The 50,322-nt window shown below is 40.8% G+C and carries 44 protein-coding genes, 1 rRNA gene and 2 pseudogenes; 22 read left to right on the forward strand and 25 right to left on the reverse strand.

Annotation, left to right across the window (positions count from 1 at the left end):
* Positions 1-103 (reverse strand): 16S ribosomal RNA (locus E0H80_RS15140); the annotation flags it as partial.
* Between the two features lie 426 nt (positions 104-529).
* Positions 530-1,099, reverse strand: a complete 570-nt coding sequence (locus E0H80_RS15145; protein ID WP_131367070.1) for a peptidylprolyl isomerase — start codon at positions 1,097-1,099, stop codon at positions 530-532.
* A gap of 102 nt (positions 1,100-1,201) precedes the next feature.
* On the opposite strand from E0H80_RS15145, the gene E0H80_RS15150 reads away from it, so the two are divergent.
* Positions 1,202-1,870: an acetoacetate decarboxylase family protein gene (locus tag E0H80_RS15150; protein ID WP_131367072.1), complete on the forward strand. Its 669-nt coding sequence runs from the start codon at positions 1,202-1,204 to the stop codon at positions 1,868-1,870.
* 55 nt (positions 1,871-1,925) lie between these two features.
* Here E0H80_RS15150 and E0H80_RS15155 read toward each other — a convergent pair whose 3' ends face one another.
* Positions 1,926-2,996 (reverse strand): alpha/beta hydrolase, encoded by a 1,071-nt coding sequence (locus E0H80_RS15155; RefSeq protein WP_131367074.1) that lies wholly within the window; start codon positions 2,994-2,996, stop codon positions 1,926-1,928.
* A 202-nt stretch (positions 2,997-3,198) separates the two neighbouring features.
* Between E0H80_RS15155 and E0H80_RS15160 the strand changes: the two genes are divergently transcribed.
* The 5 genes from E0H80_RS15160 (at position 3,199) to E0H80_RS15180 (ending at position 8,966) form a co-directional block, all read left to right on the forward strand.
* Positions 3,199-3,729: a hypothetical protein gene (locus E0H80_RS15160; protein WP_131367076.1), complete on the forward strand. Its 531-nt coding sequence runs from the start codon at positions 3,199-3,201 to the stop codon at positions 3,727-3,729.
* Between the two features lie 1,092 nt (positions 3,730-4,821).
* Positions 4,822-5,370 (forward strand): nucleotide exchange factor GrpE, encoded by a 549-nt coding sequence (grpE, locus tag E0H80_RS15165; RefSeq protein ID WP_131367147.1) that lies wholly within the window; start codon positions 4,822-4,824, stop codon positions 5,368-5,370.
* A 122-nt stretch (positions 5,371-5,492) separates the two neighbouring features.
* On the forward strand, positions 5,493-7,436 hold the full coding sequence (dnaK, locus tag E0H80_RS15170) for a molecular chaperone DnaK (RefSeq protein ID WP_131367078.1): 1,944 nt from the start codon (positions 5,493-5,495) through the stop codon (positions 7,434-7,436).
* A 120-nt stretch (positions 7,437-7,556) separates the two neighbouring features.
* Positions 7,557-8,468 carry a matrixin family metalloprotease gene (locus E0H80_RS15175; protein WP_131367081.1) on the forward strand — a complete coding sequence of 304 codons (912 nt, stop codon included), beginning with the start codon at positions 7,557-7,559 and terminating at the stop codon, positions 8,466-8,468.
* A 120-nt stretch (positions 8,469-8,588) separates the two neighbouring features.
* Positions 8,589-8,966: a hypothetical protein gene (locus E0H80_RS15180; RefSeq protein WP_165494326.1), complete on the forward strand. Its 378-nt coding sequence runs from the start codon at positions 8,589-8,591 to the stop codon at positions 8,964-8,966.
* 94 nt (positions 8,967-9,060) lie between these two features.
* On the opposite strand, the gene erpA is transcribed toward E0H80_RS15180, so the two are convergent.
* The 4 genes from erpA to E0H80_RS15200 all read right to left on the reverse strand — a co-directional run bounded on the left by erpA (position 9,061) and on the right by E0H80_RS15200 (position 13,010).
* On the reverse strand, positions 9,061-9,396 hold the full coding sequence (gene erpA, locus E0H80_RS15185) for an iron-sulfur cluster insertion protein ErpA (protein ID WP_067865154.1): 336 nt from the start codon (positions 9,394-9,396) through the stop codon (positions 9,061-9,063).
* A gap of 117 nt (positions 9,397-9,513) precedes the next feature.
* The gene (locus E0H80_RS15190; RefSeq protein WP_165494327.1) at positions 9,514-10,524 is read right to left on the reverse strand and encodes a putative solute-binding protein; all 1,011 of its coding nucleotides are present in this window, start codon (positions 10,522-10,524) and stop codon (positions 9,514-9,516) included.
* 235 nt (positions 10,525-10,759) lie between these two features.
* On the reverse strand, positions 10,760-11,770 hold the full coding sequence (locus tag E0H80_RS15195) for a putative solute-binding protein (RefSeq protein WP_131367085.1): 1,011 nt from the start codon (positions 11,768-11,770) through the stop codon (positions 10,760-10,762).
* Between the two features lie 232 nt (positions 11,771-12,002).
* Positions 12,003-13,010, reverse strand: a complete 1,008-nt coding sequence (locus E0H80_RS15200; protein WP_131367087.1) for a putative solute-binding protein — start codon at positions 13,008-13,010, stop codon at positions 12,003-12,005.
* Positions 13,011-13,249: 239 nt separating this feature from the next.
* On the opposite strand from E0H80_RS15200, the gene E0H80_RS15205 reads away from it, so the two are divergent.
* Positions 13,250-15,184, forward strand: a complete 1,935-nt coding sequence (locus E0H80_RS15205; protein WP_131367089.1) for an ATP-binding cassette domain-containing protein — start codon at positions 13,250-13,252, stop codon at positions 15,182-15,184.
* 344 nt (positions 15,185-15,528) lie between these two features.
* Here E0H80_RS15205 and E0H80_RS15210 read toward each other — a convergent pair whose 3' ends face one another.
* The 5 genes from E0H80_RS15210 to dnaA all read right to left on the reverse strand — a co-directional run bounded on the left by E0H80_RS15210 (position 15,529) and on the right by dnaA (position 22,336).
* A complete protein-coding gene (locus E0H80_RS15210) occupies positions 15,529-15,891 on the reverse strand; it encodes a hypothetical protein (RefSeq protein WP_131367092.1) in 363 nt (120 codons plus the stop codon).
* Positions 15,892-16,064: 173 nt separating this feature from the next.
* A complete protein-coding gene (gyrB, locus tag E0H80_RS15215) occupies positions 16,065-18,536 on the reverse strand; it encodes a DNA topoisomerase (ATP-hydrolyzing) subunit B (RefSeq protein WP_131367094.1) in 2,472 nt (823 codons plus the stop codon).
* 54 nt (positions 18,537-18,590) lie between these two features.
* Positions 18,591-19,673: a DNA replication/repair protein RecF gene (gene recF / locus E0H80_RS15220; RefSeq protein ID WP_131367096.1), complete on the reverse strand. Its 1,083-nt coding sequence runs from the start codon at positions 19,671-19,673 to the stop codon at positions 18,591-18,593.
* A 27-nt stretch (positions 19,674-19,700) separates the two neighbouring features.
* Positions 19,701-20,846, reverse strand: a complete 1,146-nt coding sequence (gene dnaN, locus E0H80_RS15225; protein ID WP_131367098.1) for a DNA polymerase III subunit beta — start codon at positions 20,844-20,846, stop codon at positions 19,701-19,703.
* Between the two features lie 110 nt (positions 20,847-20,956).
* On the reverse strand, positions 20,957-22,336 hold the full coding sequence (dnaA, locus tag E0H80_RS15230) for a chromosomal replication initiator protein DnaA (RefSeq protein ID WP_131367101.1): 1,380 nt from the start codon (positions 22,334-22,336) through the stop codon (positions 20,957-20,959).
* Between the two features lie 660 nt (positions 22,337-22,996).
* Here dnaA and rpmH point away from each other — a divergent pair.
* From rpmH to mnmE, 5 genes are all read left to right on the forward strand, one after another.
* Positions 22,997-23,131 (forward strand): 50S ribosomal protein L34, encoded by a 135-nt coding sequence (gene rpmH, locus E0H80_RS15235; protein WP_067865183.1) that lies wholly within the window; start codon positions 22,997-22,999, stop codon positions 23,129-23,131.
* 29 nt (positions 23,132-23,160) lie between these two features.
* Entirely contained in the window at positions 23,161-23,550 is a 390-nt protein-coding gene (gene rnpA, locus E0H80_RS15240) for a ribonuclease P protein component (protein ID WP_004650901.1), read from the forward strand.
* Between the two features lie 9 nt (positions 23,551-23,559).
* Entirely contained in the window at positions 23,560-23,880 is a 321-nt protein-coding gene (gene yidD, locus E0H80_RS15245) for a membrane protein insertion efficiency factor YidD (protein ID WP_067865188.1), read from the forward strand.
* A gap of 5 nt (positions 23,881-23,885) precedes the next feature.
* Complete coding sequence (gene yidC / locus E0H80_RS15250) at positions 23,886-25,640, forward strand: membrane protein insertase YidC (protein WP_131367103.1); 1,755 nt, start codon at positions 23,886-23,888, stop codon at positions 25,638-25,640.
* A 99-nt stretch (positions 25,641-25,739) separates the two neighbouring features.
* Positions 25,740-27,095: a tRNA uridine-5-carboxymethylaminomethyl(34) synthesis GTPase MnmE gene (gene mnmE / locus E0H80_RS15255; RefSeq protein WP_131367105.1), complete on the forward strand. Its 1,356-nt coding sequence runs from the start codon at positions 25,740-25,742 to the stop codon at positions 27,093-27,095.
* A 45-nt stretch (positions 27,096-27,140) separates the two neighbouring features.
* On the opposite strand, the gene E0H80_RS15260 is transcribed toward mnmE, so the two are convergent.
* Both E0H80_RS15260 and E0H80_RS15265 read right to left on the reverse strand, forming a co-directional pair.
* Positions 27,141-28,280: an MFS transporter gene (locus E0H80_RS15260; RefSeq protein ID WP_131367149.1), complete on the reverse strand. Its 1,140-nt coding sequence runs from the start codon at positions 28,278-28,280 to the stop codon at positions 27,141-27,143.
* A 153-nt stretch (positions 28,281-28,433) separates the two neighbouring features.
* Positions 28,434-28,700: a metal/formaldehyde-sensitive transcriptional repressor gene (locus E0H80_RS15265; RefSeq protein WP_131367107.1), complete on the reverse strand. Its 267-nt coding sequence runs from the start codon at positions 28,698-28,700 to the stop codon at positions 28,434-28,436.
* Positions 28,701-28,755: 55 nt separating this feature from the next.
* Here E0H80_RS15265 and dmeF point away from each other — a divergent pair.
* Both dmeF and E0H80_RS15275 read left to right on the forward strand, forming a co-directional pair.
* A pseudogene (gene dmeF, locus E0H80_RS15270) lies at positions 28,756-29,708 on the forward strand (CDF family Co(II)/Ni(II) efflux transporter DmeF).
* 109 nt (positions 29,709-29,817) lie between these two features.
* Entirely contained in the window at positions 29,818-30,519 is a 702-nt protein-coding gene (locus E0H80_RS15275) for a DsbC family protein (protein WP_131367109.1), read from the forward strand.
* Between the two features lie 87 nt (positions 30,520-30,606).
* On the opposite strand, the gene E0H80_RS15280 is transcribed toward E0H80_RS15275, so the two are convergent.
* The 5 genes from E0H80_RS15280 to E0H80_RS15300 all read right to left on the reverse strand — a co-directional run bounded on the left by E0H80_RS15280 (position 30,607) and on the right by E0H80_RS15300 (position 35,776).
* Complete coding sequence (locus E0H80_RS15280) at positions 30,607-30,864, reverse strand: GlsB/YeaQ/YmgE family stress response membrane protein (RefSeq protein WP_086198927.1); 258 nt, start codon at positions 30,862-30,864, stop codon at positions 30,607-30,609.
* Positions 30,865-31,042: 178 nt separating this feature from the next.
* The gene (hpt, locus tag E0H80_RS15285; protein WP_131367111.1) at positions 31,043-31,570 is read right to left on the reverse strand and encodes a hypoxanthine phosphoribosyltransferase; all 528 of its coding nucleotides are present in this window, start codon (positions 31,568-31,570) and stop codon (positions 31,043-31,045) included.
* A 202-nt stretch (positions 31,571-31,772) separates the two neighbouring features.
* Positions 31,773-33,110, reverse strand: a complete 1,338-nt coding sequence (gene guaD / locus E0H80_RS15290; RefSeq protein ID WP_131367114.1) for a guanine deaminase — start codon at positions 33,108-33,110, stop codon at positions 31,773-31,775.
* Between the two features lie 204 nt (positions 33,111-33,314).
* Positions 33,315-34,271 (reverse strand): TerC family protein, encoded by a 957-nt coding sequence (locus E0H80_RS15295; protein WP_131367117.1) that lies wholly within the window; start codon positions 34,269-34,271, stop codon positions 33,315-33,317.
* A gap of 314 nt (positions 34,272-34,585) precedes the next feature.
* A complete protein-coding gene (locus tag E0H80_RS15300; RefSeq protein WP_131367119.1) occupies positions 34,586-35,776 on the reverse strand; it encodes a sugar transporter in 1,191 nt (396 codons plus the stop codon).
* 173 nt (positions 35,777-35,949) lie between these two features.
* On the opposite strand from E0H80_RS15300, the pseudogene E0H80_RS15305 reads away from it, so the two are divergent.
* Together E0H80_RS15305 and E0H80_RS15310 are read left to right on the forward strand one after the other, a co-directional pair.
* Positions 35,950-36,234: pseudogene (locus tag E0H80_RS15305) on the forward strand (GNAT family N-acetyltransferase).
* A gap of 52 nt (positions 36,235-36,286) precedes the next feature.
* Positions 36,287-36,571: a GNAT family N-acetyltransferase gene (locus E0H80_RS15310; RefSeq protein WP_131367123.1), complete on the forward strand. Its 285-nt coding sequence runs from the start codon at positions 36,287-36,289 to the stop codon at positions 36,569-36,571.
* Positions 36,572-36,623: 52 nt separating this feature from the next.
* Here the strand turns inward: E0H80_RS15310 and E0H80_RS15315 are convergent, their stop codons facing one another.
* Both E0H80_RS15315 and E0H80_RS15320 read right to left on the reverse strand, forming a co-directional pair.
* Positions 36,624-37,706, reverse strand: coding sequence for a zinc-dependent alcohol dehydrogenase family protein (locus tag E0H80_RS15315; RefSeq protein ID WP_131367125.1), 1,083 nt, complete (start codon positions 37,704-37,706; stop codon positions 36,624-36,626).
* 457 nt (positions 37,707-38,163) lie between these two features.
* Positions 38,164-38,487 (reverse strand): hypothetical protein, encoded by a 324-nt coding sequence (locus E0H80_RS15320; RefSeq protein ID WP_131367127.1) that lies wholly within the window; start codon positions 38,485-38,487, stop codon positions 38,164-38,166.
* A gap of 211 nt (positions 38,488-38,698) precedes the next feature.
* On the opposite strand from E0H80_RS15320, the gene E0H80_RS15325 reads away from it, so the two are divergent.
* Positions 38,699-39,172, forward strand: a complete 474-nt coding sequence (locus E0H80_RS15325; protein WP_131367129.1) for a BLUF domain-containing protein — start codon at positions 38,699-38,701, stop codon at positions 39,170-39,172.
* A 42-nt stretch (positions 39,173-39,214) separates the two neighbouring features.
* Here the strand turns inward: E0H80_RS15325 and mpl are convergent, their stop codons facing one another.
* Entirely contained in the window at positions 39,215-40,579 is a 1,365-nt protein-coding gene (gene mpl / locus E0H80_RS15330; RefSeq protein WP_131367131.1) for a UDP-N-acetylmuramate:L-alanyl-gamma-D-glutamyl-meso-diaminopimelate ligase, read from the reverse strand.
* A gap of 254 nt (positions 40,580-40,833) precedes the next feature.
* Here mpl and E0H80_RS15335 point away from each other — a divergent pair, with 254 nt between their 5' ends.
* The 4 genes from E0H80_RS15335 to E0H80_RS15350 all read left to right on the forward strand — a co-directional run bounded on the left by E0H80_RS15335 (position 40,834) and on the right by E0H80_RS15350 (position 44,977).
* Complete coding sequence (locus tag E0H80_RS15335) at positions 40,834-41,172, forward strand: DMT family protein (RefSeq protein WP_131367133.1); 339 nt, start codon at positions 40,834-40,836, stop codon at positions 41,170-41,172.
* Positions 41,173-41,352: 180 nt separating this feature from the next.
* Positions 41,353-41,865 (forward strand): 5-(carboxyamino)imidazole ribonucleotide mutase, encoded by a 513-nt coding sequence (gene purE, locus E0H80_RS15340; RefSeq protein WP_131367135.1) that lies wholly within the window; start codon positions 41,353-41,355, stop codon positions 41,863-41,865.
* 27 nt (positions 41,866-41,892) lie between these two features.
* Positions 41,893-43,014: a 5-(carboxyamino)imidazole ribonucleotide synthase gene (locus E0H80_RS15345; RefSeq protein ID WP_131367137.1), complete on the forward strand. Its 1,122-nt coding sequence runs from the start codon at positions 41,893-41,895 to the stop codon at positions 43,012-43,014.
* Between the two features lie 676 nt (positions 43,015-43,690).
* Positions 43,691-44,977 carry a lytic murein transglycosylase gene (locus E0H80_RS15350; protein WP_131367139.1) on the forward strand — a complete coding sequence of 429 codons (1,287 nt, stop codon included), beginning with the start codon at positions 43,691-43,693 and terminating at the stop codon, positions 44,975-44,977.
* 68 nt (positions 44,978-45,045) lie between these two features.
* On the opposite strand, the gene E0H80_RS15355 is transcribed toward E0H80_RS15350, so the two are convergent.
* Positions 45,046-46,173 (reverse strand): anhydro-N-acetylmuramic acid kinase, encoded by a 1,128-nt coding sequence (locus E0H80_RS15355; RefSeq protein ID WP_131367141.1) that lies wholly within the window; start codon positions 46,171-46,173, stop codon positions 45,046-45,048.
* Between the two features lie 80 nt (positions 46,174-46,253).
* On the opposite strand from E0H80_RS15355, the gene tyrS reads away from it, so the two are divergent.
* On the forward strand, positions 46,254-47,468 hold the full coding sequence (gene tyrS / locus E0H80_RS15360) for a tyrosine--tRNA ligase (RefSeq protein ID WP_131367143.1): 1,215 nt from the start codon (positions 46,254-46,256) through the stop codon (positions 47,466-47,468).
* 642 nt (positions 47,469-48,110) lie between these two features.
* On the opposite strand, the gene E0H80_RS16675 is transcribed toward tyrS, so the two are convergent.
* Positions 48,111-48,263, reverse strand: coding sequence for a hypothetical protein (locus E0H80_RS16675; RefSeq protein ID WP_165494325.1), 153 nt, complete (start codon positions 48,261-48,263; stop codon positions 48,111-48,113).
* A 456-nt stretch (positions 48,264-48,719) separates the two neighbouring features.
* Positions 48,720-49,277 carry an SOUL family heme-binding protein gene (locus E0H80_RS15365; RefSeq protein ID WP_131367145.1) on the reverse strand — a complete coding sequence of 186 codons (558 nt, stop codon included), beginning with the start codon at positions 49,275-49,277 and terminating at the stop codon, positions 48,720-48,722.
* Positions 49,278-50,322: the final 1,045 nt, after the last annotated feature.

Raw genomic sequence — 50,322 nt, forward strand, 5'->3', positions numbered from 1 at the left:
TCCGCCGCTAGGTAAAGTAGCAAGCTACTTTTCCCCGCTCGACTTGCATGTGTTAAGCCTGCCGCCAGCGTTCAATCTGAGCCATGATCAAACTCTTCAGTTTAATATTGCTTAGTGCCTTAAAGGGCACCAATCTTGGCTCATCAATTTTCTGACAAATATTTCTCAAATAAACTTCGAGTCATTTCTACCATCAATCAATGAAAATAATTTCGATCGATCAACCAGTAAAAATCCACACAAGTTGTTCTTCATAAGTTCTTAATGATCTATCTCGCTCTTCGTCAGAGACAAGAAACAACAAGATAATCTTAACAACTCAGCGCTTCGCGCTTCGTTCGTTTCAACATATCTCGTTGGTATGCGCCCATTATAGGGTAATTTCCTACACGTGCAAGCGCTTTTGACTGCTTGATTTATCGAGTGTGTTTTTTTTATGCACCAAATTGGGTCAATTTTATACAAAATTACTATAAGATATTGTTTTAAAGCAAAAATATTAATTTTCATATTTCTGCTTTAGTTTGTATTACTTTTTCTCGGGTGCTGCTTTAACAGTCACACTCACGATTTTTACTGCTTGCTTGGGTACATTTTGATGCATGCCAAAGTTTGCAGTCGGTACTTGAGTAATTTTATCGACCACATCCATACCTTTAGTCACTTTACCGAACACGGCATAGCCTGCATTCCTCTGGCTTTTATTGAGGAAATCATTATCTACAGTATTAATAAAGAATTGGCTGCTAGCAGAATTTGGATTATTGGTACGCGCCATCGCTAAAGTGCCACGTATATTTTTCAAACCATTATACGATTCATTTTGAATGGGAGCTTTGGTCTGCTTCTCTACCATGTTGGCATCCATTCCTCCCCCCTGGATCATGAAGCCTGGAATCACGCGATGAAAAATAGTGCCGTTATAAAAGTTATCCTTTATATAGCCTTCAAAATTTTTCGCTGAAATAGGCGCTTTATCGTTAAAGAGCTCTATTTCAATATTTCCCATGGATGTTTTCATTTCTACAATCGAGTTTGCCGCGATTGCTTGTCCACTCATAAAAATAGCAGCAACAGCGAATAAGGTTGGTTTTAACATTTCTTTACTCTTCAACTTTAAGTTGTAATTGTGAATATCTATATATTAATCGTTCACTATAAATAAAACAGCATCTCTTTTTGAGAACAAACGAGAATAAAAATGAGTGAAGAATTAACCACTACAACTTTGCGTCACCACCCACCTTGGCATTTGCAGGGTGATGCCTTTATTTTAAATTATTGGTTAACCCCAAACTTTATTAAATCTAATCAGGCTTTCCAACTTGCTCCCTCTCCCCTAGGTCGAGTAGTTCAGGTGATGTTGGTTCGTTATCAAGAATCCCCCGTAGGTCCTTATGATGAACTGTTGATTCTAGATCATCCTTTAATGAGCAAAAGACGCTTGTCTTCAATTCCTAAAATTTATGTATCTACCGAAGCATCAATGCTCCATGGTCAACATTTTTGGGGAATTCCGAAACAGTTGGCTCAATTTGAATGGTTGATCAAAGATAATGTGGTGTATTGCAATATTTCATTTGGGCAGCAAGACATGAGTTTATGCCTACAGAAGTATAAGCACAGCAAGGCTTTCTACATTAATAGCCATCATATACCCACGCGGCTGCTCGGTATCCATCAGACCTGGCAAGGTTTGCATTATCAGTTCAGCCCTCAATTTCGTGGCAAACTATCCAAGCTCAAACAGGCTTCGTGGAAAAACACGCTGGAGATCTTTCCAGATTTTTCCCAAGCCAAATATTTACAGAGCTTTTATGTTCCAGAATTTAGACTTATTCTGCCTACCGCCAAAATTGAGAAAAAATAAAAGGTGTTTCACGTGAAACACCTTAGATCTTGAGAGTCGAATTTATTAAAAAGGCTTAAGCGTGTTTATCCCAAAACTTTCTATAGTTCTTACTAATTTCAATGAAGTACTTTTTGGCTCGATAAGAAACCGGGGTAAGATTCACGAAACCATGCGCTTGATCACTATATTCCTGATAATGCACTTTCACGCCACGATGGCGTAACTTGTAGGCATAAATTTCCCCTTCATCATGCAACACATCATGACCCGCGGTAATCACAAAGGCAGGCGCTAATTTGTCATGTTGGCCGTAAGTCGGGGAAATAATCGGATCATCCAGTTCAACTTGATGTGTTTCTGCATAATATTGCGTTACAAAATCGACATCAGTACCGGTCAGAACCAAACCTTCTTTATACGCATGGAACGATGGATGACGACTTTTAAAATCGACCGCCGGATAAAGTAATAATTGGGCTTGCGGTGCATAAACTTTATTGACACTACGCTGAGCAACCACTGCACTAATATTGCCGCCCGCACTATCCCCGGCTACCGAAATTCTGTTTTTTAAAATTTTAAGCTGTTTTCTATTTTGATATACCCATGCCAGTGCATCTTCACAGGTTTGGATCAGTTTTGTCGGGCTGGTTTCAGGCGCGAGCGGATAATCAATGCTCAGCACCTGAACCTTTGCATGCACTGCAAGTAAGCGACACACCTCATCATGAGAGTCTAGACTCCCCACCACAAAACCACCACCATGATAGAACACCACCAGCGGAAGTTTTTTATTCGGTGCAGGATGATAATGCCGCGCGAAAATGGTGCCACTATGTAAAGGAAGCCGTATATCTTCAACCCGCTTTATGGGCGTGGGCTTGCTCTTAATTGCCTGCATTTGTAAATCAAAAGTTTTACGCGCGTGGACAACATCTTCGCCGATGAAACCACTATTGCCCTGTTTTAACTGGGCCGCCATCATGCATTGAATTAAAGGATCCAGCTCAGGATATTGATGTGGATATCTTAAAATTTTAACTAAAGACTTTTGTGCAAAACTCGGTAATCGATCCAAGGTACGTGCTGCCGTGCCTTGCCCTTTTTCTATCATTGTCTGTAGCGTTCGATTAAAAGCAACCATTAATATCCCTTCCTTTTATTATATTCTTCACATTTTCTACATGATCAGCAAATAAGTGACCATACTCTTATATAAGTCTAATCATCTGTATACACAGTAAAAACATTCATACGCTAATCTTCTTATAATAACTTGTCATTGACAATTTTCATGTATATTTCGGAGTTTTTTGCTACTCCTTAAAAGAAAAAGGGTGCAAACCATGACTAAAAAATTGATTATACTCTGTTTAGCGACTACATTTTTAGCTGTAGGTTGTGTGGCATTTCCAGAAGATGGCGGTTATTACAATGGGGGTTATGATAATCGCTATGACCGTCGTTATGACCGTCGTTATGACCGAGATTACGACAATCGCTATGACCAAGAACGCAATCGTCAACGTTGGGAATATCAACAGCGTCAAAACCGTTTGGAATTAGAACGAAAAAAACGTGAGCTTGAGCGTCGTCAGTGGGAACAAAGTCGGCAAAAACAGTCTGATTGGGAGCGTAAAAAACGTGAACAGCAACACCAATTAGAACAGCGTAAAAGATCTGCCGAAAAAAATCGAAACACCCAATCCGATTGGGATCGAAAAAAGCGTGAACTTGAACGCCAGCGCTCAGAACAACTGCGTAAAAAAGCTAATACGCAAAATGGTCAAAAAATGCAACAGCAACGTAAATCTCAAGCAAGCCGTTGGGATGAACAGCGTCGCTCTAACGAGAAACATGATCGTCGGGACAACTGATCCGTTGAAACTCCCTTCATTTTAATTAACTCAATGCCCTTTATTGAAAGGGCATTTTTATTGAATCAAAATAATCCAGCTCAGATTCGTACACATTGTTACTGAAATGATGATTCAAGCCATCCCATATTTAATTTGCGATATCTCTTAAATAGAGGATAGAAGTCTCCTCGCTACCATCTAGGCTAAATCCTTCAGCTGAAGACACTATTCGCTTATAAATTATTTCATCCTTTAGCTCTCTATACTCTTGTGATTACTGCACGGCTGGCGAACTTGAAGAAATAGAACCAGAATGGGTAGCATCCGAAGTATCTGCCTGTACACCCCCTACCGCCTAGTTGCACTTAAGTTGAAACGCCTAGATCTGTAGTAATTTTAGCAGTCTCAGGATTTTGTGTCGTTTCATTAGAAGTACAACGTAGTAAAAATAGTCCTTTAAACCCTCCTCTATATTTTATTATTCTCTAAAAATTATTTCTAAACAGATACATAAATTCTATTCATGCTGGATTTAGCAAATTCAAGGCAAAAAAAAGCTTACCCAGCGGTTGGGTAAGCTTAGAAAACAGATTTCAAAATACCAAGAAGAAACTACAGCGATAGAATCTAGATGAAATAATAATCAATCTAATTTATTTTGTAAAATATATAATTCATTCAATATTGATCGTTTTTAAGTCTAAGTTTGATATTACAGCTCACAACATTCATTGCCTTTGCATTTTTCTTACTCACTCCCCCCTAATTTATTATTCGATACAAACTGAGGTAGAACAAAAAACTTGATTATTCCAGCAACTGATGCGCAAGTTTTTATATTAGCCGCTTTGTTGTTTTATCTATTCGCTCACTATTGACCACAAAGAAACTTATAATTTTTGCCTGAATATTCAAAAAAGCAGATTTTTTGCTGATTTTGATTAAATTAAACAGATTTAATTGATTGTCTCGCTTGAATTTTTATCGCCTGCCCCGACCTTTGTACTAATCATGAATTTTATCACTCATGGCAGTTCAGAATTAACCCAGTTAACACTGAAGCCAAAAGGACTGTACATGTTTAAGAACCCATTTAAACGGAGTAAATCTATGGCGGCTGAGCAAAACGAACAAGCTCAAGATCTAGGGCAAGAGCAAGCTGATCAACAAACAGCACAAACTCAAGCTGAAACGGAGCAAGCTGAAGTTTCAGTTGAAGATTTACAGGCACAGATCACTCATCTGGAAGAAAGTTTAAAACTTGAAAAAGCACGTACCGCCAATGCGGTATATGAAGCGCAAAAAAGCGTGGAACGCATTCAACGTGATGCTGAAAAGCACAAAGAAATTGTGATTGAAAAATTCGCCAAAGAATTACTCGACACTGTCGATAATTTAGAGCGCGCCATTCAAGCTGCTGGTGATACGGAATCTCCATTGCTTGAAGGTGTACAACTTACATTGAAATCACTACTCACCACACTAGAAAAATTCGGTGTAGTCGAAGTGAATATGAATAACGGTTTCAATGCAGACTTGCATCAAGCAGTGGGTATTGCACCTGATGCTAAAGCAGGTGAAATTGGTACTGTACTGCAAAAAGGTTATACCTTGTCGAACCGTTTACTTCGTCCAGCAATGGTCTTAGTCGGTCAATAAGGTAAAGAAATTCGAGAGTTTTTCACTTTTTTTAATGAAATAAACTTGAAAAATTTTGAATGGCTCTCATATCGGATAACAAGCAAAAGCATTGCAAAAAATAATTTTGAGGAAGCATCCAAATGGCTAAAATCATTGGTATTGATTTAGGTACTACAAACTCTTGCGTAGCAGTACTTGAAGGCGACAAAGTTAAAGTTATCGACAACGCTGAAGGCGCTCGTACAACTCCATCAATTATTGCTTATAAAGATGGCGAAATTTTGGTGGGTCAATCTGCTAAACGTCAAGCGGTAACCAACCCTAAAAACACATTATTCGCGATCAAACGTTTGATCGGTCGTAAGTATCAAGACCAAGCGGTTCAAAAAGATATCGGTCTGGTACCTTACAAAATCATTCAGGCGGACAATGGTGATGCTTGGGTTGATGTAAACGATAAAAAATTGGCACCACAACAAGTTTCTGCTGAAATCTTGAAAAAGATGAAAAAAACTGCAGAAGATTATTTGGGTGAAACTGTTACAGAAGCGGTGATTACCGTTCCTGCTTACTTTAATGATGCGCAACGTCAAGCTACTAAAGATGCAGGCCGAATTGCCGGTCTTGATGTTAAACGTATCATCAACGAACCAACTGCTGCGGCTCTTGCGTTCGGTATGGACAAAAAAGAAGGCGATCGTAAAATCGCGGTTTACGACTTGGGTGGTGGTACTTTCGACGTATCCATCATTGAAATTGCTGACCTAGATGGCGACCAGCAAATTGAAGTATTGTCGACCAACGGTGATACTTTCCTAGGCGGTGAAGACTTCGATAACGCAATCATTGAATACTTGGTTGAAGAGTTCAAGAAAGAACAAGGCTTTAACTTAAAACAAGATCCACTTGCGTTACAACGTTTGAAAGAAGCTGCGGAAAAAGCAAAAATTGAGCTTTCTTCTTCTAACGCAACTGAAATCAACCTTCCGTACATCACAGCTGATGCGACTGGTCCTAAACACTTGGTGATCAACGTAACTCGCTCAAAACTTGAAGGTTTAGTTGCTGACTTAGTTGCGCGTACCATTGAGCCTTGCCGTATTGCACTAAAAGATGCTGGTCTTTCGACTTCAGACATCTCTGACGTAATCTTGGTAGGTGGTCAATCACGTATGCCAATGGTTCAACAAAAAGTTCAAGAATTCTTCGGTAAAGAGCCACGTAAAGACGTGAACCCTGACGAAGCGGTTGCGATGGGTGCGGCGATTCAAGGTGCAGTATTGTCTGGTGACAAAACTGACGTATTGCTTCTAGACGTAACGCCGTTGACGCTTGGTATTGAAACCATGGGCGGCGTGTTAACTGCAATCATCGAGAAAAACACCACGATTCCTGCGAAGAAATCTCAAGTGTTCTCAACTGCTGCTGACAACCAACCTGCTGTAGACATTTCTGTGTTCCAGGGTGAACGTAAAATGGCGCAGCAAAACAAATTGTTGGGTAACTTCCAATTGGGCGACATTCCACCTGCTCCACGTGGTGTGCCACAAATTGAAGTATCTTTCGACATCAATGCTGATGGTATTTTGAAAGTGTCTGCCAAAGACAAGAGCACGGGTAAAGAACAATCAATTCAAATTAAAGCAAACTCAGGTTTGAGCGATGCTGAAATTGAAGCGATGATTAAAGATGCTGAAGCGAATGCTGAAGAAGATCGTAAGTTCGAAGAACTTGCTAAAGCACGTAACGAAGCAGATGCTCTTGTTGCTAGCGCGCAAAAAGCAGTAAAAGATCTTGGCGAACAAGTCACTGCAGACGAAAAAACTGCAATCGAAACTGCGGTTTCTGAGCTTGAAGCTTCAACTAAAGAAAATGATGTTGAAGAAATCAAAGCGAAAACTGAAGCGCTACAAAACATCATTATGCCGATTAGCCAACGTGCTTATGAAGCTGCGCAAGGCGCTCAAGGTGGTGCTGAAGGTTTTGACCCGAATGCCTTCCAAGGTGATGCAGGTCAATCTCAAAAAGCGGACGACGGCGTTGTAGATGCTGAGTTCACTGAAGTTAAAGATGACAAAAAATAATTTGTCGCTTTAACTTGATTTGAAAAGTTAAAAAAGGCCGCGCGAAAGCGCGGTTTTTTATTTTTATAATCTGGATAAATGTTATACAGTAATTTAAATAAATAACTTTTTTAAGCCCTTATGCGCTTGGTTGTGCTCTGCCTTTTGGTCATGTTCTTTTTGCTCATGACTTATCAAACTCGAAACCATCCACAAATTCGGCACAATACTCTATTGGACCGTATTCAGCATCCATTCGATATACGCTTGCGTTATCGTATTGCAGAAGTCGATCCGCGTTTTGGCTTAACTGTAAATGAAGTGCAGCTCATTAGCCAACAAGCCACGGATATTTGGAAACAAGGTACAGGCAAAGATTATTTTGTCTATGATCCAAATGCCACACTGGCGATTCATTTAATTTATGATCAACGTCAAGATGAATCGAATCAACGCCGCCAACATCTAGGCAATATCGAACAAAACCAAAAAATCTGGTCGAATAAAAATCAAAATCTCAAACAATCTAAAGAAGAGTTAAACCGTACCAATGCCCTGCTTGAGGCTAAAAAAAACCAGCTTAATGCACAATTAAGTCAATATAATCAGAAAATTGCCATGCTCAATCACAATGGTGGGATAAACCCTGCGCAACGCGATCAGTTCATACAACAACGTCATCAATTACAACAACAAATTTTTACCCTAGAACAGGAAATCAATTTGTACAACCAAAAAATTCAGCAACTGAATAGCCATGTGGATGAACTGAACCAAATTAACCATCAGTTAAATCAATCTGTCGAGCAATTTAATCAGCGCTTTCGACCGCATTTATTTGATAAAGGCTTATTTAATGGCAAGCAAATTAATATTTATGAATTCGAGTCAGCAGACGATTTACGTCTAACCCTGGCGCATGAATTTGGACATGCACTCGGCTTAGAACACAATCAAGATCCTCAAGCGCTGATGTACCCCCTAATGAAAGATCAACAGATGCAAAATTTCAGATTATCGGCAGCCGATTTGGCTTTATTACAGGCACGTTAAGCCACGACCAAGATACAATGCAAAAATCCCTTACTTTTTATAAGCATATACAGGGCAATAGATCGGAAATCAGGCTCATTTCATGCTATTGTGATGTCAATAAATGACAACATAAAATCTCTGGAGACGCGTGTGAGTTACTACCATATTCTGATTGAAATGAATGATCACATTAGTACAATTGAGCAAACTCGTGAGATTGAAATCTTTGATATTATTGAGATTCAACCTTACCTCCATTCTATTTTATTGCCATTTTTAAACGAACAACTGATTGAACTGGAAGATGAAAATCTTGAGTTCGAAGATATTCTGCATTTAGAAATAAAACAGACCTTATTACCCATTCAGCAGTTGATTGAAGAAGAACAACGCTTACTGCCAAGTGATACAGATGTGACCATTACGGCGCATGAAATTTTTAACAATCGTGATTTAAGCCAAGATGTGACGACGGTTATTTTTGATATTCTGGAAGCCGCAAAACTAGAAGCATAATTTTTTAATGATATTTTCACACCAGCTTACTTAATTTTTGTTTTTAATGAAAAAAAGCCCTCTCAATAAGACGGGCTTTTTTTTAAATTTTTTATTAAAGTGAGAAAGAAGAACCACAACCACAAGTTGTAGTTGCATTGGGGTTTTGAACCACAAAACGTGATCCTTCTAAACCTTCAATATAATCGACTTCTGAACCGACAAGATATTGGTAACTCAAAGAATCGACCAGCATTTTCACATCGCCATTGATAAATTCAGCATCATCTTCATTCATGCTTTCAGCGAAGTTAAAGCCATAAGAGAAACCAGAACAGCCACCACCTGTAACATAAACGCGTAACATTAATTCTTGGTTGCCTTCACTATCACGCAATTGGCGTACTTTATTCGCAGCATTGTCGGTCAGCACCAGAGCTTGGGCATTCATGTTGGATTCCTCTGTTCAATTCAGTTGTCTTTAAAAGATAAAGACCATATTTCAAGTATAGCATACCCAATATATGGTCAGTCTCTACAGATTTAAAGTCAAATCCGAGTATTTTTATCAAGATTGTTTGTAGTTCTCATCCTGAAGACTACATTCAAAATTTTTCGGGTCTTCTTTACAACGGAATTGCCATAATAATTTCATCATCCGTTTATCATAAATACCACGTTTGGTTAAATCGACACGTGATTCGCGCATCATTTTTTGATAGCCCGGCTTATCCGCTGCAGGAATTTGCATCCAATATTTTTGTGGAATATCCGCTTTCATTTTCCCCAAAATACCAAATGCACGCGGTAGCTGACCTCTCACCCATTCACGTGATTTTTGGCCATAACCTTCCGGGAATTTATCTGGACGGATAATAATATTACCGGTCACCTGTAAAATTGGATAATTTACAATCGCACCTTTATTACCCAAACCTTTGTGCAATTCTAGCGGTTTAAATACAGCAGCCGGTGCGCCAATAATATCGACCTGACCATTATTAAATTTGGCCCCAAAATTGGTAACATCGGCACTGATCGCCTGTGCCCCAATTTGCTGAACCATAATTTTTTGTGCTTCATCATAATCCAAGACTGCAATTTTTTTACCCGCTGCTTTAGCAATCGTGTTAATGCTACGGTCATTGACCATTAAAAATGCATCGCCCACTGGAATGACACCCACCACTTCATATTTTCCCCGCAACATATGTTTAGCAAAAGTCGGGCTGGCTAAACCTTGCATTACTTTAACCGCAAGTTTTAAATCAGGGATCGCACCAATGGCATCTAAAGATCCGGTAAAATCGTTAAACTGGCGCCCACGCATACCTGTAACACTAATCGCATCACATTTACCTGCTTTAAAATCTTCAGCAATGACCGCTTCATTCTGGCCGACACGTAACTCAATATCCGCACCCCAATTTTTGGCTGCTAACTGATAATCTTTCATCAGGGTAAAAACATCACCACTTTTACCGACTAAATCGAATACACACATCACCTGTTTTGCTTGACTCATACCGGTTACAGCACACAGACCTATACCCAGTAGCAACGCTTTAGACCATTGCATCATGACTTTTCATCCTTGTTTTTTGTTTTTATTCAGTTTTAGACTGAATCTTTTGAGTTTTTATTCATCTTGAATTACAAGCTTTTTATACTTGCTTTCATGTTTATGATAAAAAATTTATATCATTATTTTTTAAGATTACGCGTTTTTTGACTAACAACAATGGCAAAAATGACATATTTAACTCGATAAAAAAGCCTAGAAATAATCTAGGCTTTCTTTTTTAAAATCAAAGTTATTCACCACCAAGTGAACATTCGAAATTCGCTTTATCAACAGAACAACGTGCTTTTTTTAATACCGTCATCATGCTGGCATCATAAACCCCACGTTTAGTCATATCCATACGGCCTTCGCGTAACATTTTTTGATATTTGGTTTTATCTTCTGCAGTTAGGGTCATTTTAAACTTGGCAGGAATACTGGCTTCAAGACGATTAATCATCGCAAAACTTTTTGGCAAGTTTTTCACAAACCAGTCACGCGATTTTTGCCCAAAACCCGCTGGGAACTGGTCAGGACGGATAACAAAATCTGACGTCACTTGAAGTACAGGGAAATTGAACATTGCACCATTGCTACCTAAACCTTTATAGATTTCTAGAGGCTTGTACGCATAGGCAGGTGCACCCACCATATCCACCTGACCATTATTAAATTTCGCCACAAAGTTCGATACATCCGAGAGCACAGCTTGTGCACCTATACGTTGCACCATAATTTTTTGCGCATCGTCATAACCCAATACTGCAAATTTTTTACCTGCTGCTTTTTCAATTGAATCAATACTCTTATCACGTACAAAAATAAAAGCTGAACCTAACGGTGCAATACCCGCAACTTCATATTTTTTCCCGCTTAAATTACTGACCATTTTCGGAGCATTACGTTTATCCAGTGCAAATGTAATCGCACGTTGAGCAATGGCATTGCTGGGTGCGCCACCCAAAGCATCAATTGAACCCACAAATTTATTGTATGGACGTGCACGCATCGCTGTCATAAAAACGCCGTCACATTTGCCAGCTTTAAAATCATTATCAGCCACAGCTTCGTCTTGACGTGGAATTAAATTAATATCAGCGCCCCAGCCTTTGGCAGCTAGCGCCCATTCCTGCACCATTTGATAAGACTCACCAGATTTACCCAGTAAATCAAATACGCAAACATCCACTTTTGCTGCTTGTGCTGTGGTTGCTAAACCAATAGCAGCCAATGAAGCTAGTGCCAGAATCGTTTTTTTCATTAGAGTAGTCCTTTTAAAATCTTGTTGTTTGACGAGTTTCCTTCCATGGCACAAATATTATGCAAGTTTATTAAAAAAAAATAGAGTAATTACTCCATTTTTTTTCGACTCAAATGTCAGTTGATTTATACTTTTTAAATTTAATAATAAAATCATAAACTTGCTAAATAATTTTTTTAGCAATCATTTAGAAAATTTAAGATATTTTACAAATTACTACACAACACTCGAGTTATTCACCACTTAAAGAGCACTCAAAATTGGTTCGCTCCACGGTACAACGGGCTTTTTTCAATACCGTCATCATCGTTGGCTCATAAATTCCTTGTTTGGTTAAATCAATTCGTCCTTCACGCAGAATTTTTTGATATTTCACTTGGTCTTCTTTGCTTAAATTCATGCGGTATTTTGCCGGTATTTCAGCTTCCATACGTTTAACTATGGCAAAAGTTTTTGGTAATTGTTGAACAAACCAAGCACGAGAGTGATCTGCGAAGCCGGATGGAAATTTATCTGGACGAATAATGAGATCCGCAGTGACATTCACCACCGGAAAATTAATCATCGTGCCGGTGGTGCCTAAACCTTTATAAATTTCTAAGGGTTTAAATGCATAGGCCGGTGCAGCAATCATATCGACTTCACCATTATTGAATTTCTTCACAAAATTCGAAATATCTGCCATTACCGGTACTGCGCCAATACGCTGTACAATAATTTTTTGTGCCTGATCATAATGCAGAATGGCAAACTTTTTACCTGCTGCCTTTTCTATAGAATTAATAGATTTATCACGTACAAAAAGATAGGCTGTACCAATCTGCCCAATTCCGGCAACTTCATACTTTTCATTGCCAATATTACTCACCAGCCGTTTTTTATTGCGTTTATCCAGCACAAAAGAAATGGCTTTTTGCGCAATGTGATTGCTCGGTACACCGCCCAAAGCGTCAATTGAGCCTGCAAATTTATTATAGGCACGTGCACGCATGGAAGTCATATAAAAGGCATCACATTTGCCGGCTTTAAAGTCTTGCTCGACTTTGGCTTCATCTTGATAAGCCATTAAATTGACATCTGCATCCCAGTTTTTACTGGCTAGAGCCCATTCTTCAATTAATTTATAAGATTCACCAGCTTTTCCCAACAGATCAAAAACACATATATTTTGTTTTGCCTGTGCCAACGTTGAAAAACTGAACAACAGTCCGGTTGATAAAATTAAAATCCTTTTTTTCATGATAGCGCCTAATTCTTATTCACATATTCCTTTATAAGCTGACTATAGTTTTGTTTTCATAGTAAAAATAGAGATTTAATTCTGTTTCTGATGAAAGGCTATTTTTTGTATAACTTGTCACATTTTTATTTATTTACTTAAAGCCCATCTTTTATCCAAATAATAATGTCTCAGTCTTTTTCTTTTCTCCGCCAGTTCCTTTAGAATACGCACACCATTCTTCTCATTTAGATATTTTAATGATTCAGTTAGATCAACTTTCTATACGTCGCAGTGGACGTGTTTTATTTCAAAAAGCATCCATGCAACTCCATCCAGGCTGGAAAATTGGTTTAACTGGTGTAAATGGTGCAGGAAAATCCACGCTATTTTCTGCACTGCTCGGTGGTATGGAATCGGATGGGGGTTCTTTAACTCGCCCTGCGGTTTGGACTGTTGCCCATATGGCACAGGAAATCAAAGCTTTAGATATGAAAGCGATTGATTTCGTCTTATCGGGTGATGAAGAGTTTTGGACAATTCAAAATAAATTAGATCAGCCAGAAAGCTTAAGCGATGACGAGCTTGCACATTTATACGGTCGTTTTGACGAAATTAATGGCTATTCTGCACCGTCTAAAGCATCACAATTGATGGCAGGTTTGGGCTTCTTTGAACACCAATCACAACTGGATGTTTCAAGCTTTTCCGGTGGTTGGCGTATGCGTTTGAACCTTGCGCGCACATTGATGAGCCGTTCAGACCTGTTGTTACTTGATGAACCGACCAACCATTTAGACTTGGATGCCATTTTATGGCTAGAAGACTGGTTAAAAGCCTATGAAGGCACCCTGATTCTAATTTCACATGACCGTGATTTCCTCGATGCAATTACCGATCATATTTTACATATTGAAAATCAAGAACTTGTTCTGTATACCGGGAACTACTCTACTTTCGAGCGTACCCGTAGCGAACGTTTGGCGCAGCAGCAACAGGCCTATGAAAAGCAATTAGAAACACGCGCACATTTACAGAAATATATCGATCGTTTTAAAGCACAAGCCACCAAAGCCAAACAAGCGCAAAGCCGGATTAAGCAGCTTGAACGTATGCAAGAGTTGTCTGCAGCACATGTCGATACACCGTTTACCTTCTCCTTCCGTGAACCGACTAAAATGAGTTCACCGCTGCTTGAACTTGAGCATGCGGATATTGGTTATGGTGACAAACTGATTGTGACCAATGTTAGTTTACAAATCACGCCTAGCAGTCGTATTGGTTTACTCGGGATGAATGGTGCAGGTAAATCGACGCTGATTAAATCATTGGTCGGTGACTTAGAACTGCTGCAAGGGACGCGTAAAGATTCTGAACTGCTCAATATCGGTTACTTTGCACAGCATCAAATGGATGCTTTGGATGGCAATGCCAGTCCAATGCTGCAATTGTCGCGTATTGCCGATAAAAAAATCAGTGAAGCAAGCTTGCGTTCTTTCCTCGGCAGTTTCGGCTTTAGTGGCGAACGCATGGATACCCCAAGTGAAAGTTTCTCGGGGGGTGAACGTGCCCGTCTAGCGCTTGCACTGATTGTATGGCAACGTCCAAATGTCTTGATTCTGGATGAACCGACCAACCATTTAGACTTGGACATGCGTCATGCATTAACCATGGCATTACAAGATTTTGAAGGTGCTGTGGTGCTGGTATCGCATGAACGTCAACTGATTGCCAGTGTGTGTGATGAGTTGATTCTGGTTCATGGCGGTCAAAGCCGTGAGTTTGATGGTGATTTGACTGCATATGCAGACTGGTTACGCCAAGCCCGTATCGAGATGATAAAATCAGGTCAACAACCTGCTGCACCGGTGAAATCTCAAGTGGAAGTTAAACCGACGATTTCTAAACTGGATAAAGAGGCGCAACGTAAAGAAGCTGCACGCCGTCGTGAACTCAGCCGTCCTGTTCGCAAGAATATTGAAAAAATTGAAGCTCAGATTGCCAAAACACAGCCCCGTTTAGCGGAAATCGAAACATTACTCGGTGACAGTGCATTATATGAAGCAAATCGTAAAGATGATTTGTTGAAGCTGATGAACGAACAAACCGAGTTAAAAGTAAAATTGGCTCAGGCTGAAGAGCAAATGTTAGAGCTGATGATGGAGCTGGAAGAACTGGAAGGTGCTTTCGAATAAGCCAATCTATCACTCTTAAGCAAAACTAAACTGATGCTTATTATATGATCGCAGTACAATTTCAAACCTGTACTGCGATTTTTTAATTTTTCTACACAACACTTTTAGAGGAATATTACTCATAAAGATAACAGTGTCTTTAAATTTAAAAATCACAATCTATCAAGTTTAAATTCAAAACGTACTTTTAAATTTAAAAAACTTATCCACCATACAGATAAAATCAAGTTTGAATTTAAAATAAAATTATCAGTTTAAGCTGTGGATAAATTAATTTTCACATTCTAATTAAACAAAAATAGACTTATCCACATTCTTATTTTCAAGAAAATAAGAGCTTTTATTCATCCTGTGGTTGGTTTTTTGCTTTTTAAAAACCTCAGTTCAATAATTTTCCAAGCACCTTCATTGACCCATAATTCCTGAATTTTTCTTTGATCCTCTAAACCAATTAAAACCTTACAGCGTTTCAAATCTTGATCAAAATCAAACTCTTCAAATTCTATCAGTGGTTGTTGCGGTTTCCATACACCATTTTTCATTGCATGAGCAATGCGCTCATAACGGGTAAAATTGCTTTCAACTCGACCTTCCTGCTCATAAACCACCTTAAATTGTTCATGCTCATACTGAGCTAACACCTCAAAATTACCGGTAAAAAATGCATTGCTCCAAATATCCCGGATCTGTTCCAGTTGATTATCCATGCTACTAACCTCGTAATATTGCATGATGATGTGCTATGTATAGGACTCATCATGACAGAGGAATAAGTCATTTTTATAAAACAAAGATGGCTAAAAGTTAATCGTATTTAAATAAAAATAGCATAAAAAAAGCACCCCGAAGGATGCTTTTTACAATTTAGCTTATCAATACACTAAGCGTCGATATCTGCATTCAATGCGTTTTCTTCAATAAAGGCACGACGTGGTTCTACATCGTCACCCATCAAGCAAGAGAACATACGATCGGCTTCAATCGCGTCATTAATGGTGACTTGTAACATGTTACGGTTTTCAGGATCCATGGTGGTTTCCCACAGCTGGTCCGCATTCATCTCACCCAAACCTTTATAGCGCTGGATCATCATGCCGCGACGTGAATCAGCTAAAATATGCTGCCATACTTGATGGAAAGTTATGACATTAATTTTACGCTCACCTTTCTGCAAAAACGCACCATCTTCAAGCAAGCTAAACCAGCTCTTCGAATTTTGCAGTAAACGCTTATATTCACCAGAGGCCAATAGTCCAGAATCAAGTAAATAGGAGTGCGGCAAGTTATGTACATAGATAGTCACACGTGGCCAGAAATGTGCCACCTTAGAACCGTCAGCATGTTCTTTCTCAAACACTTCCAAACTGATTTCAGGACGTAAACTTGGCTGATATTTTTCAATCGCAGCACGTAACTGTTCAGACCATTGTTTCACATAATCTTCATCATGATTTTGATCAAGTTTGAATGCATCGAGACCCAGTAAACCATCCAGTAAACTTGCAGGATAGCGTACGGTTAAACGGTTCAAACTTTTCTGTGAAACCTGGTAATCTTCAATGACTTTTGCCAGTGCTTGACCGGTAATTGCAGGAGATTCAGCACTAATATGCAAAGACAAATCATCAATCGCATTTGAAATCAGGAAGGTTTCCAGAGCATCATTATCTTTAAGATATTGCTCCTGCTTACCTTTTTTCAATTTATACAACGGTGGCTGTGCAATATAGATATAACCACGTTCCACAAGTTCAGGCATTTGACGGAAGAAGAAAGTCAACAGCAGCGTACGAATATGCGAACCGTCGACGTCAGCATCGGTCATGATGATGATTTTGTGATAGCGCAATTTATCGGGATTGTATTCTTCACGGCCAATACCACAACCGAGTGCAGTAATCAGCGTGCCGACTTCTTGCGAAGAAATCATTTTGTCAAAACGCGCACGTTCCACATTCAGGATTTTACCTTTTAGTGGCAGAATCGCTTGCATCTTACGGTTACGACCCTGTTTTGCAGAACCGCCCGCAGAGTCACCTTCGACCAAGTACAATTCAGACAATGCCGGATCTTTTTCTTGGCAATCGGCCAATTTACCTGGAAGACCTGCAATATCAAGTGCACTCTTACGACGCGTCATTTCACGTGCTTTACGTGCCGCATCACGTGCACGTGCCGCATCAATGATTTTACCGGCAATTGATTTTGCCGCTTGTGGATTTTCCAGTAAATAGGCAGAAAATTCCTTGTTCATCGCCTGCTCAACAGCAGGTTTAACTTCACTTGAAACCAGTTTTTCTTTGGTTTGTGAAGAGAATTTTGGATCTGGCACTTTTACTGAAACAATCGCCGTCAAGCCTTCACGTGCATCATCCCCAGTCACTGCGACTTTTTCTTTTTTCAGAATATTTTCGCTATCCAGATACTGGTTTAAACCACGGGTTAATGCTGCACGGAAACCGGCTAAATGCGCACCACCATCTTTTTGCGGAATATTGTTGGTAAAGCAGCGCACGTTTTCTTGATAGGTATCGTTCCACTGTAAAGCGACTTCAACAGTAATCCCTGTTTCCGGCACTTGACTGGTGAAATGAAAAATATCATTCAAATGGGTTTTGCCCTGATTGATATATTTTACGAATTCAGACAGACCGCCTGCATAATCAAACAGATGTTCAGCATCGATGCGTTCATCACGCAATAAAATACGAACACCCGCATTCAAGAATGAAAGTTCACGCAAACGACGCGCTAAAATATCAACATTGAAAATGGTTTGGGTGAAGGTTTGCGTACTTGGATAGAAACGAACCGTTGTTCCTGTTTCATCAGTATCCCCAATGGCACGTAAGGGATAAACCGGATCGCCATGACAATATTCTTGTTCGTACACTTTACCGGCACGACGAATATTCAGTAATAATTTACTCGATAAGGCATTTACAACAGAAACACCTACCCCATGTAAACCACCAGATACTTTATAGCTATTATCGTCAAACTTACCGCCGGCATGAAGAATGGTTAAAATAACTTCAGCGGCAGATACGCCTTCTTCTGGGTGAATATCAGTTGGAATACCACGACCATTATCTGAAACACTCACCGATTCATCTTCATGGATGGTGACTATGATTTCATCACAGTGACCCGCCAAGGCTTCATCAATTGCATTATCGACAACCTCAAACACCATGTGATGTAAACCTGAACCATCGTCAGTATCACCAATATACATACCTGGACGCTTACGAACAGCATCGAGGCCACGTAATACCTTGATACTAGAGGAATCATAAGCCTTTTCATTGGTTGGTTCTGTTTGAGAAGCAGCTTGATCTTCTGAACTCATGGTTTCTCCCTAGTGAAATATAGGTCTATCCAAAGATGGGTAAAATCTAAAAAACTATTGCACAACAACTTGAACTTGACCGTTTTCAACATTGAATAATTGATATGAAATAGACAAATCATGTAAATGTTTTTTTACTGATTCATACTCTAAAGTGGTAATAAAAACTTGACTACCCAGTTGGCTCAATCGCTCAATTAATCGTCGCTGTGCAGTTAAATCTAATTCTGCTGTCACATCATCTAATAATACCACAGTTTCCTTGTTACAGGCATGCAGCATTGCAATCTGTGACAGTTTCAAGGCCACAATCAGCAGCTTTTTTTGACCGCGTGAAAGCACCACATCAGCATCGCCCAGTGTTGTTTTTAAACGTAAATCTGCACGGTGCGGACCATACTCAGTATAGCGTCTATCTAGGTCTTTTTGATGATGTACAGTGAGGTCATGCAGCAAGCCCAGCTCGCTATGAAAACCGGGAACATACTCCATCTGAATCTCCAGATGGGGCAATAAATGTTTTAAATCCTGCTCAAAATAGATCTTCCACTGCTCGACGATTCCACTGCGCTGTGAATGCAGTATTTCACCATATTCGGCTAGCATTTTATTCCAAGGTTCTAAATCATTCAGATTAAGATTTCGTCTCGATTTCAACAAACTGTTGCGTTGTTTTAAGGCCCGTGAATAATACTGCCAGGCATGATAAAAATCTGGTTCCACGTGGAACATCAGCCAGTCTATCAATTGGCGCCGTGGTTTGGCTCCGTAGTCAATAATGTCGGTACTTTGTGGATCGATATGCTGTAAAGGCAAAATCTTAGCCAGTTGCCCCTGAGTTGCAATATTATCCCCATTGACTTTAATCAGTTGCTCGCCTGACAACAGTTTTTGCATGCCAATTTTTTCAGTCGCAGATTGCGCAAAAACAATTGCGTCACTGGTTTCATTTTGAATATAGTTTTTGGGGATATGGGTTCGAAAAGAACGTCCGGTCGCCAGCAAATGAATGGCCTCTAGAATCGAGGTTTTGCCTGAACCATTTTGGCCATAAAAGACATTAAACGGCTGCAACTCTTGGAGTGCAACCGCTTTTAAATTTCGAACACGTTCTATATTTAAACGCGTAATAAACATAATTTGATCTGCTAAGAAAGCTGCAAATTAAACCCGCATTGGCATAACCACATAGGTTTGATCTTGTTGCACTGGATCGTGTACCAATACCGATTGGTTGGCTTCAGTCATGGTCATATAGACATCATCCCCATCCAACGCACCAAGTACATCCAGTAAATATTGCGCATTGAACGACATTTCCATCGGTGCATCCGCATATTGAATCGCTAGATCTTCAATCGCTTCATCTTGCTCGGGGTTATTGGCGCGAAGCTGCAAAGTGTCAGCACTAAAATTCAGGAATACACCGCGCAATTTTTCATTACTTAAAATTGCGACACGCTGCAAAGACTGTTTAAATACATCATGAGCAATCGATACGTTTTTATCGCCACCACGTGGAATCACACGACGGTAATCCGGGAATTTGCCATCAATTAATTTGGTGGTGAAACGAACCGTGATATTGCCCTGTTCTTTGTCGCGGCTTGGCGCACTAATGGTCACGTTCAATAATTCGCGACCAATGATTAGCGACAATTGCTCATCTTCAATGCTGAGCAGACGTTGTAATTCCGCGACTGCTTTGCGTGGCACAATCGCTTGAATGGCCTGTGTTGCCGTAGATGTGGCTGTGGTTTCACATAAAGCCAAGCGGTGACCGTCAGTAGTCACGGCACGAAGCTGGTTTTGATCAATTTCAAGCAAAGTACCCGTTAAATAAAAACGCACATCTTGCACGGCCATGGCGAATGCAGTTTTTTCAAACAGGCGTTTTAACTCGCGCTGCGTTACCGTCACTTGCGTACCCTGCGCATTTTCAGTGCTCAATAGCGGATAGTCTTCTGCAGGTAATGTACCCAACACAAAACGGCTATTACCCGATTTCAAAATGCAGCGATCTTCAGTAATTTGCAGGTCAATCAATGCCGCAGTCGGTAATGATTTACAGATATCCATCAGCTTGCGTGCAGGCACAGTGGTTTCGCCCACTTGCAAGCATGCACCTTCAGCCAAGGTCGTACTGGCCACCAATTCCACTTCCAAATCCGAACCGGTGATGGTTAAGGATTCGTTGCTGACTTGAATTTTGACATTAGACAGAATGTTTAAAGTATGGCGACGTTCAACCGCTCCTACGACATGTGACAGAACATTAAGTAAGCTTTCTTTCGCGATTTTCAAACGCACGGTACATTCCTCTAACTACTGAAGATAAATAATAAATAAATGTGTTTTTTAGCAGTGTACTATGCGGCAGAATATGCCGCATTGCAAGAATAGAATTTGATCAAATTCGATCAACTTTGCAACAAACGTTGCAGGTTTTTATAGTCTTCATTAAAGATCGGATCTTGTTCACGCAGGCTCAAAACTTTCTCACAGGCATGCATCACGGTACTGTGATCGCGTCCCCCAAATGCCATACCAATTTCGGGAAAACTATCGCCAGTCAATTCACGCGCCAACCCCATCGCAAGCTGACGAGGACGTGCATAAATACGGGTACGTTTCGGACCGACAATTTCTTTTAGCGGAATACGGAAATATTCACTCACCACCCGTTGAATATTTTCAGTACTGATGGTTCGGGCACGAATCGCGAGGACATCCTTTAACGATTCCCGGACGACTTCCAAATCAATCGCGGTGCCTTTAAAACGTGAAATAGCCACGACTTTATTGAGTGCACCTTCAAGTTCACGGACATTGGCAACAACCTGTTGTGCCACAAATAAAGCACAATTGCGCGGCAAATCCACCCCGATGTTTTCCGCTTTTTTCAGCAAAATTTCGATACGGGTTTCAATATCCGGCGGTTCCACACCCACAGACAAGCCCCAAGAAAAACGCGAAACCAGACGTGCATCCAGTTCAGTCAGTTCTTTAGGATAACGATCCGAAGTTAAAATAATTTGCTTCGATTCATCCAGCAAAGCATTAAACGTATAGAAAAACTCCACCAAACTGGCTTCTTTGCCGGCCAGCAAATGAATATCATCGACCAGCAACAAATCCAGCGAGCGACAATTTTTCTTAAATTCTTCAACCTTGCCCTGTTGCAATGAGCTGACAAAATCTTGCACAAAACTTTCGGCAGTCATATACATCACGCGCGCATTGGGTTTGGCTTGTAATAAAGCATTCCCCACTGCTTGCATTAAATGGGTTTTACCCAGACCTGTCGGGCCATATAAAAATAAAGGATTATGTTGCGAAGCACCCAATTGGGTTAAAACTTTACGGCAGGTTTCCGCTGCCATCTGGTTCGAGCGACCTTCAACAAACAACGAAAAAGTAAATAGGGGATTCAATAAGCGCTTACGGCTATTTTTTGCGACAGATTCTTCTTTTTCCTTTCGCGGTCTAGCCATGGGTGTGGCAACCGATTGCAAAGCAGCAGTCGTGGTTGCCGGTTGTTCATTGGCAGACAGAATGGCACCAGGACGGGAATCCACCAGAATTTCAACTTTACGCACCCGACCTTCAGACATTTGCTCTGCCAAGATCGTGATCAGCTCAAGATGATGTTCTTGAATATAACGGGTCCAATACGGATTCGGTGCATAAAGTTTTAATGTGTCGTTAAGCTCTTCGGCAACCAATGGGCGAATCCACATTGTAAAGACATTACCCGAAAGCTCTTGTCGCAAACGAGTTAAACAGTCTGTCCAAAGCATGTAAAACCCCTATTTATTCCATTAATTATAAAAAATCATTTTGAGCCCGACCAAGCGGGTCGCCATTCTATCGAAGTTATCCACATCTGTCATGGCAAAATTAAAGAAATATCACTTAAAAAAGCAAAATTCAGTCTGACTTTAAATTTAAATCATGATGTGGATAACCTTATCCGCAAGCTGTGGATAAAATATATCATAAAGTTATCCACAAATTAACCAGCTTATAAAAACATGGATATCCACAAGTTAACTTCATGTTTATAAAAATTAAAAATGGCTTTTCCACAGAAAAACGGCTCCCTAATAGTAATAACTTTAAATTTATAAATTTGAATTTAATTATAAGAACCCTTGTCAATGGGGATAACTTTAAATATTTTTAAATTTAAATTCAAAAACCAGGAAAATAATCTTATCAACATTAAGTTGTGGATAATGTTGTGAATATTTCTGTTTATAACTTATGTTGTATTATTAATCAACAACTTATATTGTGTGTAAAATTAAAACAATTTTTAGTGTAATAAAAAATTCCATTTTCATTATTTTTTGAAAAAAAGCCCTTATTTTGAAAGAAAGTTTGTTTTTGATTGACAGCTCACTGAATGACCACTAAAATCGCGAACCTTCATAGAAGATCATTTTTGGAGTTTCAATATGAAACGTACATTCCAACCATCAGAATTAAAGCGTAAGCGTGTTCATGGTTTCCGTGCTCGTATGGCTACTAAAGCTGGTCGTCAAGTATTAGCTCGTCGTCGTGCAAAAGGTCGTCGTGACTTAACTGTTTAATTAGTTAAGTTATTACGATTTTGGGTGTCATGACACTTTATGGCTTCAGCACGGACGTACGTATACGCTGTGCTGCCGATTATAAAAGTGTGTTTGATGGTGCACTTTTTAAAGTGCACCAACCCCACTTCTTATTTTTGGCAAAAAATTCCGAACAGCCCTCAAGCCGTTTGGGTATTGTTGTTGCCAAGAAAAAAGTGCGTCGCGCACATGAAAGAAATAGAGTAAAACGTCTTGCTCGCGAAAGTTTTCGCCTACATCAACAGCAATTAGATTTATTAGATATTGTGGTCATGCCTAAAGTCGGCATTGAAGCAATCCCTAATGCAGAATTGCAACAGCAATTACAATTTGCTTGGCAGAAATTGCAGCGCCTTGCCAATAAGCATAAAAAGATAGCTCCCTCCCCACAAAAGTAGAGAAGGCCAATGGTACGTTTACTGCATTGGTTGATTCGATTCTATCAGATCGCGATTAGTCCTTTATTGGGACCCCGCTGTCGTTATATTCCAACATGTTCTCAATATTCTTTAGAAGCAGTCCATCGTTATGGTGCTGTGCGTGGTGCGTGGTTAGCTACTAAACGTATTTGTCGTTGTCATCCTTGGGGTGGCTCGGGTTATGACCCTGTTCCCCCAAAAGCAATTCGTTTTATTTCATTTCAGCAAATGGATTCTCAAACGCTTCACGTTGCTGTACCCTTTCGTGATCGTTTATTGAACCGAAATCACTCTAACTACTTGGGATAATAGATATGCAACAATGGGCCAGGTTTGCAATTCTAGGGGCTATGTTTGTCGTCGCATATTTGCTTATTTTGGCTTGGCAAAAAGATTATGGTCATGCAGAGACTAAACCGCAGCAAGATGCTGCCGTGGTTTCGCATGAAGTATCTGCAGATTTGCCAAATGCTCAAACAGCTCCGGCAGCGTCTGACATGCCTCAAGCAAATATTGCCACTCAGCAAACTACAACAGATGCCACTGCACCTGTAAGTCAACAGCTTATTTCAGTACAAACTGACCTTTATCATCTCTGGATTAATCCTAAAGGTGGTGACATTGTTCGTATTGAATTGCTCAATCATGACAAAAATAAAGACAGCGATGAACCGTTTGTCATGCTGGAAAGTGATGCAAAACGTACTTACGTTGCTCAGTCTGGCTTGATTGGTTTAAATGGCCCGGACAGCAATCGTAATGGTCGTCCGGTGTATGAAGTGGAAAAAGCAACTTATACTTTGGCCGATGCTAAAGCTGAAGCAACCAAAGATGGTAAAGCAGTTAAAGTTTTATCAGTACCTATGGTTTATAAAACGCCTGATGGTGTAGAAATCATCAAAACATTTACCTTTAAACAAGGTGAATACCCGATTATTGTGAACCATAAAGTTGTGAACCGTAGTGCTCAGAACTGGCAAGGTCAAATGTTTGGTCAAATCAAACGTGACAATTCGGATGATCCGGGTAAATCAGACCAAGGTATTTTCACACTCGGCACATTCCTGGGTGGGGCTTGGGGTACACCTGACGAACATTACAACAAGCTTAAATTTGCCAACTTCAATGAAGAAAAATTGAATGTTGAAGCGAAAGGCGGCTGGGTTGGTGTTGTTCAACATTATTTCGTCAGTGCCTGGATTCCAGGGGATCTTAAACTGACGCAAGCCAATGGTCAGCCGTATAGTGCGAAACTGGAATCGCGTCAATCTACTGATAATATGAATATTATTGGTTTTACTTCACCGATGATCAATGTGCCTGCCGGTACTGCAGCTGAATTGGATGCAACCTTCTATTCAGGTCCTAAAGTTCAGTCTGAACTGAAAGATCTGGCAATTGGTTTAAATCAAACTGTTGATTATGGCTGGTTATGGCCTATTGCTAAATTATTGTTCGTTGGCTTAGAGTTCTTCCACGGATTAGTGGGTAACTGGGGCTGGGCAATTATTTTATTGACTATCTTGGTGAAGTTAATTCTTTGGCCATTATCTGCTAAGAGCTACCGCTCTATGGCAAAAATGCGTGTCATTGCACCTGAAATGCAGCGTATGAAAGAAGAATTCGGTGAAGACCGTATGCGTTTCTCGCAAGAAATGATGGCACTTTACAAACGTGAACAAGTCAATCCGCTTGCAGGTTGTTTGCCACTGTTGATGCAAATGCCGATTTTCCTTGCACTGTACTGGGTATTGATGGAGTCAGTGGAACTGCGTCATGCACCGTGGTTAGGCTGGATTCAAGATTTATCTGCAATGGATCCCTGGTTTATCCTGCCGTTATTGATGGGCTTGACCATGTTTATCCAACAGTCTCTAAATCCGCAACCGGCTGATCCGATGCAGGCGAAAGTCTTCAAAATCATGCCGATTATCTTTACCGTATTTATGTTGTTCTTCCCTGCGGGCTTGGTAATGTACTGGATTGTCAACAACAGTATTACTATCTTGCAGCAAAGTTTGATCAACAAAGGTGTGGCGAAAGAACGCGAAAAACGTGACGTTGTTTAAGTAACGACTGATTGCGAAGAGCTGAATAAATCCGCTTAAGATGGTAATCTTAGGCGGATTTTTATTTGGCTGTGATTTGGGATTTTTTAGGTGAATTTTATGCAAAACCGAACAACGATTGCTGCAATTGCAACTCCGCCCGGCCGTGGTGGTGTGGGGGTGATTCGTCTGTCAGGTCCAAAATCCTATGCTATTGCAGAAGCCTTAACGCAAAAGGCTTTACCCAAAGCCCGCTTTGCCGGTTTCCGTCAGTTTTATGATGCAGCGGGAGAAGTCATGGATGAGGGTCTGGCGATTTGCTTTCCCAACCCCAACTCCTTTACCGGTGAAGATGTGGTGGAGCTGCAAGGTCATGGTGGACCTGTGATTCAAAATGCCTTGCTGGGCCGTTTACTTGAACTGGGTGCAATTGCGGCCAAAGCCGGCGAGTTTTCCATGCGTGCCTTTGAAAATGGCAAGCTGGATCTGGTGCAAGCGGAAGCGATTGCCGATTTGATTGATGCAACCTCACAAGCAGCGGCACGTTCAGCAGTACGATCTTTGCAAGGGGCGTTCTCGACCCGAGTCAATAGCGTTTTAGAGAAACTGATTCATCTGCGTTTGCATGTGGAAGCGGCGATTGATTTCCCGGAAGAGGAAATTGATTTTTTGGCGGACGGCAAAATTTTGGCTTTGCTTGAAGATGTGCAAAGCTCGGTGACTGCGGTACAAAAGTCTGCCCGCCAAGGCCAGTTGTTGCGTGAAGGTTTACAGGTGGTGATTGCTGGCAAACCCAATGCAGGTAAATCGTCCTTGTTGAATACTTTGGCCGGAAATGAGCGCGCCATCGTGACCGATATTGCCGGTACCACCCGTGATGTGCTGCATGAAAAAATTATCTTAAATGGCTTGCCGATTACTCTGACCGATACCGCTGGTTTGCGTGAAACCGGCGATATTGTCGAGAAAGAAGGCATTCGCCGTGCGATTAAAGAAATTGAACAAGCCGATTTGTTGCTGTTGGTCTATGACTTAAGCCAAGGCGAAGATCCTTTGCAACTGGCCCAAAACTATTTCCCCGATCATCTGGAACCTCGCCGTCTAATGCTGATTGCCAACAAGTGTGATTTAACTGGTGCAGCTGCAGAAATTGGCGATTATCAGGGTTTCCGTCACATTACGGTTTCTGCCAAGCGGGAAACTGGTGTTCAGTCGCTTATAGATGCGATTACAGCGCATGCAGGCTTCCAACCTGAAGAAGATGCCTTTATTGCCCGTACCCGTCATTTGGACGCAATGAAGCGTACTCAGGTGTATATGGCAGAAGCGCATGAGCAGTTGGTGGTGTATCAGGCCGGGGAGCTGGTGGCGGAGTCTTTACGTCTGGCCCAAAATGCCTTGTCCGAGATTACCGGTGAGTTTAGTGCAGATGATTTGTTAGGAAAAATTTTCGGATCGTTCTGTATTGGAAAGTAATCTTACTTAATTTTAAAAAACCGCCTTCAAAGAAAGGCGGTTTTTTTATGATGAAATTTTCTGACGCCAGAATAATAGCGCAAGACAGAGTAAACCCACGCCTATACAAAATCCTAAAACACCCAGAGTTAGACCAAAATGATCGGCTAAATAACCGACTGCAATAATCGGCACAATCGTGCCTAAGTAACCAATAAATAAATAGGTCGACATTACTGCAGCACGATTATCTGTTGTGGTCATCTGGTGAATTAGACCGAATGCTCCCATCAAGCCAAATCCATGTCCTACACCGACCAAAATATCGCTCATAAAGAACAAAATGCTCCACTGCATACTCATACATAAGCCAAGTAAAATAAAGCTTAGTACGAGCGTTATCAGTCCTAAATTCAGGCTCTTGCCAGCTGGAAGATTTTTAGCAAGAAATTGTACTAGGGCGGAAACCATTAAAATACTGGCAATGGCTGAACCACTGACCAAAGGCCCGTGCCAGGGAATCAGGTCTTTCACAAAAGAGGGAGAAAGCGAGGCAAATAAACTAAAGGCCCCAAAAGCACTAAATGCAGTGAAACCGGCAATAAAGAACAAGGCTTGATGTTGCGCTGCTGGCATTTCTAAATGCGGTGCGATTGAAAAAGGTTGGACTTTAAATTGCCGAACTTTAACCATAAATAAACCAAAAAAACATAAAATCGCAGCGGCAATAATCGGTAAATAAGGGGTAACTAAAGGCTGGCTAGAGAACTGGGCAATCAGCCCACCAATAAACGGCCCCAGTCCAAAACCAATCACGGTAATGATAGAACTTAATTGGGGTGCATTTTGCTTATGACTGTCTGGAATAGTGGTGATTAACCCGAGCATTGCAGAGGTGCTGATCAGTCCGGAGGCAATGCCAATCACAAAGCGACCTAATCCCAGCCAAAGTGCATTCGATGCAACAGATGAAAGGGCTAAACCCAATATGACAAACACGATACCGGTTTGTAATGTACGTATAAAACCAAAACTGTTGCTGGTTCGACCTAAAAACAATAAGGTCGCCAGACAGCCGAACATATAGGCGACAAAGATGTAAGTAATATGGCTGGGTAATAGATGCCATAGCTCTTGATAGATTGGATATAAGGGACTAGCAAGCGCGGTTCCAATGGTTCCAATACAAAGTGCCAGGCTGACCATTAAAAAGGGTTGCCATGATTGTTGAGTCGTCATGTAGGGTCACAGAAACAGCCGCTAGATGATGTGGCAAATAGCGAATATTTACAGAAAAAAAGAAGAACTATAGATTAATTCTTATCAGGTTTAGAGGTCAATTTAGAAGATGTAAATCATTTAACTATAACGCTTTAATAATTTTAAAAATTCAGCCAGTTGCTGCTCATTAATTTCAGTCTGTTCACCAAGCACATGATGTCGCAAATGTGATTCAACTAATTCATTCATCAGACCATTCACCGCGCCTTTAATGGCAGCGACTTGCTGTAATACCGTAATACATGAATGTTGAGGGCTGTTTAAGGCTTGCTCTACGGCGTTAATTTGCCCTTGTAAGCGTTTGACTCGATTGTGAATTTTCTTGTCTTGATGTAAATGACCCACCACTCTACTCCAAAAATAAATATACTATGGGGGAGTATATTTAAATATTAAGATTATGCAAAAATCCGCATTGAACAGAACACACGCTCATCAGTTTGATGAAGGTAATCCCCTCGCCCAGAAACGTATTCTATGGGCCACTATTCTAACGGCAGTGATGATGCTATTAGAAGTGATTGGGGGGTGGATTTACAACTCTATGGCATTGCTTGCAGATGGATGGCATATGAGTTCACATATGCTGGCCTTGGGACTGGCTTATTTTGCCTATCGTTCTGCGCGCCATTATGCACAAGATAGCCGTTTTAGTTTTGGCACCTGGAAAATTGAAATTTTAGCCGGATATAGCAGCGCGATCTTATTGATGGTGGTGGCGATATTTATGGCATTCCAATCAATAGAACGACTAATAAATCCCATAGATATTCACTATAACTAGGCCATTCCAATTGCAATTTTAGGCCTCATAATTAATTTAATCTGCGCGTGGTTGCTGCATGATGACCATCACCATCACCATCACCATCACCATCACCAACATGAGCACGCTCAGGCACATCATGACTTAAACCAGAAAGCGGCATTTATGCATGTTGTGGCAGATGCCGTGACTTCAGTATTTACCATTATTGCGCTGTTTGCTGCAAAGTATTTAGATTGGGGTTTTCTGGATGCGCTGTTGGGGATTATCGGTTCAATTCTGGTGGCAAAATGGGCGATTGGCCTGATCAAGGAGACAGGAAAAACTTTACTCGATGCAGAGATGGATCATCCAGTCGTTGAAGAAATTCGGGAAGTGATTGCTGAATTTTCCAGGGTTGAAATTACCGACCTGCATGTCTGGAAAGTGGGTAAAGGGAAATTTTCCTGTATTTTGGCTTTAGCCACCGATTCTAATCTGACTGCAGATCAGGTTCGTGAAGCCTTATCCATTCATGATGAAATTGTGCATGTCTCGGTTGAAATAAATCCGCTATAAATCTGGTTAATGTTCCACGTGAAACCTAGATGAGCAAATATGTGTACTTTGCGTAAGGGCATCTAAAATTTTAAGATTATCTGGCTGGTTTTTGAGTAGAATCAGCGGGAAAGATTTTTGAAGCAATGAGCAAAACAGATGATTAAAAAAACATTGGCATTCGCCTTGGTCAGTTTTATTTCCAGCTTAACTTTGGCAAATGTTGATACGGTTAAAACTAACCTGACTAAGCAACATCCTAAATTGAAGATAGAAAACATTCAAAGCACCGAGATGAAAGGCATTTACAGCGGTTCAATGGATGGGCAAGTGGTGTATGTGGGGGAAGATGCGCAACACATTCTGGTGGGTTCCATGTACCGCTTAAGTGATCAGAAAAATTTGACCCAAGATTTAGTGCTTGAACAGAACAGTATTGACTGGAAAAAACTGCCTTTGCAGGATGCGGTGAAAATTGTGCGAGGTAATGGTAAACGCCAGATCGCAATCTTTTCTGACCCCAATTGCCCGTATTGTAAACAACTTGAGGCTGAAGTAAACAAGTTAAATGATGTCACCCTTTATACCTTTATTTATCCAATCAAAACCCAGTCTATTGCTGTTTCCAAACAGGTATTTTGTGAGAAAGATCCAGCTTTAGCTTGGTCAAATCTGATCAGCAAGGGGATTCAGCCGAGTGCTAAAAATACCTGTGCAAATCCGATTGAGCGTAATATGAGTTTGGGTAAATCTTTAGGTTTAAATGGAACTCCCGCAATTGTTTTCTCTAACGGTTTTAAAGTGATGGGTGTTCGTTCTGCGCAAGAAATTCAACAAATTTGGAAAGAATTAGGTTTATAAACATAGTGCTTTTTCAATAGACGCATAAAAAAAGCACCTGATGAGGTGCTTTTTTTAACGGTAACATTGATTATTTTAAATCAACATTTAAACGCGTGATTTTTTAGTTACCATATTGTATATGAACAAAATAATGAGGGCACCGATTACGGATGCAATAAAGCCTGCTGCTGAGTTCTCATCATACAGTCCGAGTAAACGTCCACCGTAAGTTGCTAGTAAAGAACCGGCGATACCCAGCAAGGTGGTAACAATAAATCCTGACTTATCATTTCCAGGGTGAATAGCACGCGCAATTAATCCTGCAATAAAACCTACTACGATGGCAACTATAAGTGTCCACATATGTCTTCTCCATTTATCGTTTATTTATATCTTTTCATTACGCTTTCATTTTTATAATTAATCATTTATGCAACATTCACCAGATGAGTCCTGCTAAAAACTGTTGCTTTTTTGTTTAGACAAAAATACAGCCCATAAAAAAGTGGCCTGTAGCCACTTTAAATATTAACGCTTTATATTAAAGACCAATTTCACCAATAAAGGGAATGTGACGATATTTCTGGTCATAGTCTAAGCCGTAACCGACAATAAACTTGTCTTCTACTTCAAAGCCTAAAAATTTCACTTCAAGATCAATTTCACGGCGTGAAGGTTTGCTGATTAAAGTACACAGTTCAATAGAATTCGGATTACGGGTGGTTAAAATTTCTAGAACTTTGCTGAGGGTATTGCCGGAGTCAATAATATCTTCAATAATGAGCACGTCTTTACCGCGAATTTCGCCGTCCAGATCTTTTAAAATTTTCACATCGCGCGTTGAAACCGTACCGCCACCGTAACTTGATACCGTCATAAAGTCGAGTTCATGCGGTTTAGTAATTTCACGACATAAATCCGCCATAAAAATGATTGAACCACGCAGTAAACCAATCAGAACAAGTTCTTTGTCACTATGGGCATAGTGAGCATTAATTTTTGCACCAAGCTCTTTGACTTTAGCTTGAATGTCTTCAGCTGAGATCATTACGCTCATATGAACGGTCATGGGTAGATACCTAAAAAGCAAATCAAAAAATAAAAAAGGTGTTGACCAGCAACACCTCAAAAGATGTTTTAATTTTAATACATCTGCCCAATAGATGCATCTTTTTTGCACCTGAAAATGTAATCAAGGCTTGATCTGTGGTGTATCGCGCTTAAGCAACACCGCACATGCCACGCCTATTCCAAGCAGCAGAAGAATCTTTTTATTGGATATTTTCGTGGTCTTGTTGTTTGACATATACCGGTTCTCCATAAATATAAGTTGCCTGGATATTACGATCATCACCCATGGTCATCAGGGCAAATAAAGCATCTTCTATACCTTTAGTACGTTCTTGACGCAGTGCCTGCAGGGCTGTGGCTTTTAAATCCAGCACAATAAAATCGGCTTCTTTACCCAGATTAAAATTCCCCAGTTTATCGTCCAGATCCAAGGCTTTGGCTCCACCCAATGTGGCATGATACAGGGACTCAAATGCAGAGAGCTTATCGCCCTGAAGCTGTTGCACTTTATAGGCTTCATTTAAGGTTTGCAGCTGGTTAAATGAAGTGCCGGCACCAATATCAGTGCCTAAGCCGACTTTGACTTGCTTTTCCCAAGTCTTTTTCAAAGGAAATAGCCCACTGCCCAAGAACAGATTTGAGGTTGGACAAAAGGCAATCGCCGAGTTGGTCTGATGCATACAGTCCCACTCGGCATCTTCCAAATGAACGCAATGCGCAAAGACCGAGCGCTGCCCTGTTAGGCCATAATGGTGATACACATCCAGATAGCCTTGTCGTTCTGGAAATAATTCTTTCACCCAGGCAATTTCATTCTTGTTTTCACTTAAATGGGTGTGTACATAAACTTCAGGATATTCCGCTTTTAACTGCCCCGCTTTGGCAAGTTGGTCGGGTGTAGACGTCGGTGCAAAACGTGGAGTAATCGCATACAGGTTACGGCCTTTACCATGCCATTTTTCAATCAGTGCTTTAGAGTCGTGATAAGAACTTTCTGCTGTGTCACAAAGATCATCAGGAGCATTGCGGTCCATCATTACCTTGCCGGCAATCAAACGCATTTGATGCTGTTCTGCAGCTTCAAATAATGCATCGACCGATTCAGCATGGACGGTACAAAACACCAAGGCGGTCGTGGTGCCGTTTTTCAATAATTGCTGAACAAAGAATTGCGCGATTTTATCGGCATAGGCTTTGTCTTTAAATTGCAATTCCGTGGGAAAGGTATAGCTATTGAGCCATTCTAGAAGTTGTTCCCCATAGGCACCGACCATTTCGGTTTGCGGGAAATGAATATGGGTGTCGATGAATCCCGGTACAATCAGTTGCTCAGGATAATGTTCAAAAGGCATCTCTGCATTCAGCAAATTCTGCCCGTCTTGCCATGTCCCAAACCAGGTAATTTTTCCCGCCTGGGTAATGAGCAAACCATCTTCAAGATAACGAACCGCTTGAGCAATATCGGCGGCTTGGGAAACTGTGTGTTGAAGATCAAGAAAGCGACCACGAACGGCGCGTTGAGTCTGAAGAGAAGACATGCAATAACCTTTTAATTTCTCATTTTTTCAATTGATTGTACCTGAAATCTGGGTTTTAGACCCTGATGCCTCAGTTTTAACTGCTGCCCTGTTCTATAACTTCAGCAGGAGATTTAGAGTTTAAAAAGCAGCCATAAATAAAATACCTGGCATAAAAAAGCCTCCCACCTATACGATGGAAGGCTAGATCATTTTGTTTAAAAATTACAGTTGTGCTTGCTTCTTGTTATAACGAATTGATAACCATGAGGTAATGGCTAAAGTTACGATAATAAAGCCAAGTGAGATCCAGATTGGCATATGGAACACGTCGAGCATTAGCATTTTGAAACCAATAAATAGCAGGATAATCCCGAGGCCATAAGGTAAATAATGCATTTTAGATGCCGCACCTGCCAGTAAGAAGAACATGGCACGTAAGCCTAAAATGGCCATTAAGTTTGCGGTTAACACAATAAAGGGATCACTGGTCACTGCAAAAATAGCCGGAATAGAATCCACTGCGAAAATCACATCGGATGCTTCCACCAAAATCAACACCAAGAATAATGGCGTGGCCCATAACACACCGTTTTGACGCACAAAGAAGTTATGCCCATCTAGTTGTGGGGTAATACGCATATGTTTGCGTAACCACTTCAGTAAGGCCATATCTTCAATATTTGGGTTCTCTTCATGACCTTGAAGAAATTTAAAGCCGGTATAGACCAGGAAGGCACCGAAAATATAGAGGATCCAGGAAAATTCCTGAACGAACCACGCACCGATAAAAATAAAGATGGTACGTAATACAATAGCGCCCAGTACCCCATAGAGCAAAATTTTGCGCTGTAATGCGGGAGGAATGGCAAAAGCTGCAAAAATCATCAGCCAGACAAACACGTTATCAATGGCAAGTGATTTCTCTAACAGATAACCTGCAAAATACTCCATGGTCTTTTGATTGGCTAAGGCAACACCCGCCGTTTGCTGTAAATAAAGCCATAAACCGCCAGCGAACAGCATGGACACACTGACCCAGGCAATGCTCCAATAAGCGGCTGATTTAATTTTAACCGGCTGGTCTTCTTTGTGTTTGAAGCCAATGAAGTCGATGATGAGCATGACTGCCACCATCGCAAAAAATACCAGATACAACCCAGGGTTGCCGATGGATTCCATAATAAATCTCCACACCCGACAACTGGTCATAAAAAAACCTTGACCTGTTGCCAGATGATTTAAACATCTGTGTCAACATGATCAAGGTCTTGCCTACATCTGAATAGCAATATTGCGTAATTTCAGATGCTCAGATACCGACTTTTTGCAAAGTGTAATGACGATATTCTGACACGTCGGCTAGAATTACTTCTAAGGACGCTTGGAGGAGGCTACTCCCCTTGTTCAACTCAATTTTGTTTTGGATCTAATAATCCAAATGTGGCTGAAGAATCGCATATTTATATGAATTGTGCAAATTTTATCTAGCTTAATTACACTTTAATGAAGTCTTTACGTTGCACCAAAATGTATGCCAATACTGTACCTAGGACTGCAATCAAGCCACCCACGATTCCAATCTGACTTAAGCCATAACGTGCCGTGACTATTCCGCCTAATAATGCCCCAGCGCCAATACCGACATTATAAAGACCTGAATAAATCGCCATGGCGACATCGGTTGCGTCCGATGCAAGGTTGAGGGTTTTGGCTTGCAGCGCCAGACTAAAGCAAATGATGCTCATGTCCCAAAACAAGCTCAGAATACTCAAGCTGTTAAACCCTTGAGCCAGAGGCAAGAGTAGCAACATGGACATTGCCAATAAAGCACTGCTTAAAGGAATCGCAATTTTGGGATATTGATTACCAAATTTACCAAACAGATAAGAACCAATAAAACCTGCACCGCCGTAAATGAGCAATAAAGTCGTGGTTTGGCGAGAGCTAAACTGGGCAATATTCAGGGTGAAGGGTTCGATATAACTATAAGCAGTAAATTGTGCAGTAATGATGATGATGGTTAAAGCAAACACCAGCACCAGACTTGGACGTTTCAATAGCATAGCAATACTTTTCAGCGAACCTGAATTGACACTGGGGAGTTTAGGTAAGGTCTTTGCCAAAGTCAGACAGACCATTACCGCACCAATGGCAATTAAGGCAAAGGTATTGCGCCAGCCATAGGCTTCACCAATCATGCGACCAAATGGAATACCCAATACCATGGCTAAAGCTGTGCCTGTCGCCAGTAAACCCAGCGCTTGAAACTCTTTACCTTTTGGTGCAACACGTACTGCTAAAGAAGCGGTAATCGACCAAAACAGCGCATGTGAAAATGCTATTCCGATTCGGCTGGCTAAAAGCACATTAAAGTCCCAGGCGAAATAAGATAGGCCATGACTGATAATAAATACGACAAATAAAGCAATCAGTAGAAAACGGCGCTCAACATTACGTGTCAGCAGCATCAGCGGGAGTGATAGGGAGGCAACGACCCAGGCATAAAGGGTAATCATGATGCCGACATCAGTGGCGGGCATATTGAAACTGTGGCCAATATCGCTCAGCAATGCCACAGGAATAAATTCGGTGGTATTAAAAATAAAGGCGGCGAAGGCTAAAGTGATCACGCAAATCCATTGCCGGGTGGGATTGGGTGGAGATTCAGAAGATAACGAGGACATAGTCAGATGATTTAAAAAGTAGCGTTAAAGTGTAGGCTGAAACATACTCCTTGTTAAGTTTAATCCTCAGGATGAAGTGTACTAAGCAGGGATAGAAACAACAAAAAACTTAACACGATTGAGCAGCTATTTATGCCATGTTTATTTATATTGACCTGAATGAGAGAATAAAAATGTTGGAAATTAAACATAAAGATGATGGCAAAAAGGGTGAATTTTATATCGGTGACAATCAACAGCATTGAGCGGAAATGGTCTATAGCTGGGTGGGTGAAAGTGTCTTTATTATTGAACATACCAATGTGGTCGATTCTCTGCGTGGACAAGGCGTAGGCAATAAATTGCTTGACCGAGCTGTTGCCATGGCACGAGAAAAAAATCTCAAAATCATTCCGCTCTGCCCTTTTACCAATTCCGTTTTTGCTAAAGATTCATCTATTCACGATGTGTTGAAATAAGTTATTTTTAACGTATTCTAGGATCAATCCAATTAAAAATTGAGGGCTAACTATGCAGTTTCAACATGAGGATAACGGTCAACAGGGTGAATTTTTTACTTTGAATGATGCAGGTCAACGGATTGCAGAAATCAGTTATGTCTGGACAGGTGAGCATAAAATTATCGCCAATCATACCTGGGTGGATGATACTTTGCGTGGACATGGCGTAGCACGTCAGTTGCTGGATGTTTTGGTCGAATTTGCACGTCAAAAACGATTGAAAATCATCCCCACCTGTTCTTATGTCGATGTCATGTTTAAGCGCGATAAAAGTTTTGCCGATGTGAGGGCCTGAGTTGACCACAATATAAAAAAGCCCAAAAAATTGGGCTTTTTTTTTCAATTCATTAAGTCAGATCGATAATTACTTTCATTGCTTTCTCCTCTGAGGCATGTTTAAACACCTCATAGGCCTTCTCAAACTCCGCAAATTTAAAGTGATGGCTGGCTAGCCGTTCCAAAGGTAATTTTCCAGAACAACAGGTTTTCAGCAACATACCGGTGGTATTGGCATTGACCAGCCCTGTGGTGATGGTCAGGTTCTTAATCCAGAGTTTTTGCAGTTCAAAATTAACCGACTTGCCATGCACACCGACATTGGCGATATGACCGCCTTCTTTTACGATATTTTGGCAAATATTCCATGTTGCCTCTGCCCCTACTGCTTCCATAGCACAGTCAACCCCCCGCCCTTCAGTAATCTCGAGTACCCGTTGGATTGCATCTTCCTTACCAGAATTGATGGTATGCGTTGCACCCAGTTCTTTAGCCAACGCTAAACGATGGTCATCCATATCAATGGCAATTATGGTTGCTGGTGAATAGAATTGGGCCGTGAGTAAGCAGCCCATGCCAATTGGCCCTGTGCCTACAATTGCAATGCTATCCCCGGGTTTAACGTCGCCATACTGCACACCAATTTCATGAGAGGTCGGCAATACATCCGATAAAAATACTGCGATATCTTCATTTAAACCTTCAGGTAAGGGATAAAGCGAGGTATCGGCAAAGGGCGTACGGACATATTCAGCATGGGTACCATCAATCATGTAACCCATAATCCAGCCTCCTCCGTTACGGCAATGCGCATAAAGTTGTTTCTGACAGTTTTCACACGTTCCGCAGCGGCTGACGCAGGACATAATTACCCGATCGCCTTTTTTTACATTCTTGACCGCCGAGCCCACCTCTTCAACGATACCAATACCTTCATGACCTAAAATACGGCCATTAAATTCACCGGTCTGCTTCTTGGCTTGTTCCTGGATTTCGGGATTTTTACCTTTCCAGATGCCTAAGTCTGTACCGCAAATGGTGGTTTTCGTGACACGGATGACTGCATCCGTTGCATCAATAATCTGGGGAATGGGACGATCTTCAAAACGGATATCATTTTCGCCGTAGTAGACCATGGCTTTCATTGTTGTCATCAGCTTATTCCTTTTCTATTCCCTCTCTTGCAGGCTATGGAGTAAATTTTCTCTTTAAAAAATTAAGTAAAAACATTTAAATAAAGAAAAATTAAACAATGATGAGAGGAAAAAAATTGATCAGAGACTCTGCTGTATTGATAGAACCTTGAAGCATTGAGCATAAATACACAGAGCTTATCTATCTAAGCTATCAACACTCAGTGATGAAGTCATTAGGTGGACAGCTTTGCTTACAGAATGACCGGGTTTAAGACAATAAATTGAGAGTTGCAGAATTTTATTTCAGCTGGATTCTGTCCAGATGATTTATGAGGGATAAGTTGATAAAAATAATAAAAATTATTTCTTGGTCTTGGCTCGGGCATTTAAAAGAAAATGAGCTCTGCAGATGTCATGATTTAACATCTACATGGTTTAATATTGTCTGTTATGCGATTAAAAGCGTCGCCCATACTTAGCGCTGTGATAAGGATTGGGTTTTATTAAAGTGCAGGTTTTGGGATTGAATCAGCTGGGTTAAAACAACACCGAGCAATGATGTCATTAACATCATTTCCAGCATGGCATATTCTTTTACCCATAAAAAACATAAAGCCAAGACACCCAAACTGCAAGCTAGATATAAAGTATTTTGAATCCAGATTTTAAGCGAAATACCAAGCAGGCCTGAACAAATAGCAATGTTCAGCAGCTCTTCAATCCCATTACGATGCAAGACGATAATTAGACATAAATAGCTACAAACTAATCCCATCGTGATGAAAAGGTTTTTTAACATGCTTTTCCCCTGATCTTAGCTAATGATTTGTTTTAATTTGGCTAAATCAATTTTAATACACCGAATGGTAAAAAATAAGTTATTTTAAGGGATACGGTTTGTACGAAAAAAATTACATTTGCTTAAAAAACAACCTAAATTGATGCTAAGCTCAGAAGATTAAGCAATAAAAAACTCTATTTCAAAGTTGCATGGCCAAAATGGGAATTTTATGTTGATTCAATTGTGTTATGTCAGTAGCCGGATAGAAGCTGAAAATGACCTCTTACAGGATTTAAGCGATATTTTGGTCACCGCCCGGTCTTTTAATCAGCCGCATGATATTTATGGTGTGCTTTATTATGCTGAAGGGATTTATTTCCAGTGTCTGGAGGGTGAAAAAAATCAGCTAGATGCTCTATTTTCACAGATCAGCCAGGACACTCGTCATCATCAGATTCAGCGTTTTCCTGACCAGGCTATTGAGCAGCTGCATTTTCAAAAATGGTCGATGAAATATGTCAATCAACATGGAAAAGTCACCCGCCTTTTCAAGAAAATGGGTCTGGAAAAATTTCAGCCCCATCAGTTGAATTTTGAGCAGATAAACCAGTTTCTCGATTTGCTGCTCAAAATGGAAGAAGCCGAACATAAGCCAAAAGCCAAGGTCGGCATAAAAAACCGCGGCTATCAAAATTATTTTTAATTAAAAAAAACCCGCCGATGCGGGCTTTTTTGCCAATCATTTTTAAGCTTTTAAAGCGGTAATCAACTTTTGGTGCAAGCCATCAAAACCGCCATTCGACATAATCACCACAGCATCCCCCTCACCTGCTTCACTGGCGACAGTATTAATGATGTCATCCAGTGAACGCGCTATAATGGCTTTATTGGTTGCAGCGTCAATCACCGGTTGTAAATCCCAGTCCAGACCTTCCGGTTGATACCAAATCACTTCATCCGCCAAACGTGCAGAATGTGCCAAACCATCTTTATGGCTACCCATTCGCATGGTGTTTGAGCGCGGTTCAATAATCGCCCAAAGTTTACGTTCGCCTAAGCGTTTACGTGCGCCGTCTAAAGTGGTTTCAATCGCGGTGGGATGATGGGCAAAGTCGTCATACACTTCAATCCCTTTCACGGTATCTAAAAGTTCCATACGACGTTTTACACCGCTGAAGTTCGAAAGTGCTTTACATGAAGTTTCAATCGAAACACCGACATGCTCAGCTGCAGCAATAGTGGCCAAGGCATTGGCTACAGAGTGCTGTCCGGTCATATTCCAATGTACTTCACCTTTAACAATACCATTTTCTAGTACTTTAAAATGAGAACCATCGGCGATGAGTTGTTCCGCACAAAGCGATGCATTTGCATTTGCTTGTAAACTGGTTCGCACCACAGGCGTCCAATCACCCTGCTCTAGAACTTCATCAATATTGCTTTCAGTAATTGGGGCAATAATACGGCCTTCACTTGGAATGGTACGCACCAAATGATGGAATTGTTTTTGAATTGCGGCTAAATCCTCAAAGATATCGGCATGGTCAAATTCAAGGTTATTTAAAATGGCCGTTCTAGGATGGTAATGCACGAACTTGGAACGTTTGTCGAAGAAAGCAGAGTCATATTCATCTGCTTCTACACAGAAGTATGTGCCACCGCCTAAACGTGCACTTTGTGAGAAACAAAGGGGTACCCCACCAATCAAAAAACCCGGCTCTAACCCAGCTTGATCCAGTACCCAAGCCAGCATAGTTGTGGTTGTAGTTTTACCATGTGTACCGGCAACCCCTAAAACGTGTTTGCCTTGAAGCACATGATCTGCAAGGAACTGCGGACCTGAAATATACGGTAGACCTGCATTTAACATATATTCCACAGCATCAATGCCACGTTTCATGGCATTGCCGACAATCACCAAATCGGGGTGTGGTTGCAAATGGCTATGGTCATAGCCTTGCATTAAGGTAATGCCTGCATTTTCCAGTTGGGTCGACATGGGTGGATAGACGTTCTGATCCGAACCTGTCACCTTATGTCCTAAATCACGTGCTAATAATGCCAGTGAACCCATAAAGGTGCCACAGATACCCAAAATATGCAGATGCATTCGTTTTAACTCCACTGCTTTTTTGACACATCACTTTGGTCTGGGTGGTGTCATTATTGATTCAATTTGAAAGCAACGATATCAAGGGTTTTACGGAAAAGATAGTCTTTCTTGTATCTATTCATAGGATTGCATAAGGCGTTTTATGTCGCTGTTATAGGTGTGTGGTTTGCTAGAAAAACCATGGATGAAATGACATGCTGTTTTGAACAGAAAAACGTAAAATATTCACGATTAATTTAGAAAAATTGACTATGTTCTTTCCGCTGCTGCTTTTAGTGATTTCTAACTGTTTTATGACCTTGGCTTGGTATGGTCATTTGAAGTTTTTACATGGCGCACCGCTTTGGCAAGCGATTTTATTTGGCTGGCTGATTGCGCTACTGGAATATAGTTTTATGATTCCGGCCACCCGATTGCTGGCACAACAAGGCTGGGCGGTTGGTCAAATGAAAATTACCCAGGAAGTCATGACCTTACTCGTATTTGTGCCGTTTATGATTTTTATGTTTAAGCAGCCTTTTAAGCTGGATTATTTCTGGGCAGGTCTATGTTTACTGGGCTGCATTTATTTTGTTTTTCGGAGTCAATAAACTGATCACTACCCTATTTTTATCTATTTCTATAAAAAATATTGAAAATATTAGTCTGCTTAAGCTGTTAAATTTTGGTGAGGTGAAAAATCAGTCTATAATGTCGGGCTTCTGATTCATTTAAAGCTTGGCACTTGTCAAGATTTATCCTTCCTTACATTTGTTTATGGAATATGTGCAATGAATGCGGCTGCTGCAGACACTCAACCTCTCGTTGGAATTATCATGGGTTCTCAATCTGATTGGGCAACTCTCGAAAACACTGCCAATATGCTTGAACAGCTTGGCGTCCCATTTGAAGCGGAAGTTGTTTCTGCGCATCGTACGCCAGATCGTTTATTCGAATATGCTGAAACAGCACGTGAGCGCGGTATCCAGGTAATTATTGCCGGTGCCGGTGGTGCAGCGCATTTACCCGGTATGTGTGCAGCAAAAACTGACCTGCCGGTCCTTGGCGTTCCGGTAAAATCTTCCATCTTGAATGGCGTAGATTCATTGCTTTCAATCGTGCAAATGCCGGCTGGTATTGCAGTCGGTACATTGGCGATTGGTCCTGCGGGTGCCACCAATGCCGCGATTATGGCCGCACAAATTTTAGGTTTAACACGTCCTGAAATTGCAAAAAATGTTGCCCAATTCCGTGCTGCGCAAACTGAAAAAGTGGCGAGCAAAAATATTCCAGGTCAAATGTAAAGCCAAGCTTAAAACGGGACACACGTTATGGATAAAACCATCGGTATTTTTGGTGGTGGTCAACTCGGCCGTATGATGGCACAAGCTGCCCTACCGCTGAATATTCAATGCACCTTCTTTGAAGCCAGTACAGATTGCCCTTCCGCAGCGCTGGGTCAGGTGATCTCTAGCAAAGCTGAAAATGGCTTACAACAGTTCATCGAAAGCGCAGATGTTTTCAGCCTTGAGTTTGAAAACACACCACTGGCAGATGTTGATGTTTTAACCCAGCAAAAAGAACTGCATCCGCCACGTCAGGCTTTGGCCACTGCGCAAAACCGTTTTCTGGAAAAAGCGTTGTTTGATCAACTCGAAATTCCTGTGGCGCCGTATAAAGAGGTCAATTCTTTACAGAGTTTAAAAGCTGCGGTTGCTGAACTCGGTTTACCGATTGTTTTAAAAACAGCCACTGGCGGTTATGACGGTAAAGGTCAATTCGTTCTTCGTACTGCAGATCAAATTGAACAAGCATGGGCAGAACTTGGCCCTGCAGGTTCATTGATTGCTGAAAGCTTTGTGACATTTTCGCGTGAAGTGTCGATTATTGCAGTTCGTGGTCAAACTGGCGAGGTGAAAACGTGGCCATTGGCTGAAAATCACCATCATAATGGCATTTTGTCGCATTCAATTGTTCCTGCGCCAAACAGTGCAGATTTACAGCCTGTGGCACAAGACTACATCACTCGCCTGCTGAATCATTTGAATTATGTTGGTGTGTTGACGCTTGAATTGTTTGTGACCGATAAAGGCTTGTATGCCAATGAGATGGCACCACGTGTGCATAACTCAGGTCATTGGTCTATTGAAGGCGCTGTATGCTCACAGTTTGAAAACCACATTCGTGCAGTTGCGGGTTTACCGCTGGGTTCAACTGAAGTGGTTCGTCCAACCGTGATGGTCAACATTATTGGCAAGCATCCCAAATCTGAAGATGTCTTGGTTTTAAATGGCGCACATTTGCACCTGTACAACAAAACTGAACGTACAGGCCGTAAAATTGGCCATATTACGTTAATGCCAAACGACAGCGCTGAGTTAACCACTTTATGCCGTCAATTGGCGAAAATTTTGCCTGAACCTTTGGCATTAACTCAAGATATGAGCATTTAATCCGTCGATTGAATGATAAAAAAGCGGTCATGCCAATGACCGCTTTTTTTATGCCTGAAGTTCGGGCATGATTGCGCCTCTTTCGAGCATATGCACCATTTATCGGAATAGAAGAAGAAATAACTGTATGTAATTCATACAATCCCTTATAAATGTACTGCATAAAAAACAAACAAATAGAATTGTGCTGTATTTAAGTTTTGCTGCTGTAAAACGATAAAGAAAAATGCAAAAAATTTTAAATTCAAAAGATAAAAAATAAATTCAAAAGGATACGAGTTTAAATTCAAACTTGCATATTTGAATTTAAAAATTATGAATTTAAAGTTGTATCTGGTGGTATGAATTTAAACTTTAAATTTAAAAACAGACTTTTGAATTTAAAGTTTTATGATTTTAAGCCTATAAAAACAAGAGACCTTAACTTACCCACAGGGTGTTTGAATTTAAAAACCGCAGTTTGAATTTAAAAGGATAAATTTAAATTCATATTTTGGATCTTTTTGAATTTAAAGTTTTGAAAATAAGGATTGTGGATAACTTTTTAAATTTAAAAACAGCATATGAATTTAAAATAATGAAAAATGAATTTAAATTTACGATTTGATTCAGAAACTACTAACCGATGATGGTATGGTAAAAACACAATTTAAATTCAAATACCATCAGGGATACTATGCGTCGCTTAGCTTTCGTTTTAGGTTCAGTTTTTTTTGCAATGACTCAAGCCAATGCTGAGCTGCTTATCAATGGTCAGCCTGTTACGACCGCTTCAACTCCATCATCCACGCCAGTTTTTAGCGCTCAAAATAATTTTCAGCAATGTATTGCAAATTTACGCAGCCAAGCCATGACTTCGGGGGTGAGTGGGTCAACCTATGACCGCTACACGCAAAACTTAACGCCTGATTATTCTGTGATTGAAAAACTGAATTATCAGCCTGAATTTTCGACCCCGATCTGGGATTATTTATCCGGTCTGGTAGATGAAGAGCGTGTGCAACTGGGACGCCAAAAATTAGCCCAACACCGTGAGGTACTCAACCGCGTTGCGGCCGCTTATGGTGTTCCGGCTGAAACTGTGGTGGCAGTTTGGGGTGTGGAAAGTAATTTTGGTGATATTGCCGGAAGTTATCCTTTGTTACAGGCTTTAGGAACTTTAAGTTGCGAAGGTCGTCGCCAGGGTTATTTTCGTGGAGAATTCTTTACCACGATGCGAATTTTACAACGCGGTGATTTAACCGAGCAGCAAATGAAAGGTTCGTGGGCGGGGGCATTTGGTCATACTCAGTTTATGCCGTCCACCTATGAAGAGCTTGCTGTCGATTTTGATGGTGATGGTCGTCGAGATTTGGTTTCTAGCACCACCGATGCTTTGGCTTCAACCGCGAATTTCTTGAAAAAACGTGGCTGGCAAACCGGCATGCCGTGGGGTTTTGAAGTTCGTATTCCTGAAAGCATGTCAATCAGTGGTGAAGGGCGCCGGAATAAAAAGGCTTTAAGCAGCTGGGTGAGCCGTGGTGTGGTTCGTGCTGATGGCAGTCCTCTAATTCAGGGGAATTTATCTGACAGCAGTTCGGCGGGATTAATGGCGCCTGCAGGTGAAAATGGTCCGGTATTTTTGGTCTTTAAAAATTTCGATGCTATCTATAGTTATAACGCGGCAGAAAGTTATGCCTTGGCGATTGCACATTTATCCGATCGCCTGCAAGGTGAGGGTGGGTTTAGTAAAGCTTGGCCCACCGATGATGCTGGAACATCGCGTTCGGAACGTCGTGAAATTCAGCAGTTTTTACTCAACCGCGGTTATGACATTGGTAAAGTAGATGGCTTAATTGGCGATAAAACCCGCCAAGCAATTCGCCAAGAACAAACACGTTTGGGTTTAAGCCCAACCGGTCGTGCAGGCCAACAGATTTTGCGTGCCTTTAGAAATGAAAATGCCAAAATGATGATGAACTAATCCTATGTTAGCCATAAAAAGGTCTGCTTAATGCAGACCTTTTTATGGCTAACTATTTAAACGGGTATCTATATAGCAGTAATAGTACCTAAAACACGATAGCCTGCAGCACCCGTTACATTGGGTAGGTTGCCACTTTGCTGATTCACAAAGCGCATCGCCAGCCATGCAAAAGCAGTGGCTTCGACCCAGGTGGGTGCTAAACCAATTGCAGAGGTGGTTTGAACAGACCAATTATGTTTACGTAAACGCCAACGCAGTTGTTCCAGTAAATGTGAGTTAAAGGCACCCCCGCCACACACATACACTTCACCGGTATCCATGTCAGAGCGGTAGATGGCTTTTTTAATCGCCCGGGTGGTGAGTTTTAATAAGGTCGCCTGCACATTTTCAGGAGTATCTTCCAGCTCGTTATATTCCACATCGTTATGCCAGTCGGCAATTTGTTCATCTAACCATTCCAGATTAAAGTCTTCACGACCGGTACTTTTGGGCGGTTCTTTGGAAAAATATTCATGACTTTGCAGGCGGTCGAGCAGACTGCGAATTGGTTGACCATAAGCTGCCCAGTTGCCATTTTCATCATAGGGTTGACCTGTATAACGATGACACCAGGCATCCATCAAAATATTGGCCGGTCCTGTATCAAAACCATAGACCCCATCCGGATTGCCCGCAGGCAACATGCTGACATTGGCAATGCCACCCAAATTTAAAATCACCCGATGAATACTGGAATGCTGGAACAAGGCTTGATGAAATGCAGGAACCAGAGGGGCACCTTGACCACCCGCGGCCATATCACGACGCCTGAAATCTGAAATTACTGGAATTTTTGTCATTTCTGTAACGATATTGGGGTCACCAATTTGCAGGGTGAAACCATGTTCAGGACGGTGGCGAATGGTTTGTCCGTGTGAGCCAATGGCTTTAATCTGGCTACGATCTAAATTATTTTTTTCAATCAGCTGGTTAATGCCATGACCAATCATTTGCGCCAGCGCCACATCGGCTTTGCCCATGCGGTCAATTTCATTGTCACCGGGTAAAGTCAGTGCCATGAGTTCGTCACGTAAGTCCAAATCAAAGGACAAGGTGAGGGTCGCGTGAAGCTGCAATGGATCAAATGAAGCAGCCACAATGTCAACGCCATCCATGCTGGTGCCGGTCATTACGCCAATATAGATCGCTGTCATGATGATAGTTAAGCCTGCATTATGCTGAAAAAGTGTTAGTATATCGCACAAATTGTATAACTGATGTATTGGGTTTTGTGATGTCAAATTTCCTGCCGGCTGAAGAACAACTTGCCCTCATTCAACGAGGTACTCATGAGATTATTTCTGAAGAGGATCTGTTAAAGAAACTCAAGGAAAATCGTCCATTAAAAATTAAAGCGGGCTTTGACCCAACAGCACCTGATTTACATTTAGGTCATACTGTACTGATTAACAAGCTAAAAGTGTTTCAGGATTTGGGGCATGATGTTACATTTTTAATCGGTGACTACACCGCCATGATTGGCGACCCAACCGGTAAAAGCGCAACCCGTCCACCCTTGTCACGTGAACAGGTGTTGGAAAATGCAAAAACGTATCAAGAACAAGTGTTTAAAATTCTTGATCCCAATAAAACCAAAGTTCGTTTTAACTCTGAATGGTTTGCAGAAAAAACTGCAGCCGATCTGATTCAATTGGCGTCTCAGCAAACTGTGGCGCGTATGCTTGAACGTGATGACTTTACCAAGCGTTATAACAACCATCAGCCGATTGCGATTCACGAATTCTTGTATCCGTTGGTACAGGGTTATGACTCAATTGCTTTGGAAGCGGATGTAGAGTTGGGTGGTACAGACCAGACTTTTAACTTGTTGATGGGTCGTACGCTACAAGGTCGTTTCGAGCAAGAAGCACAGGTGTGTATTACCGTACCTATTCTGGAAGGTTTAGATGGCGTAAATAAAATGTCTAAATCTTTGGGGAACTATATTGGTGTATTTGATGCACCGGGTGCGATGTACCAAAAAGTACTTTCAATGCCAGACGCTTTGATCGAGCGTTATTTTGATTTGCTGAGCTTTAAATCACTAGATGAAATTGCAATGTTATTGAAAGAAATGCAAGAAGGTCGTAATCCTCAAGAGATTAAAAAGATCTTGGCGCTAGAGTTAGTAGAACGTTTCCATGGGGCGGAAGCAGCTGAGCATGCGCATAAAGGTGCAGGTAATATCATTACTGAGGGCGAATTGCCTGAAGGCACCCCAGAAGTGACCATTTCACGTGCTGAATTTGGTGGGGAGATGTTTATTGCTTCTATTGTACGTACTGCCGGTTTAACCAAAAATGCCGCACAAGCCAAAGATGCTGTGGCACGTGGCGTGGTAAAAGTGGACTGGGAAGTGGTTGATGCAGGTTTCTCGGTAAATGAGAATAAAACTTACATCATTCAAGCAGGTAAAAAAGCGATTGCTAAAGTGACCTTCACAGACTAATAATAACTTAAATTTATATTTAAGTTATTGAAATAAAAGCAGGCTTTGGTCTGCTTTTTTTTTAATATCGTATATGAGGATTATGAATAAGCAAATTCAAAAAAACCTTATAAAAACAACAGTTAAATTTTTCCAAACCGGTTGCATTGTCTTTTACTTATGTATAAGATTTATCCATCTAGACATTGTGTAGAAAACATATCTAGAGGGTCGGTTTGTAACAAAGAGCTCCACAATTTTAAGTCTCTTCCCCAAGAGACTTTTTTTAAATTTTTACCGATAACTATAATAATGACATCATGGATCTGAATGTGATCTAACTCCAAGGAAGAGGTTTTGGGAGAGATCTCTTTCTTTTTTTTCTGTCTAAAATTTAGCAGTGATGAGTAATCTATTATTTATCTATATGAATTTTACTTTTATGTGATCAAATAAATTCAGTTCAAATAAAAAATTTTTCCTTAATTAGGAACTTATTCTTTCATTTGGCTCAATGGGCTAGGAAAATACCTGGGGAAATGTACTGTCTTTTATATGAGCTAAGTTGAGTGAAATGTACCGCATTTGCTCTCTAACTATTATCAAAATACGCGCATAACCAACTCATAACTCGTGTCTTGCGCGCTACAGGTTAATCTTTTCTCAGATTTTTAAGCCTGCTTTTGCAATCTGGATATTTTCACTGCCATGCTCTGCGCGCCTGTTAATACGATCTAACACAACACCATTCATATAAATGGTAAGGCCGCTATTCATCATCAGCATATTTTCATCCAAATAGCGGATATCGGACACAATGGTGCCATCTTGAATACCTTAAGCAATCATTGCTGTTTCTCTTTTTTGCGAATTTGCTGTGTAGGCTTTATTTTATGCCATTTCATCAGTCAATAATAAAATTAAGCTATTGCACTCAGAGAGCATTTTTATCGGATCTATGGCTTTTGATATGGCTGTTCTGTGTGGTATTCGCAGAGACTATTGAGGATATTGCTAAGACAATCAGTGCAGTAAAGATAAGTAGTTTTTTGATCTTAACTGCAGATCAAAATGACGTTAAAATTTTACTGTTTTTACTTACGCGGAAGATCGAAAAGCAGTACATCCAACTTGATTAACTTAGATTGCAATAGCGGTTGGCGGTACAGCCATGCTTGTTTAATCCTATTAGAGGCTAAGCCAAAACATTGCAGTAACCTGAATGCCTTGGATCTACTCGTCATAGCATAGAGTGATGAGTAGTTAGTACCACTATGAATGAACCGGAATCATAACTTCATTACGTCTTAAGAACCATGGCGTAAAAGGTGGGTTGTAGCGTGCCCATACGGCATTTCCTGTGGGGGTGAGTCCCATTTTTTTCATCCATGCGACAAGTTCTAGTTCGTGGTTCAAATAATTCTTTTCACTCCACATTCCAGAATATCGAACCACCGCCATACGTTGGGCTGGAACTTGACGCAAAGTAATGCTGGCATCCTCCGGTTGCGGCAACGTGCTTAATGTGGAGCTCTTTGGCATAGTAAAGCTTACCAGCCATTTCTCATCAACACGTTGTTGTGCTACAGGCGCAGTCATTGGTATTTTCTCACCTATAGATTGTTGAGAAACCGGTGCCGTCATGGCCACTTTGCTGCGCGAAACGTTACTGCCAGAGATATAGCGAAACAGTTTCATAAAAGCCTTGTTGCTGACATTCTCCATATTGCCTTCAACCAAAGTTTCAGCAATTACGTGCGGTGCATATTCACGAATCTCAAAGGGCTTATCCTGGCTAATCACCACGTAACTTGCTTCTTCAACGGCCATGGCCTTTTGTATCCCAGTTGTGATTAATAATGCTACAACAGTAATTCCTACCACTTTTTTAATCTTCATACCCACCTCGAATGCAGTGTCTGCCTAATCCAGTTGATGTCTTGCGATAAAAGATCCGATATTTTTTGCTTAAATGAATCTAATCAATTTTATGCTGTACTCAGTTCAAGCTAGCACTATGAAAATCATCTTTCAATGTGCATTTTGATGTTCAATGAATCAGTCGAAATTCAGGATTGAGTCAGTAGAGTCATAGGATATGTCGGTTTTAAAGCGAGGAGCTATGACAGGTAGGTGACGTTAAGGGAAGAGATAAAAGGCAGAGGGGTCAGATTCAAAAAAATCTAAGCGATAGGGTGAATTGTTGAGTTTAATCTAGTACGTATTGATAGCTAGAACACCTAAATCAGATAAGGATCTTATGCATTTACTGTGTGAAGCCTATCTCCACTATATAAGCCGGCCTATAAAATAACTTGATTGATCCTATCTAGGGATATTCTGTACATAAAAAAATCATCTTGCAGCAATAGGCTATACAGAGTTTGTTATTTTAAGATTCGTTTCAGAACCCTGGTCTATTTATAAGATGCGCAGATTAAAAATCTCTCCCTTAGAGTGGACAACAAAACTTTAAAAAACTTCCAAAAACCAATTTTTTTATCAAAAAAGTATAAAAAATGAGTAAAAAATATGGTTTTTTAATGTTTTTGTAGAAAAAACAGACATGCGTGATAAATATATCAGTTTAGGGGTTGCGCGGATGCTGAAACTGTATAGAATACGCCGCATACCAACGAGATATGTTGAGACGAACGAAGCGCGAAGCGCTGAGTTGTTGAGATTATCTTGTTGTTTCTTGTCTCTGACGAAGAGCGAGATAGATCATTAAGAACTTATGAAGAACAACTTGTGTGGATTTTTACTGGTTGATCGATCGAAATTATTTTCATTGATTGATGGTAGAAATGACTCGAAGTTTATTTGAGAAATATTTGTCAGAAAATTGATGAGCCAAGATTGGTGCCCTTTAAGG

Origin of the sequence: Acinetobacter sp. ANC 4779, from assembly GCF_004331055.1 — a bacterium.
GTDB lineage: Bacteria > Pseudomonadota > Gammaproteobacteria > Pseudomonadales > Moraxellaceae > Acinetobacter.

Excerpts from the sequence above, each read along its gene's own strand:
- E0H80_RS15145 (WP_131367070.1), bottom strand. The coding sequence starts at position 1,099 with ATGTTAAAACCAACCTTATTCGCTGTTGCTGCTATTTTTATGAGTGGA.
- E0H80_RS15150 (WP_131367072.1), top strand. The coding sequence starts at position 1,202 with ATGAGTGAAGAATTAACCACTACAACTTTGCGTCACCACCCACCTTGG.
- E0H80_RS15155 (WP_131367074.1), bottom strand. The coding sequence starts at position 2,996 with ATGGTTGCTTTTAATCGAACGCTACAGACAATGATAGAAAAAGGGCAA.
- E0H80_RS15160 (WP_131367076.1), top strand. The coding sequence starts at position 3,199 with ATGACTAAAAAATTGATTATACTCTGTTTAGCGACTACATTTTTAGCT.
- grpE (WP_131367147.1), top strand. The coding sequence starts at position 4,822 with ATGGCGGCTGAGCAAAACGAACAAGCTCAAGATCTAGGGCAAGAGCAA.
- dnaK (WP_131367078.1), top strand. The coding sequence starts at position 5,493 with ATGGCTAAAATCATTGGTATTGATTTAGGTACTACAAACTCTTGCGTA.
- E0H80_RS15175 (WP_131367081.1), top strand. The coding sequence starts at position 7,557 with ATGCGCTTGGTTGTGCTCTGCCTTTTGGTCATGTTCTTTTTGCTCATG.
- erpA (WP_067865154.1), bottom strand. The coding sequence starts at position 9,396 with ATGAATGCCCAAGCTCTGGTGCTGACCGACAATGCTGCGAATAAAGTA.
- E0H80_RS15190 (WP_165494327.1), bottom strand. The coding sequence starts at position 10,524 with ATGCAATGGTCTAAAGCGTTGCTACTGGGTATAGGTCTGTGTGCTGTA.
- E0H80_RS15195 (WP_131367085.1), bottom strand. The coding sequence starts at position 11,770 with ATGAAAAAAACGATTCTGGCACTAGCTTCATTGGCTGCTATTGGTTTA.
- E0H80_RS15200 (WP_131367087.1), bottom strand. The coding sequence starts at position 13,010 with ATGAAAAAAAGGATTTTAATTTTATCAACCGGACTGTTGTTCAGTTTT.
- E0H80_RS15205 (WP_131367089.1), top strand. The coding sequence starts at position 13,250 with ATGATTCAGTTAGATCAACTTTCTATACGTCGCAGTGGACGTGTTTTA.
- E0H80_RS15210 (WP_131367092.1), bottom strand. The coding sequence starts at position 15,891 with ATGGATAATCAACTGGAACAGATCCGGGATATTTGGAGCAATGCATTT.
- gyrB (WP_131367094.1), bottom strand. The coding sequence starts at position 18,536 with ATGAGTTCAGAAGATCAAGCTGCTTCTCAAACAGAACCAACCAATGAA.
- recF (WP_131367096.1), bottom strand. The coding sequence starts at position 19,673 with ATGTTTATTACGCGTTTAAATATAGAACGTGTTCGAAATTTAAAAGCG.
- dnaA (WP_131367101.1), bottom strand. The coding sequence starts at position 22,336 with ATGCTTTGGACAGACTGTTTAACTCGTTTGCGACAAGAGCTTTCGGGT.
- rpmH (WP_067865183.1), top strand. The coding sequence starts at position 22,997 with ATGAAACGTACATTCCAACCATCAGAATTAAAGCGTAAGCGTGTTCAT.
- rnpA (WP_004650901.1), top strand. The coding sequence starts at position 23,161 with ATGACACTTTATGGCTTCAGCACGGACGTACGTATACGCTGTGCTGCC.
- yidD (WP_067865188.1), top strand. The coding sequence starts at position 23,560 with ATGGTACGTTTACTGCATTGGTTGATTCGATTCTATCAGATCGCGATT.
- yidC (WP_131367103.1), top strand. The coding sequence starts at position 23,886 with ATGCAACAATGGGCCAGGTTTGCAATTCTAGGGGCTATGTTTGTCGTC.
- mnmE (WP_131367105.1), top strand. The coding sequence starts at position 25,740 with ATGCAAAACCGAACAACGATTGCTGCAATTGCAACTCCGCCCGGCCGT.
- E0H80_RS15260 (WP_131367149.1), bottom strand. The coding sequence starts at position 28,280 with ATGGTCAGCCTGGCACTTTGTATTGGAACCATTGGAACCGCGCTTGCT.
- E0H80_RS15275 (WP_131367109.1), top strand. The coding sequence starts at position 29,818 with ATGATTAAAAAAACATTGGCATTCGCCTTGGTCAGTTTTATTTCCAGC.
- E0H80_RS15280 (WP_086198927.1), bottom strand. The coding sequence starts at position 30,864 with ATGTGGACACTTATAGTTGCCATCGTAGTAGGTTTTATTGCAGGATTA.
- hpt (WP_131367111.1), bottom strand. The coding sequence starts at position 31,570 with ATGACCGTTCATATGAGCGTAATGATCTCAGCTGAAGACATTCAAGCT.
- guaD (WP_131367114.1), bottom strand. The coding sequence starts at position 33,110 with ATGTCTTCTCTTCAGACTCAACGCGCCGTTCGTGGTCGCTTTCTTGAT.
- E0H80_RS15295 (WP_131367117.1), bottom strand. The coding sequence starts at position 34,271 with ATGGAATCCATCGGCAACCCTGGGTTGTATCTGGTATTTTTTGCGATG.
- E0H80_RS15300 (WP_131367119.1), bottom strand. The coding sequence starts at position 35,776 with ATGTCCTCGTTATCTTCTGAATCTCCACCCAATCCCACCCGGCAATGG.
- E0H80_RS15310 (WP_131367123.1), top strand. The coding sequence starts at position 36,287 with ATGCAGTTTCAACATGAGGATAACGGTCAACAGGGTGAATTTTTTACT.
- E0H80_RS15315 (WP_131367125.1), bottom strand. The coding sequence starts at position 37,706 with ATGACAACAATGAAAGCCATGGTCTACTACGGCGAAAATGATATCCGT.
- E0H80_RS15320 (WP_131367127.1), bottom strand. The coding sequence starts at position 38,487 with ATGTTAAAAAACCTTTTCATCACGATGGGATTAGTTTGTAGCTATTTA.
- E0H80_RS15325 (WP_131367129.1), top strand. The coding sequence starts at position 38,699 with ATGTTGATTCAATTGTGTTATGTCAGTAGCCGGATAGAAGCTGAAAAT.
- mpl (WP_131367131.1), bottom strand. The coding sequence starts at position 40,579 with ATGCATCTGCATATTTTGGGTATCTGTGGCACCTTTATGGGTTCACTG.
- E0H80_RS15335 (WP_131367133.1), top strand. The coding sequence starts at position 40,834 with ATGTTCTTTCCGCTGCTGCTTTTAGTGATTTCTAACTGTTTTATGACC.
- purE (WP_131367135.1), top strand. The coding sequence starts at position 41,353 with ATGAATGCGGCTGCTGCAGACACTCAACCTCTCGTTGGAATTATCATG.
- E0H80_RS15345 (WP_131367137.1), top strand. The coding sequence starts at position 41,893 with ATGGATAAAACCATCGGTATTTTTGGTGGTGGTCAACTCGGCCGTATG.
- E0H80_RS15350 (WP_131367139.1), top strand. The coding sequence starts at position 43,691 with ATGCGTCGCTTAGCTTTCGTTTTAGGTTCAGTTTTTTTTGCAATGACT.
- E0H80_RS15355 (WP_131367141.1), bottom strand. The coding sequence starts at position 46,173 with ATGACAGCGATCTATATTGGCGTAATGACCGGCACCAGCATGGATGGC.
- tyrS (WP_131367143.1), top strand. The coding sequence starts at position 46,254 with ATGTCAAATTTCCTGCCGGCTGAAGAACAACTTGCCCTCATTCAACGA.
- E0H80_RS15365 (WP_131367145.1), bottom strand. The coding sequence starts at position 49,277 with ATGGCCGTTGAAGAAGCAAGTTACGTGGTGATTAGCCAGGATAAGCCC.